We start from the raw sequence: 57,671 nt of genomic DNA, 5'->3' as shown, positions 1-57,671 counted from the left end.
AAAATGCCGGAGAAATAGTAATTAGTATAGATGAGAGAATTGTGTTGCAAGAAAAAACAGACATAATCGACCCGATTTGTCAGTTGTTTGACGCATGGGGTGAATGTTTTAAAGATGATGGTGCTGTGATTTTTTTAGATGGATATGAAAAAAAGGTAGAGTTTAAGAAGAAGGATGGGGACTTTCTCATTATTAATCAGAGAGGAAAAAAGTTAGCTAGTGTTGATAGCGAGCAATTTTTACGAGTAATCTTTTCGTTTCTTAAAAAGGAGATAGAGCAGATTTACATAAGTGGAGTTGATTCTTTCCGAATAAAAGATGCGTATCATAGAATTTTAGAAATTGAGCCATTTCTTTCTGAACTTGTAAATAGAAATAACGCAATTATGTACCGAACATATCATTCTACAAGTGGTAAGTATGAATTAAACTGGAATTATTTAAAGGGGGTAGAGGTTGAACCGATATTTACTCCGGTACTATCTCATAATGAGAAGAGTATCTTTTATGTGGAGGAAAACAACCACGAAATTCGTAAACTCGATAGTGAAACGAAAGAAGAGGTTTGGCAGTGTCATCTTCCACTAGTAGAAGATTGTAATTGCATAACTGTGAATGATGTCACAATTATTTGGCATGCGAATAGATTTGGAGAAAATATTGCGAAATTGTACGCTATTTCATCAAGTTCTGGGGAGTTTCTATGGAATTTAGAAATAGAAGGGCATATTATACAAGATGTAAAAACTACGAGGGAAGAATTACCACGTTTATTAGTTATTACACAGGAAGGCTACAATGTTTTATTAGAGCTTGAAAGTGGAGTGAAAGTATGGGAAAAGAATGTCCGAGTTGGAGGAGAGAAGTTGCAGTGCCATTTTGGCTCAGATTACTATGTGTTAGCAGGAAATCCTTTGGATGAAGATGCGGAAGTTGATGCATATAGTAACGTTGCAATTGCCATTCAATTATTAGATGCTTCTACACGATGGAAACAAATGATGGAAGATTGTAATCCAAATGAACCAGTTACTTTAACTAATGAACATTTTATATGTGTAGCAATAGATTTATTACAAAAGTGGGGATATGGAAAAGAAGGGTGTAACTTAATTTTTGAAAAAGCCTTTGATGAGGTACAGTACTCTTACATTGCATCACAGGAATCAAAAATATTATTAACAAGAACTGAGTATGATTATGAAGAGGTAAGTAAACAAATACAATGTTATGACCATAAGAGCGCTCAAAAGTTATATGAAGTAAATATGCCTTTTGAAATTGAATTGCCTCCGTTTCTTATCGGAGAGATGATGGTATTGTCCTTAGGAGAAGGAAGAATTTGTGGTATTAATATTCAAACAGGTAAAATGATTTGGAACAATACGACTCTACATGATATTACAGAGGTTCTGTTATATAAAGATCGAGAAATTTATATTGCAACTTCAAATTTAGAATTGATAATACTTGATGCTGCATGTGGCGAGGTAAAAGATATAATTAAACTGCCTAAAAATGTTGTAGCAATAGATTTTATTGTATCAATTGAGGAAGTTAATAATGCATTATTCATTAGTTGCGTAAGTGGAAATATGTTTGAAATAGTAGAAAGCTAATTTGTGAGTTCTCTTAAATCGAGATGTTTGTTTTAAAATAGTAGTATATATTCACTAAAAAAGATGTATAAAATGATTTTGATGCATCCTTTTTAGTGAATATATAAAATAATTAACTTAGTGTATTAAAGATATCATTCATAAGTATTCTAATATATTTAAAAGTAAAATGGAATAATAAACGGGTAATTGTCGGAATATATTCGATTTCTGTTCATTTTTATGAAATATATGTACTTTTTGTTAGAATCCTTCTTTTTATTTCTATAAAATACACGTATGTAGAAATAAGAAAAGGATGATGTACGTGAAGGACACGGTTTTACAAGAAACAATTTCTCTGCAACAGTTACATACAGTCGTTCAAAAGAATACGGCGTATTATGATTTTAAGTGGGGCAAAGTAGAAAATCCAGCGCAAGGAAATACGTGGAATTGGGTAGCCTTTTTCTTCCCTCCCTTTTGGTTAGCTTATCGTAAAATGTATAAGTTGTTTAGTATACTTATGTTATTATCGGTTCCTAGTATACTGATCCCTCCTTTTATAGACATTCCAGATGGGATTTTTTTATCAATTAGTTTAGTTCTTCAATTAGGAATAATGATATTTACTGGATGGCAAGGAAATCGTTTATATTATAAGCATGCTGTTCGTATTTTACATAAGGGAGAAAATATGCCTGATCATGAGAAGGCATATTACTTACAATCAAAGGGTGGCGCTAGTTTTGCTGGCATGGTTGGTTTACACATTATAGTTGGGTTAGTATTTGGCGGAGCTACGTTCGGACTCTCCTTTTTACCAACTGAACCAAATATAAAAAACGTTGTTCGTTCAAGTGATGAAGGATTTACTTTAGAGATTATGACGGATAATCCAACTTGGAAGTTTGTGAAGAAAGAAAAAGATTATGATGTAGTAGAATTTACTGGATATGATTATACAGAAAAGAAAAACGTGAAAATAAAATTTGCTGTTTATTTCGATGAAGATTATTTCGAGTGGCAAGAAGTATATGAAAATAATAAGAAGTTAAGTGAAGAAGAGTTAGAAGAGTATCAATTTTATATTGAAGAAAATAGTTGGGGGTTCTAGTGAGAACTCGTTCATTTTGAAAAGGGGAATCTTGTAAGGATTCTTCTTTTTTTATCCTTTTTGGCAAGAAGACTCCATCTGATTTGTGTTACGGGTGAAACCCAACAATTCAGGTGGAGATGAATTGCCGTCATAAGGTAGATCAAACACTTTTGTTTCTTTTTGTCTTATGATACAATCTGCCTTTAGGTAAGGAGGGAATAGATCGTAAGACACCGAAATTGGATAATCATAATCATTTTGTTATTTGAGCCAATAGGAATTGCGATGAAGACTATGTTCACATTTTGTTTCGTTCCCAATATTGATTTGCCAAAAGTAATTAACAGTTACAAAAGTGTTAGTTCTTGTTTCGTGAAACGAGATTTCCTAAGATAAAATACGATTTTAGAAAAAAATTAATGAACTCTCTAAGAAAGGTGGTGAAAACAATGGCTAGAAAGAAAGCCGTGAAAGTATTACGTAAACAAAAGAAAAGAGAAAACATGCAACGATTCACGCAAAAACAAAATCTCGGGCGAGCTTGCTTGACTGCAAAAGAATTTCGCTTACTTCAGCGCATGTCGCATAGTTCAAAAGCGTTGCGAAATGTTGGATTGTATACCGTTAAACAAAGTTACTTGAATCATAACAAGATAGCTACTGTAAAAGAAGTGGACACTGCTATGCAAGCCGATTCGAATTACTGGGGCATGCAATCCAACTCTGTTCAAACGATTCGTAGAGCCTTATATGCAGAAGTGAAGAGCTTTTTTAAAGCAATGGAACAATGGAAGAAAAATCCTGAGAAGTTCACAGGACGTCCTAAGTTTCCGAATTATTCTCGTTCAACGGACAAACGAATCATTGAAATCTATCAAGTTTCAAAAGTAGATGAGAATGGGTATTGGATGATTCCGATGAATGCTGCATTCAGAAAAAAATTCGGTTCCATTAAAATACGTATGCCTAAAAATGTAAGAAATAAAAAAATCTCTTACATCGAGATTGTACCGAAGCAAAAAGGTCGGTTCTTTGAGGTGCATTACACATATGAAATGTATGTTTCTCAAATGAAGAAACAACCCACGACTACGAATAACGCTTTGAGTTGCGATTTAGGTGTAGATAGATTAGTAAGTTGCGCAACAAATACAGGTGATACATTCTTAATTGATGGAAAAAAATTAAAATCTATTAATCAGTACTTCAATAAAATGATACGTAATCTAGGGCTGAAAAATATGGAAAACGGAATTTCAAAACGTATTGTAACGAATAAAATGGCCGCACTTTGGCATAAACGAGAACGACAAATAAACGGTTATATTTCACAAACTGTAGGCCTGTTATTTAAAAAAGTGAAAGCATGTAACATAGATACGGTTGTAGTAGGATATAATGTTGGTTGGAAACAAAAATCTGATATGGGGGAAAAGAATAATCAAAAGTTTGTTCAAATCCCGTTTCATAAACTGCTTTCAGCAATTGAGAATAAATGTATAAAAGAAGGGATACGATTTTTCAAACAAGAAGAAAGCTATACTTCAAAAGCTAGTTTTCTGGATAAAGATCCGGTTCCAGTTTGGTCTAAGGATGATAGGACGCATTATCGCTTTAGCGGCAAACGAATCACTCGTGGTCTGTACCAAAGTAAATTAGGAACATGTATCCATGCTGATATTAATGGTGCGCTGAATACATTGCAAAAATCAAGAGTTGTAGAATTGGATGAAAGTCTGAAAGTGAAAACACCAATTCTATTAGAAGTGCAAAAACGTAAGGCTGTTGCTTCGCGCATAGCTTAGTGGGTGCGTCAACCATCCATGTGTACTCGACTTGTCGGGGCTTGTAGCACACGCCAGATTCATTTGAGTGGTGGCTTCTTCCACAAGGGAGAACTGCTCTTTTTCGAAAGGGTGGTGCAAGTGGGAAAACAATCGTTCGTTGTCAGTACCAACCAAAAATATACTTGGGGTGTTACCATAAGGTGGCATGAATGCTAGAGCGTCAACTGTTTAGCGATAGACGAAAAGACCTAGCGTTCGAACTCAAGCTCCCACTGAAGCGTTTCATCTCAGTGGGGGTAGTTGACTTATCGAGATGTAAACATCAATTTTGATTTTTACGTATAAATAATGAACGGAGGAAATGAATTTATGGCTACTTTACCAAATTGTCCAAAATGTAATTCGGAATATACGTATGAGGATGGCGTTCTTTTCGTATGTCCAGAATGTGCTCATGAGTGGGGCCAAGAAGCAGAAGCTGAAAATAATGATGGTACAAAAGTTGTAAAAGATGCGAACGGAAACGTTCTTCAAGACGGCGATGCTGTTACTGTCATTAAAGATTTAAAAGTAAAAGGAACTTCTTCAGTTGTGAAGATCGGTACGAAAGTAAAGAGTATCCGTCTAGTTGATGGCGATCACGATATTGATTGCAAAATCGACGGTTTCGGAGCTATGAAGTTAAAATCACAATTCGTTAAGAAGGCGTAAGTGAATAAAAGGATAAGGCGTATTAAACTGGTACCTATGGTAAGGACACAATAAAAAAGAGATTAAGCAATTAGAAGATGATTCCTATATTGAATGAGGGCACTGAAAAACTCCACTTCATAAGAAAAAGGATCCCATCACCTACTATATACAGATGACGGGATCCTTTTTAATTTCAACATATTGATGAAATATGTGTTATTTTTTCAAAGCAACCACTTTTTCAGTGGCCTCATATTGAATAGGAATCATCTTTTTTTAGTTCCACTGATATCGATAATTATTATAGTAAACTATATAATGATCTATTTTTGTCTTTAGTTCTTTCAATGCTTTAACTGATTGATAATCCACTTCATCTTTCAAATAACTAAAGAATGACTCTTGGGGAGCATTGTCCAACAATTATAGCCATACCCTAAATAAACAATTTTTGTCCTAAATTTGCATCTGAAAAATTAAATATAATTGCCAAAAGAAATAAAAATCCAGTAACAATATTCATTAAAAAGCCTGAAATTGTTGCCAATAATATTGAACTTTTTCCCGAAAATGTATAATCCACCCTCCTTATCACTTTTTTTTGTATCTTTTATTAAGGTTTTTAAGATTATTTAAGATGCTAAGATTCATTTGAAATTTTTATGAATTTCGTAGCGAATAAAATCCGCGTTTTGCCGTCAGTGCCTCATTATGTTACTAAAGATATATGTATCCTCCATCAAAGGAATAGATATAACGTACAGATCCATAGCATAAGTAGTAATTAATATCCCTTTTCCTGCATCAACAAATTTTGCTTGCAGAAACTTTTCTACGATTTTTCTTTCTCTCCATCTTTTCGGTAACCACTCAAACCCTATGAACATAATAAGAATTGTTCTCCACTTAACTAATCTAATATTTTGGTCCCATCATCATAAATTGATTTGAGAAAGCTTCCATTGCTTTTCTATATCTCTCTAAATCATCTTGTATTTTTCTAAACTCATTAATTCTATAGACTAGTTCTTTATCCACTTCACTTAATCTTCTTTCAATTTCTTTTGCTGTATTCCCTTCCCAGCTATGTGTCAATACTACTTTAATTGAGTTCACGTTTTTTCTATGATTCTCCAAATCTAAAATACATGATTCTAAATCATTTTTTGCGCCTATCACATCGACAGCATGTGCAATAACGTCATAATTTTTCACAAGAATCCCTCGCTTAATTTTGTTCGTCCACATTTTTAAAGTTATCTGCGCGTTGTTCAATAAAATCGGCTTCTGAACGAATACGCTCCATATACCCCCTTTGGAATCCGTATACGCCATATGTAACTGTATTAATTAAATTCCCTTCTACGCTAGCTGGTGATTGCTGTAAAATATTAATAATTTTGTTACTCGCTTGTACTAACTTTTGATTAATGTCATCAATTTCTCTTTTTAACTCTTTAGCAATTTGTTTTACCTCTTCCACTGATAAACGAATTGTTATTTCACCAGCGCGAGGAGAAGATAGAACCCTTTGACCAGTTTCCCCATCATACATATTTGGCATATTGAATAAACCATATTTATCATAAGAAAAATTATCCATAGAATGATATTTTGGTCCCTTAAACGCCATAAAAAAACGTGAAACATTATAACTTGTTATTAAACTAGATAAAATTGGATTAAACGGGCTTATATCATGAATTAAATTATTATTTTTTGCATTCGGCTTATCTGTATAATACATATGACCTATACGACCTCTTTGTGTATTATCATTCCCTTTAAATCCTGTAAACACTGTATCATTCGGATTTCCATAAGTCGTAACTAGATCTTTGTATTCTCCTTTTAATGCTTTTTCTTTTTTATCTTCAGGTAATCCATCAATTACATTGGGTGCTTCAAAACTTACAACTGGCACATTGTTCATAACTCCTGCATATTCACCTAAACCACCGCCTAGAGAATGACCTGTTAACGTGAGACTATAACCCTTCAAGCCATTGTCAGGATTATTTATATAATTCTTGACCTCTTTAGTTAAATCATCTGCATTAGTAAATTGACTTTCTGCAACTATCTTTTGCTTTCTTTCTTTCGCCATAGCAAAATTAAATTGCTCAGTTAAAGGAAGGGATGAAGTATCCATTTTGTTTAAGTTATCTAAACTATCTTGATTCTTTCTGAAACGATTACCCATAACATCATATAAATCCGCGTCATAAAAGTCACGCGGTTCCCAAGAACCACGAAAGGCAATAACAATTTGTTTCGTTTCATCATTTTTATAAATAGTTGCATCAAAACTATTTACAGGATTATGTAATGGTACAGAATTAGGTATTTCAATACGTTCCCAAGTTTCTTGATGATCCCCAACTTTTATTTTAGCAAGTTCTGCATCTTTATAACTTTTACCTGATAAATTCGAAAGAGCTTCATCACTAACTGAACTCCTCATATTTCCATCTCCTTAAAAATAATTTATAGTATTAATTATAAGATAATTTAAGGAGGGAAAATATGGGTAAATTAAAGGAGAAAAACATTATAATTTTAATCATTTTAGCAATTATAGCTTTAATTATAGGATTTACAATAAAAAATACTCACGAAAAAAATATAGACAAAGAAAAATCAGCTAAAGCTGCTATAGAACATATGAAAAAAGAAGAAAATATAGATTTTGTGGTAACCGATGTTAAAATTGAAACACATTTCGAACTTAGCGGTTCTATTACAGTTAGAGGTTACGATAAAAATGATAAGCAAAACAAATTTTACGTTGATATAAATAAAATTCAAAATTATAAAGTAAAAACTTGGGGAAAAGATTAATAAGATGAATAGGCTAATTTTAATGTGTAATAAAATTTCAACAACAAAATACATAAAATAACATGATTATATCAAAGGGATGCTTATATATTGATCTATATTGCATTCCCTTGTTCTATGTATGCTATTATTTCTATTCTGTTTTTTCGATTTCTCCTTGCAAATGGTACCCCTCAGCGTTAGTTAACCATTCTATATTTCCTTAACAATCTCATAAACAACGGAATCATTTGAACTACAATATACCAATCCCTGCACGACTTATTACTGAGAATCCCCGTTCCTGGCTATCAACCATAATAAACAAGCAACCGCATAGCGCCAAAACGGATGCAATTGGATAGGACATGGCTTTAAGCGAGAAAATAACCGGTTCAAATGCATTTACAATACGATTGTATAATTGATCATCTATATAATTTTTTATTGTTCCATCGCTGGACTGCGCATCTTTAAACACCTCATTCACATCTGGATTATTCCTATCAACAAATGCATGCGAAATATCTATAATGTTGCTGAATATAATGGCAGTACCTATTACTAATGAAATGCGCACTGCGACAGGTGCGTATTTTTTTTATTTCTTTAGTTGAAAATATTATTTTACTCATGATGTCTCCTAATCTCCATATCTTGAAATTCAAGAATATAAAAAATATCTGTAGATAAAGCACTCCTTTTCAAGTGTCTTAACTGCAGGTTCCAGTTTATATAGGCCTCCTCTTTTTCATTGTCATTTTTTGTCGGTAAGTCGATATTCCTTGTCGAATCGTCGATATAATTTCACTCACCGAGAAAGGTGCATCATTTACCGAGCAAAAAGCCAGATTACCGTCCGCCATAGTCAATCTCCTTCAACTGACACCGCTTATTAAAGAAAGTTTTATATCCAAGCTGTAAGAAGATAATAACAGCAAAAGCGGTACTTCCTGAAATACCAAGTATAATTGCGATTTGATATTGAATGGCTGTAAATGGTGATACACCAGATAAGATTTGTCCTGTCATCATGCCTGGTAAGCTTATAATTCCCATTCCGACCATAGAATTGATCGTTGGTAAAATGGCAGAGTCAAAAGCGTCGCGTATGAGCGGAGCAGTTGCTTCTTTCGGCGTTGCGCCGAGCATAAGTGCTCCTTCAATTTGACCTCTTTGCGATTTCATATTGTTTAAGAACGTATTTGCACCGAGAGAAACACCAGTCATAGCATTTCCAACTAACATTCCTGTAATCGGAACGATATATTGCGGCGCATACCAAGGATCATGTCCGATAATAACAAAGATAAATAGTAGAAGTGGCCCAATGGATCCGGCTACCATAGAAAGAGCGGCTACTCGTTTTAATTCTTTGGACATTGGGATATTAACTCGTTTATAAATATTAAAAATTGCAAAGGTAGTAATAGAAGTAATGAGAGCAATTGTATAAAATGGATTACTATTTTCAAATACGTATGTAAGGACATATGCAACGAGTACGAGCTGAATCGTCATACGGAACGTTGCGAGCGCGATTTGTTTTTCGCGAGGTATCCCTTTTAATTTCACGAGCCCGATTAAAATAAGAATGAAAATATATGCAGCGGCAAGTTGCCAAATTTGGAGTTCAATCACGCCCTTCAACTGAGAGCACTTCCTTTCTAGTTGCACCGTTTGCTTTACTAATCTCAATAATATCGTCTGCAATTTCTTCTGGAAGCTGTTGTGAGTGTGTGATGAAGATGACTGTTTTTTTCTTTTCTTTTGCTAGCATAGTGAATTGCTTCATAACGCGTCGTTCTGTATCGCTATCTAACGCCGAAGTTGGTTCATCTAATAAATAGACAGGTGGATCCATAAGTACGATACGTGCAAAAGCAAGTCGTTGTTTTTCGCCACCTGATAATGAATCAGCGTTGTCTTCTAAATTTTTTTCCAAGCTAACAGTCGTTAATGCACTTCGCAAGGCAGCATCATTTGGAAATGGTTTTTCAGAAAGACGAAGTCCCATTAATAGATTGTTTTTAATGGTTCCATCGAAAATAGGTGGCGTTTGCCCAAGCATGACTACTTCACGTCGTAATTGAATAGGGGGATAGTCAAAAATCAATTTTCCGTTATATTCAATTGTTCCAGATGTTGGAGATTGTAGATCATTTAACATACGGAGCAATGTGCTTTTTCCGCTCCCACTCTCGCCGATAATACATGTGATTTTTTCTTTTTGAATCTGTAAATAAGGAATGTGCAGTATATCTTTATATGTAACGTCTTTTAATATAAACATAGATGGCTCCTTTCTGATTCTAGTTCTATCGTATCAAAAAAGAGAAGGTAACGGTTATAAAGAGCAACGTTTTTTCTTCGTCTTAATTTCTATTAATAAGTTAAGTAAACGATCTAATTCTTGGCTGAAAGAAATTACTTTATGATGAGTGAATCCGTACTTTTCAACGAGATAGATCAATTCTTTCTTCTTCGCTTCTATGCGATCATTTAGTTTCGTTACGTTCATAAGTGAAATGAAATGCCTCCTGTAAAAGTATTTACAACACAAAAAATAAGACCGAATGAATTCGGCCTTAAAGGAAATAAAACAACTTATCAATAGCATACACTGTTTATTGGTAGTTTTTAATATGAAAATGAAAAATAAATCATGATTCATATTGAGAAAGATGTGTCTGATAATTATATTTTAACGAATAAGAGAGGCTGCCTAATTAGGAGACAGCCTGTAAAGTATTAACCGTTATGATATTTGTACATCCAGAGGATACCGGATTTTAGTAACCTTGGTACACGTCCCATTAATGGTTGGTTTGCTAGCAAACCAAAGCCATGCTTCTTACCAAGAGAGCCGAGAACACCTTTTAATTTAATGACAGGTAGTTCGTCAGGAAGTGGTTCATTATTCCAACGTTTTAATAATATTTGGACAATTTGTTCCCCTTGACCTTCAGCAAGTTGTGCAGATGGTGCGTGTGGAAGTGCTGCACAATCTCCTACAACATATACGTGCTCGTTATTTGGAATATTGTGATATTTTGTTAAAACAACCCGTCCGCTACCATCTTGTTCAACTGGAAGGTTTCGAACAACTTCATTTGCTTGAATACCAGCTGTCCAGACGATTGCATCACATTCAAGTGGTTCATCGTGGTTGTACACAATATTTGGCTCTACTTTTGTAATGTTAGAGTTTCGTATAATAGTAACTTTATGTTTTACGAACCATTCTTCTACATATCTACTTAATTTCTCTGGATATGGGAATAGAATTCTATCTTTTCGATCAAATAAGTAGATTTTTAAATCAGAACGACTTTCGCGAAGTTCACTTGCGACCTCAACGCCACTTAATCCAGCACCAACGACTGCTACTGTTGCATTTGGTTCTAGACTATTTAATTGTTCATATGTCTTACGTGTTTGTTCAATCGATTGTAGGCTATGTGTATATTCCTTCGCCCCAGGAACGTTATGATATTTATCCTCACAGCCAAGTCCAATAATTAAATCATCATATTGAATTGCTTCACCGCCATCGAGATGAACAGCTTTTTCTTTGAGATCAATATTTGTTACTGTGCCGTATTGAATATTGAGGCGTGGGTGTTCAGGAAACGGTATACGAATATGCGTTTCTGAAATAGTACCCGCAACTAATGCATAATATTCAGTTTTGAAGCAATGATATGGTACTTTGTCGATTAATGTCACTTGTACATCATCCGGAAGTTGGTTGCTTGGAAGTAGCCGTTGCAGAATTCTCATTCCACCGTAGCCGCCACCTAATATTACGAGGTGTTTCATGATGGATTACCCCTTTTCTGTTGAAATATCCCCTAATCATAAAATTTTATATTAATAAAATATTTTGACTTTACTCAATCAAATTATATCGAATTTGTGAACAAATAACAATGCATGAATGAATACTCTGTTGTACAATAAGAAGAAAAGTAGAGTAAACGATCTGCATTATTTAGTTACCATTTCATCGTAAATAGCATGTTATATAGAAGGAATCATCTATTTTGAAGTGAAATAATGAAGTAACTAAATAGTTTAGAAGGTGTAATGAAAACAACAAGAAACAGCTTAGTTTTTTTCTTATAGATGAAGTCAGAAAGTAATTTGTTTTGTAGTACAGGGGGGAGAATTTTGATTAAACCATTAATTGAATTTTGTGTAGGTAACCTTGCAAGTGGTTCACAAGCAGCTTTAGAGAAATTAGAAAAAGATCCGAATTTAGATGTAATGGAGTATGGTTGTTTAGGATATTGTGGCATTTGTTTTGAAGGACCGTTTGCACTTGTAAATGGTGAAGTAGTACAAGGTGCTACAGTAGAAGAACTTGTTAATAATGTATATGAGTATTTGGATGAAAATCCAATGTTTTAAGGTGTTGCAATCGGCAGCACCTTTTTCTTTTTCTATTAGATAAAATTTTCTTTCGCAGGGGAGGGTAATATTGTATATAAATAAAAAAGGCCCTTTTTAGAAGGGCTTTTTTCTTACACAATTTGCGCAAGAATGGCTCATCGCCAAATGTTGTCAAATATGAGAAACGGGGGACATTCATATTGTGTTCTAAAAGCGTGCATTTTATACTTAACATAACAAATTATTTTTGGAGTGAATACAAATGAGCCAATTTTCTTTTACAAAAATGCATGGTCTTGGCAATAGTTATATATATGTAAATATGTTTGAAGAACAAATTCCTGAAGAAGATTTAGCTCTTGTGGCGGAAAAGGTTTCAAATATTAATACTGGTATTGGAGCAGATGGAATGATTTTAATTTGTCCATCTGACGTAGCGCCGGTAAAAATGCGCATGTTTAATAATGATGGATCAGAAGGAAAGAGCTGTGGTAACGGTTTACGCTGCGTAGCGAAATATGCGTATGAGCATAAACTAGTAGAAGATACAGTTTTCACAATTGAAACGTTAGCTGGCATTGTAACGGCGGAAGTAACAGTAGAAGAAGGGAAAGTTACATTAGCGAAAATCGATATGGGAGCACCTCGTTTAACCCGTGCAGAAATACCGATGCTTGGTGAAGGTGAAACACCATTTATTCGTGAAAACTTCTTATACAATAACCATCGTTATGCATTTACAGCTGTTTCAATGGGAAATCCGCATGCAGTTATTTTTGTTGATGATGTAGACCAAGCACCTCTTACAACGCTTGGTCCAGTCCTTGAGACACATGAAATGTTCCCGGAACGAGTAAATGTTGAATTCATCGAAATCTTAAATGAGGAAGAGATGAACTTCCGCGTTTGGGAACGTGGATCTGGTGTAACACAAGCTTGCGGAACGGGGGCGTGTGCAGCAGTTGTAGCCTCTATTTTAAATGGAAAGATGGAACGTGGTAAGGAAATTACAGTTCATTTAGCTGGCGGTGATTTAATGATTGCATGGACAGAAGAAGGCAATGTGTTAATGAAAGGACCAGCAGAAGTAATTTGCCGCGGAGTGTATGAGTACAAGATAGAAGCGTAAAGATGTATAATAGAATGAGAACAGAAAGGATGGTGTATTTCATGATTGAAGTAACAGAACAAGCAGCTTTTCAAATTAAAGATATGTTAAAAGATGCTGAGGATGGAGAGAAGTACGTGCGCCTTGCTGTACACGGCGGCGGATGTAGTGGTCTTTCTTACGGCTTAGGATTTGAAGTAGAACCAAACGAAGACGACACAGTTCTTGAGTTTTTCGGTGTCGAATTTGTTATCGATAAAGAAAGTGCTCCGATTGTTAAAGGAGTAAAAATTGATTATAAACAATCTATGCTTGGCGGCGGATTCACAATCGATAATCCAAACGCAATCGCATCATGCGGATGTGGATCATCTTTCCGTACAGCGACGAATGCTGGTAAGCCAGAAGAGTGCTAAGTTTTTAGTTGAAATAGAGAAAGACCTTTTTAGCGATGGAGTGCAATCGTTAAGGAGGTCTTTTCTTTTGGCGTAAAAGTCCAATTGGTGACGGGATGACGGTTTCTAAAGTGAAGAAATAATTATTATCTTACAAAAGTGTAATGTTCATGTCATGTTTTTGAATTTCTTCTTTAAGCTTTGGGCTTTAAGATAAGACTATAAGAAAAAACATATGAGGTGAAGGAAATGAAAAGATATATTGCACTTTTTAGTATTTTAGTCGTATTCGCAAGCCTGTTAGTAGGTTGTGATATTAACCGTATGGGTAAAGATGAGTATTACGTTCAAATTACAACTGATGGAATTGAGAAGAATGAAAAAGCTGATAACGGTGAGCCACATAAATCATTCGAGTATAAGTTACCTGCATTTGATAAAGAAGGTAAAGAAAAAGAGTTAGAATTTACAGCTGTGAAAAACCTTCGTAAAGAAGCATTCCTACGCGTATATCACTCAGATAAAAAAGGTGTAACAGCTTGGGAAGAAGTAAAGAAAGATGAGATTCCTGCGAAAGTGAAAGAAAAACTAGGCGTTAAATAAGAAAGAAAAAGGAATTGACGAACAGGGTCAATTCCTTTTTTCTTTCTCAAAATCCTCTTCTGACATAACTTTTAATCCATGTCTTTTGAATAAAGCAGTTGTTACCCCGTAACCAATTTGTTTATTCCCGTTAAATTCTCCCGTGTAAATTGTAGAACTACCACAAGATGGACTACGTTCTTTCAAAATAATATATTCTGGGTGCAAATTTTTGATTTGTTCTAGCGCTTTATAAGCACCGCTCACGAAAGATTCCGTGACATCTTCACCGTCTTTTGTCATCACTTTCGCTTTTCCGTCTAAAACATCATCGCCATTCCCGCCAATAATTTCAGCTGAGGGACGAGGCGTTGGCAATCCTCCTAATACTTCAGGGCAAATAAGGACTGTATCTTCTTTTTGCAGGAGCTCCTCTATTTTTGAAACGAGATTGTCATTTCCATCATAACGACAAGCGATACCACCTAAACAAGCGCTAATTACGATCATATTTTCATCTCCAATAAAAAATATTAATTACCACGCCAAATTCCCTTCCGATTCCTTATTTATAAGTGAGGTGATAAAAATGGGAAGCTTATATAATTTAATGAAACCATATAGTGAATTTCGAAGTAAAGAAGAGTTTAATACATATCAAAAACAAGTTTTGAAACATTATCGATTTCAATTAAATAAAACGGATGCTACTATTATTCATTTTTTAGGAAAGTATGCAGTGAATGAGAAACAGAAAACAGTGGGGGTTGCTTGTCCGTTAATGGAGACGATTGCTACAAATGTGGGAAAAAGCATTCGTACAGTACGCCGCTCCATTGCAAAGTTAGAGGAATTAGGAATTATAAAGCGTGTTGCAACGAAAGAAAGACATAAACGCGGCGGATATAGTGCGAACTTATATGTTTTTCTTACATCTGCAATTGACCGCATGGATGACCGTATGAAATTGTCCGCATGTGAAAGTGAGAATTATGCAGCTGGCTGTAGTGGAATGGGGCAAAAATATGAGGGGGAAACAATTCTTTCTAAAAACATTCCACAAATAAAAGAGAATAGAAAAGTAACGTACGAGCTTGATGAGACGTATTGCCGTCATGATATACCGAAGCCTTTTATATATGCACTTCTACCGATGACGAGTAATCCGAAGAAGATTAATATATTTTGGAGTAAGGTGGAACTTGCGTATAAAAAGAGTGGGTTACTAGAACAAGGTGTTTTACTGGAGCAAATATTAGCTGATGAAGAAGTGTATGGGAATTTCATTTGGCGCGTGAAAAGTGTTGTGAGAGCGTATAAATACGGGGAAATCCGTAAAAATGTGAAGGCACTTTTATATAGTACAGTGCGGGATTTATTTTTAGAGGTTGGATTAGAATGGGGAGCAGCACTGAGAAGAAGTAAGGGGATACCGTTATTTGATCCGTTTAAAAAGGAGCCATGCGTAAACGCATGACTCCAAGTAGTTAATCAAACTTTCTTACAACTGGAACACGAATCGCTACAAATAGTACGAAGACGATAACGGCGATTGCACCACTTTTCATAACGGTTACGATTGGAATTCCTATTGCAAGCGCGATTGATGTGAATGCATAAGAGAGCGGGATAAAGCCCATTGATGATAGCATAAGCAAACTCATTACGCGTCCCATCATTTCTTCTTTTACTGTCGATTGAATCATCGCCATAAGCGGAACGATAGCCATTGCAATTGTAATACCGTAAAACATGCCGGCTAATAACGCTTGCCATAGTACAGTGCTAAAGTTGATAGATAAGAAGAATACACCAGACAGTAGCATCATGATAATGCAAAATAGACCGCGCCTACGATTAATATTTTTTAAACCGACAATGACTGCGCCTATTGCCATTCCGCCTCCTACAGATGCTTCTAAGTAACTGAATTGAAGCGAGTCACCGTGTAGAACATTTTTAATGAAAAGCGGGAAACCGACTTGCATCGGACCGATTAAAAATAAGTTTAGAAAGGCGCTACAAATAAGGAAAGTTGAAAGGAATGGAGATTCCTTTACATATAAAATTCCTTCTTTAATAGAAGTGAACATGCTTTTGTCTGTATTTTGCTGCTCTGGCATCGTAAATTGTATTTTTTGAACGAGTATGGCTGCGACAATGAGTAATAAAATTGTAATCGAGAAAATCGTTTCATAGTTCGTAAATTTAATAAGAATGCCGCCAAGTACAGGCCCTAAAATAACCGATGCTTGGTTCGTCATTTGTGTAAGTGAGTTTGCTTGTGTTAAACGGCTTTTTTCGACAAGTTCAGGCAAGATAGATCCATCAGCTGACCAGAAAAAAGCATCAGCAAGTCCAAAGAATAAAGCGAATAAAGCAAATGTATATAGTGTTACATCACCTACGATGAACCATGTAAGGATAGTTGCGACAAGAATAGCACGAACAATATTAGAATAAAACATAATGTTTTTTTTCGGGAATTTATCAGCTACAGCGCCGCCGATAATCATAAAAATAAGCCTTGGAACACTAAGAGCTACGAAAACAACACCGAGTGATGCCTCAAGGTTTAATGTTTTTGCTATGTACCACGTTTGTGAAAAAGTAAAAAAGGCTAAAGCGAAACTTGAAAAAAGAGTAGCTGCCCAAAGAAAAAGGAAATTCGTATTTTTTAATAACGGTTTTCCGCTTCCTTCTAAAGCAGATTTATTTTGTTGTAGTTCCTCCATATTGCTTCCTTTCTATGTGACAAATTTAAACTAAAAAACTTGTTAACAATCAATTTATCCCGCGTTAACGGGCAGTAAAACTCCCACCTCAAAATTTGGCTCGAGCAAAGAAGTTAGGTGGGAGACTAACTGCCCGTAAACGTCCGATTGGTGAGGGCTAATACTCAGTGGTGGGGGATGAATCCCCCCCACCACTGAGTATAGTTTCACTTTATACAGTTTCTAATATTTCTATACTGCACTTTCTCATTGTAGACAATTATGTTGGATTTGCACAGTGGCTATTTAACGACAAAAAAGAAGATACCATTTGGTATCTTCTTTTTTGTCATTTAGGCTAATGCAATATAAATATCCAATTGTGCGTTGTTTGGATCTGTTGCTTTTTCATCGTATAGCTCGAAGTCTATTGTGAAAGCACGTTTATTTTCTTTTGACCATTTCCAAATATATTCCCAAGCCTCGCAAACGATTTCAGCAACTGGTCCCTTTCTCGTTGTAAATACCGCATACGTAGCGGCAGGTATTGTTAAAGTTGTCATATTTTCAGGAACGTCTTCTAATGAAGAAACAGGCATGCCAATCGTAAAGGTATATGTACCCGTTTCATCTGATTCGTAGTTCGAGTAGAAAGCGAATGTTTTTTTCGTTTGTTGATTTGGAATGTGGTGCATGATTTGTTCTTGGAAGTACCGGTTCCAAAGCCCGGGAATTTTCCCTTCAGTAGATGCCTCTTTTTCATTTGTTGTCGTAATCGAAATGCCGATTGCTTGGAAAGCTTCTTTTTTTACGAGGATAGGTTCGTTTATCATGGAAATTTCCTCCTTTAAAATAAGAACATTTGTTCTTAATAATATAACATATTTTTACATGTAACGGTTACTATTTTTCGAAAATTTTAATGATAAATAAGAAACTGAAATAAGTAAAAAATGGTAAATTTATCATTGTATGTATAAATAGATTATGGAGTATGTTAAGATTTTTATGTATCCTTTAACTGTTATATAAACCTATATCATAGGGGATTTTTACTATAAGTAAAAAGTGGTAGAGGTTTATATGAGTATCCGTTATATATACTATTTTTGATAAATTAAAATAGTAATATTCTATGAGATTTGTATTGTTGAAATAAAGATTTCAATGATAGATTTTCATAGGACGGATTGTTGCGAGTGGATATATATTGTTATGTTTTCGTCTATAAGTAGACGGATAGCAAATATATAGGAAGGAGAAAGGTAAATAATATGAAGAAATCGTTGAAGTGTTTTAATGTCGTAACAATAATCGCACTTCTCCTATCCATCACCTTGCCTTCACCTAGTGCTTTTGCAGAGATACATAAGAAGAGCTGGGATGAGTTACAAGGAAATGATGTAAGAATTAAGGCAGAGCAAGTAAATGCTGAAATATATAGGGGAGAAGTAGCTGAGAGGGAGCACGTATTTCAATATACGATTGAAAATACGGGAGATACACCAATTCAAGAATTGGTGCTTAAACAAAGTAATGAAAATGAAATTACGTTCCTCTCGCAATCTGTGAAAGTAAATGGAGAGAAGTTACCTGAAAATAAAGTGGCTGATTTCTATGTAGAAGAAAAAGATAAGGGAGGAAAGCTTCTTTCTTCTAATCTTAAAATTCAAGATTTAAAATCACATGAAAAAATGACGGTGTTAATAAAAGCTAGTCGCACGCAGCAGTTTAATAAAGAGTACAAACAAAAGATTAGTGTGCAAAAAGATCAAGTACAAATAGGGAGCATGTCCGTTGATGTGGAAGGGATCCCCTCTGAAGAAAAGGTAGAAGCTAATGCTGATGATGAGCCTGACAGTAGTAAGAAAGAAGTAGGTCCATCAGCTGATAGTATAACTAAAAAAGTTGATGAAAAGCTAAAAGTATCTGTAGAAGATAAAAATAAATCTACATCAAAAACAGAACTGGTAAAGCAACCAGTAACTGAAGCTGAGAAACAGCCAGAAAAAGGGGCAGCAAAGCAGAGTAATGCAGAAGTACAAGCTGCGTCAGAGAATGCTTCAAAGGTTCAAATTCAGGTAGGGGATAAGCAAGGGTTTGGAGATCCTCTGTATTCTACAATTGCTCCTGGAAATTTAGTACAGACTGGTAATGTAACACTTGGTTTGACAACTGATCATTATGGCAGACAAAGTATGGGGTATAAGACGAATAAAATGACTGTGGACGTTGATAACGATAATAGTACCTTTAATTCGTCAACAGGAGCTTTTCCTACTATTCCCGCTGGAAGTAAAGTGAAAAAGGCCTACCTATTTTGGACAGCAGCAATGGGGGTACCAGGAAATATTACTGATAGAAAAGTTACTGAGGATCAAGTAAGGCAACCAGTCAAAATGAAAATGGGAAATAAGCAATACGCTGAAGTAAGTGCTGATAGCATACGCAAAGCGGATTATTTACCTTATATTTCTAATTACTCAGGTAGTGGTGCTGGTTATGTCGCATATGCAGATGTAACAAATGTAATTGCACAGCAAGGTATTTCTCAAACGGTAACAGTTGCGAATGTACCACAAATTAAATTTGAAAAGGGTAGTGGCTACTACTGGGGCAACTGGAATCTTATATTAGTTTATGAAAACTATAAAGAAACCGTAAAAGATATGAAAATTTGGGAAGGGTTAGTTTCTCAAAAAAGTACAGCTTGGACGGATGTTAGTGTTAATAAAATAAACACACCAAAAGAAGGTGCTTTTAAGGCGAAATTTAGTTATTTTTCATCACAAGGTGATCCAGCTGAGAAAGATGGATATGCATATGATTATGGAGAATATGATTTTGGTGCTGGATATATAAAGATAAAAAATATTAACGGTAAAGACAATGACGCGAATGATTCATCTATGACAGAAGTTCAAGTAGACGGCACGAATGAATTTGTTACAAAAAAATATCCAGGATATAATCCGGATTGGACAAATTCATTTAGTACAGATATTCATACGTACCATTTCGAAGGACCTACTCAAGTGAAAAATGATTTAAAAGAAGCAAAAATGCGTTTTAGAGCAAATGGTGCTACTGGTGATATTTACGTACTAAACAACGCCACATTCGTTACAGAACATAATGCTCCAAACTTACAAGTAGATAAAAAGGCATTAGATAGTACCGGAAAAGAAATTAAGGAAGTTAAAGCTGGCGAAGAGATTACGTACAAAATTGAAGTGAAAAATGATACGAAGAACAATCAAGCGCCGGTATCTAATGTAAAAGGCTTTGATAAATTAGATGATCGATTAGAGTATGTCCCGGGATCAATTCAATATGTTACTGGTAGCAATAGAGGACAAAAAACAGATGATGCAAGCGATGATGAAGCAGAGTTTGTAAATAATCAAATTGATTTCCGTATTGGTGAAGGGGCAGATGCTAAAGATGGTGGTGTTTTAAAGCCTGGTGAAAGTGCCATTCTTACATTTAAGGTGAAAGTGAAAGAATCTATAAAATCAGATACAACAGTAAAAAACGTCGTTGCTGTAAAGGGACAAGATAGTGCCGAGATAAAGTATGAGAGTGAAGACGATGCAAATGTTACGGTTACGATTCCAAAAGAGGTTCCTGGAGAAATAGAAGCGAGAAAAATAGCTTCTAATAAATCACCGAAGTTAGGTGATGAGGTAGAGTATCGTATTACATTTAAAAATAAAGTCAAAGATGGACGTCTAGATGTATTGACGATTGAAGACGAGTTACCAGGTAGTCTTGAGTATGTGAAAGATAGTTTGAAAGCAGAAGGTGAAAAACCAGAGCCAGTAGAACTGAAATTTGAAAATGGAAAAATCATTGCAAAGTATCCAGAAATTGCGGATATGGAAGAAAGAAGTATTGTTTTTAAAACAAAAGTAAAAGAAACTGCAAAAATTGGTGAAGAAATTGTTAATAAAGCAATTGTTAGTGATAAAACAAATCCACCCAAGAATATAGAAGAAAAGATTACACCGCAGCATAAGGCCGGCAAGATTGATGCAAAGAAAAAAGCAACAAATAAGAAGCCGAAGCTAGGAGAAGAATTTGAGTATCAAATTAGCTTCAACAATACGGTGGAAAACGGAAAACTAGAGGCCGTTACAATAGAAGATGAAATTCCAGCTAACTTAGAATTTATTCAAGGTAGTGAGAGAACTGAAGGTGCTGGACCAAATCCAGTAGAGTTAAAAGTAGAAAATGGTAAGATCATCGCAAAATATCCAGAAATTACGGATACGAAAGAGCGAAGCATCATTTTTAAAGTGAAAGTAAAAGAAGAAGCAAAAGCAGGAGAAACAATTGTTAATAAAGCAGTTGTGAGCGATCCGAATGTTCAGTCTGAGCATCCAGAAGAAAAGATTACGCCAGGTTATAAAGACGGTAAAGTAACCATAGATAAAAGCGTAACAAATCAAACACCAAAACTAGGAGAAGAAGTGGAGTACCGCATTACATTTCATAATACGGTAGAAAACGGAAAGCTAGAAAAGGTAATGATAGAAGACACGTTGCCTGCAGGTGTTGAATACGTGAAAGATAGTTTGAAAGCAGAAGGTATAAAACCAGAGCCAGTAGAACTAAAAATGGAAAATGGCAAAGTAACTGCAACATATTCAGAAATTACGGATATGGAACAAAGAAGTATTGTTTTTAAAGTGAAAGTAAAGGATTCGGCAAAAGTAGGAGAAGCAATTGTAAATAAAGCAATTGCAAAAGATCCGAAACATGATCCTGTGGATGCAAAAGTTGTTATTACACCGCAAAGTAAAAAAGGTGAAATTGCTGCTACAAAGGTAGTTAATAATGAAAAGCCAAAGCTAGGAGAAGAAATCGAATATCGAATTAGTTTTCATAATACGGTAGAGAATGGAAAACTAGCAGAGGTGCGAGTAGAAGATATGATCCCAAAAGGTCTTGAATATGTAGAAAATAGTATTAAGGCTGAAGGGGAAGCTCCGGGACCAGTGGAATTAGCAGTTGAAGCTGGGGTAGTTAAAGCTAAGTATATCGATATTACGGATACGAAAGAACGCAGTATTGTCTTTAAAGTAAAAGTGAAGGAAGAAGCAGAAGTAGGCAAAGAAATTGTGAATAAAGCAATCGTTGATGATACGAAACATCAACCAATTGAGCCGGAAGAAAGAATTACTCCACAACATAAAGATGGGATAATTGATGCGACTAAGATAGTAGATAATCCAACACCGAAACTAGGGGAAGAAGTGGAATACCGAATTAGCTTTAAGAATACGGTAGAAAACGGAAAACTAGAAAAGGTAACGATAGAAGATACAATCCCTAATGGTTTAGAGTATGTAAAAGGTAGTGAAAAAGCGGAAGGCGATAAACCAGCTCCAGTAAAGTTACATGTGAAAGATGGAAAAGTTATCGCTGAATACGAAAATATTACGGATACGAAAGAAAGAAGTATCGTCTTTAAAGTAAAGGTGAAGGAAGAAGCGGAAGTAGGCAAGGAAATCATCAATAAGGCAATTGTTGATGATACGAAAGATTCAAAAGAGCCAGAAGCAAAAATTACGCCATTACACAAAGACGGAAAAATGAAAGCAAAGAAAAGCGTAAATAATGAAACGCCGAAGTTAGGAGAAGAAGTAGAATACCGAATTAGCTTTAAAAATACGGTAAAGAACGGAAAACTAGCAGAGGTGAAAATAGAAGATACGTTACCAGAAGGTGTAGAGTATGTAGAAAATAGTTTGAAAGCAGAAGGTGCCGGACCAAATCCAGTAGAGTTGAAAATGGAAAATGGGAAGGTACTGGCGAAGTATCCAGAGATTACGGATACAGAAGAAAGAAGTATTACTTTTAAAGTAAAAGTAAAAGAAGAAGTAAAAGTTGGTGAGAAAATCGTCAATAAAGCAATTGTTGATGATACGAAACATGATCCAATTAACCCAAAAGCAGAAATTACTCCTCAGTATAAAGACGGAAAACTTGAAGCGAAAAAGGTAGTAAATAACCCATCACCGAAGTTAGAAGAAGAAATCGAATACCGAATTAGCTTTAAAAATACGGTAGAACATGGAAAGCTAACAGAGGTAATAATAAATGATGATTTACCAAATGAATTAGAGTACGTAAAAGATAGTTTAAAAGCAGAAGGCTCTAAGCCGGATCCAGTGGAATTGAAAGTGGAAAACGGTAAGGTAGTGGCGAAGTATCCAGAGATTACGGATACAAAAGAGAGAAGTATCACCTTTAAAGTGAAAGTAAAAGGTAACGTGAACGATACAATTGTCAATGAAGCAATTGTGAGCGATACGAAACATCCGCCAGAGACACCGAAAGTAGAAATTATTCCGCAGCATAAAGACGGAAAACTTGAAGCGAAAAAAGTAGTAAATAATTTATTGCCGAAGTTAGGAGAAGAAGTAGAATACCGAATTAGCTTTAAAAATACGGTAGAAAACGGAAAACTAGCAGAGGTAAAAATAAAAGATACTTTACCAGAAGGTGTAGAGTATGTAGAAAATAGTGTGAAAGCAGAAGGTTCTAAGCCGGATCCAGTAGAATTGAAAGTGGAAAATGGTAAGGTAATGGCGAAGTATCCAGAGATTACAGATACAGAAGAAAGAAGTATCACTTTTAAAGTGAAAGTAAAAGATGAAGTGAAAGTCGGTAAAAAAATCGTCAATAAAGCAATTATTGATGATACGAAAAATGAGCCGGAAACACCGAGGGCAGAAATTACTCCGCAGCATAAAGATGGAAAAGTTAAAGCGGAAAAAGTAGTAAATAATCCAGCACCGAAGTTAGGAGAAGAAGTAGAATACCGAATTAGCTTTAAAAACACGGTAGAAAACGGAAAACTAACAGAGGTGAAAATAGAAGATAGTTTACCGAATGGCCTAGAGTATGTAAAAGATAGTGTGAAAGCAGAAGGAGCTAAGCCAGAGCCGGTAGAACTGCAAGTGAAAGATGGAAAAGTAATTGCTAAATATCCAGAGATTATGGATACAGAAGAAAGAAGTATCGTCTTTAAGGCGAAAGTAAAAGAAGATTTCAAAGTTGGTGACGGCATTGTCAATAAAGTAGTTGTTGATGATATGAAAGATCCAACGACTTCAGAAGTAACGGTTACACCAGAATATAAAGACGGTAAGCTGAAAGCTGAGAAATTTGTAAATAATAAGAAGCCGAAATTAGGAGAAGAAGTAGAATACCGAATTAACTTTAAAAATACGGTAGAAAACGGAAAACTAGTAGAGGTTAAAGTAGAAGATGAAATTCCAGCTGGATTAGAGTATGTGGAGAACAGTGTGAAAGCAGAAGGTTCTAAACCGGATCCAGTAGAACTGAAAGTGGAAAACGGCAAGGTAATGGCAAAGTATCTAGAAATTACGGATACGAAAGAAAGAAGCATTGTCTTTAAAGCGAAAGTAAAAGAAGAGGCAGAAATAGGTAAGGAAATTGTCAATAAGGCAATCGTAGTAGATACAAAAAATGAGCCAGAAGAACCTTATGTGGAAATTACTCCGCAATATAAAGACGGTAAAGTTGTTGCTCAGAAAGTGGCGAATAATCATAAGCCAAAACTAGGAGAAGAAGTAGAATACCGAATTCGTTTTAAAAACACGATAGAAAACGGGAAACTAGCAGAGGTAAACATAAAGGATACATTACCAAAAGGTTTAGAGTATGTAGAAGGCAGCATCACGGCAGAAGGTTCTAAACCGAAACCAGTAGAACTTAAAGTTGAGAATGGAAAAGTAACAGCAAAGTATCCAGCAATTACAGATACAGAGGAAAGAAGCATTGTCTTTAAAGCGAAGGTAAAAGAAAGCGTAAAAGTGGGAGAAGAAATCATAAATGAGGCGATTGTGGATGATACAAAGAATGTACCAGAAGAGCCTTATGTACCGATTACACCGCAATATAAAGATGGGAAAATTGAGGCAAGAAAAGAAGTAAGTAATCACGAACCGAAGCTAGGAGAGGAAATCGAATATCGAATTATTTTTAATAATACGGTGAAGGACGGAAAGCTAGCAGAGGTGAAGATAGAAGATGAAATTCCAGCTGGTTTAGAGTTTGTACAAGGCAGTGAAAAGGCGGAAGGTGACGAGCCGAAACCAGTAGAGTTGAAAGTAGAAAATGGCAAGGTAATCGCAACATATTCAGAGATTATTGATACGAAAGAAAGAAGTATTGCTTTTAAAGTAAAGGTGAAAGATTCAGTTGCAATAGGTAAGGGGATTACAAATAAAGCGATTATTCATGTGGATGATCCAAATCACCCTATAATTGAACCGACAGCTAAAATTACACCTCAATATAAAGATGGTAAAGTTAAAGCTGATAAAAAGGTAAGTAAAAAAGATCCAAAGCTGGGAGAAGAAATTGAATACCGCATTTCATTTAGTAATACGGTGAAAGATGGAAAGCTGGCAGAGGTGAAGATAGAAGATGAAATTCCGTTTGGCTTAGAATACGTGAAAGATAGTCTAAAAGCAGAAGGTGATGAGCCGGCGCCAGTAGAGTTGAAAGAAGAAGCTGGTAAGGTTACCACGAAGTATGAAAATATTACTGACACGAAAGAAAGAAGTATTATCTTTAAAGTGAAGGTGAAAGATTCAGTTGAAGTGGACAAAGCAATTGTAAATAAAGCAATTGTTGATGATACAAAAAATCCACCAGAGCGACCAGAAGTAGATATTACACCGCAGCATAAAGACGGTAAAGTTAAAGCCGATAAAAAGGTAAGTAAAAAGGATCCAAAGCTAGGAGAAGAAGTAGAGTATCAAATTCGTTTTAAAAATACGGTAGAAAACGGAAAGCTAGCAGAGGTGAAAATTGAGGATCAATTACCAACTGGTTTAGAGTATGTGAAGGATAGTTTAAAATCAGAAGGTAATGAACCTAATCCAGTAGAGTTAAAAGAAGAAGCTGGGAAAATTACAGCGAAGTATGAGAATATCACTGATACAGCGGAGCGTAGTATTAGCTTTAAGGTGAAAGTAACGGAAACAGCAAAAGTTGGTAAGGAAATCGTGAATACGGCAATTGTGGATGATGATAATCCGAAGAATCCTCCGCAAAAACCAGAAGCGATTATTACACCAGAGTATAAAGACGGAAAATTAAAAGCTGATAAAACAGTAAATAATCCAGCTCCAAAATTAGGAGAAGAAGTAGAATATCGAATTACATTCCGTAACGTAATTGAGCATGGAAAAGTAGCAAAGGTGAAGATTAAGGATGAATTACCAAATGGCTTAGAGTTTGTAGAAGGTAGTGAAAGAGCTGAGGGAGAGAATCCGAAACCGTTGCATGTGAAAGTGAAAAACGGAATCGTCCTTGCGGAATATCCAGCAATTACGGATACGAAAGAAAGAAGCATTGTCTTTAAAGTGAAGGTGAAAGAAAAAGCTAAAGTAGGCGAAGAGATTGTGAACAAGGCGATTGTGGAAGATACAATAAATCCACCAGAGCAACCGAATATCTCTATTGTGCCTCAATATAAAGATGGTGCATTACAAGCAGAAAAAACAGTAAGTAATCATGAACCGAAGCTAGGAGAAGAAGTAGAATATCGAATTAGCTTTGAAAATACGGTAGAGAACGGAAAACTAACTGAGGTAAAGGTAGAGGATGAAATTCCAGCCGGTTTAGAATACGTACAAGATAGTATAAAGTCGGATGGGCCGGAACCACATCCAGTAGAACTTAAAGTTGAGAATGGAAAAGTAACAGCGAAGTATCCAGAAATTACGGATATGAAAAAAAGAAGCATCATCTTTAAAGTGAGAGTACAAGAAACGGTACAAGTAGGAAAAGAAATTGTAAACAAGGCGATTGTTGATGATCATAATCCAACGACTCCGCCAGTTGAGTCACTTATACCAATTACGCCACAATATAAAGATGGGAAACTAGAGGCAAGGAAAGAAGTAAGTAATCATGAACCGAAGCTAGGGGAAGAAATCGAATATCGAATTACTTTTAACGGCACAGTAGATGGCGGGAAATTAGTTGATGTAAAAATTGAAGATGAAATTCCAGCCGGTTTAGAATATGTGAAAGATAGTTTGGAGGCTGTAGGTGATAAACCTGCACCAACAGAGCTTACAGTAGAGAATGGAAAAGTAACAGCGAAGTATCCAAAAATTACGGATACGAAAGAAAGAAGTATCATCTTTAAAGTGAAGGTAAAAGAAGCAGTAAAGGTTGGAGGGGAAATAACAAATAAAGCGATTATTCATGTGGACGATCCGAACCATCCAGTTATAGAACCGACAGCGACAATAAAGCCAGAATATAAAGCTGGTAAGTTAAAAGCAACAAAGGCAGTAAGTAATAAAGAACCGAAGCTAGGAGAAGAAGTAGAATACCGAATTAGCTTTAAAAATACGGTAGAAAACGGAAAAGTAGCTGAGGTAAAGGTGGAAGATGAAATTCCAGCTGGTTTAGAATACGTGCAAGATAGTCTTAGATTTGAAGGTGCTGAGCCAAATCCAGTAGAGTTAAAAGTGGAGTTTGGAAAAGTAATCGCGAAATATCTAGACATTGCGGATATGAAAGAACGGAGTATTATTTTTAAAGCGAAGGTAAAAGAAACGGTTAAAATTGGTGAGGATATCGTGAATACGGCGATTGTGGGAGATACAATAAACCAACCAGAAGAACCGATTGTTTCAATAACACCGCAGTATAAAGATGGTATGCTTGACGCAAAAAAAGAAGTAAGTAATAAAGAACCGAAGCTAGGAGAAGAGGTCGAATACCGAATTAGCTTTAAAAATACGGTAGAAAACGGAAAACTAGCAGAGGTGAAAATTGAGGATCAATTACCAACTGGATTAGAGTATGTGAAAAATAGCGTAAAAGCCAAAGACGCAATAGAAGTAAAAGTAGAGAATGGAAAGCTAACTGCAAAGTACGAAAATATTATAGATACAAAAGAAAGAAACATTACTTTTAAAGTGAAAGTAAAAGAAAAAGCCGGTGAAGAAATTGTGAATAGAGCGATTGTTGATGACGGAATAAATCAACCGCTTGAACCAACAGTCTCAATTAAGCCGAAAGAGCCAGAAGTGAAACCGGAAGATCCAAAAGAGCCAGAAGTGAAACCGGAAGATCCGAAAGAGCCAGAGGTGAAACCGGAAGATCCGAAAGAGCCGGAAGTGAAACCAGAGGATCCGAAAGAGCCAGAGGTGAAACCAGAAAATCAAGAAGTTAGATTGGAAAAATTAATTAAAGAGCCGCAAGTAAAAGTAGAAAGAGAATTACCGAAAACAGGGGCAACATCTCCATTGATGATGTCAGTTGGTGCGGGAATTTCATTCTTAGTTGGTGGAGTATTATTCATATTAGGTAGAAGAAGAAAACAATAATTCTTTTTTAGGTCAAAAGCACGATGAGTTCGATCTTGTATCGGATTCATTGTGCTTTTGTTTTTGATATATAAAGAAAAGCTCCTTCCATACATGGAAGGAGCTTTATTTTTGTATATTAAAACATACTAGAGCTATGCATCGGTTGAAGTTTTGCGTTTGGATCGAAGTAAGCTTTTGCATTGTTTACTGCTGTTGGTGCTTCACCGAAGCCGCAAGCAATGAGTTTTACTTTTCCTTCATATGTACAAATGTCACCAGCAGCGTAAATGCCAGGAATATTTGTTTCCATTTTCGAATTCACGAGAATGCTGTTTTTTTGTATATCTAAGCCCCAGTTTTTAATTGGGCCAAGGGAAGAAACGAAGCCGTAGTTTACGATTACATCATCAACATCGATGATAATTTTTTCTTCCGTTTTTACATGCTGAAGAACGACTTGTTCAATTTTGTCATCACCAATGAGTTCTACTGGAACGTACGGTGTACTTACTTCTGCACGAGAGTTCATTAAGCTTTCTACGCTATGTTCATGCGCACGGAATTTATCACGGCGATGAACGATTGTAACCTTGTCAGCGATTGGCTCTAACATCATTGTCCAATCAACAGCTGAATCGCCGCCGCCAAATACTACGACGCGCTTACCAGCAAATTTATTCATATCATCAACGAAATAATGTAAGTTTTTCTTTTCATACTTTGCTGTTCCTTCTAATTCTAAGCGGCGTGGTTGGAAAGCACCATTGCCAGCAGTAATAATTACTGATTTAGAATAGTGAGTTTGCTTATTTGTAACAAGTTTAAATATACCGTCAGCTTGTTTCTCAAGCGTATCAACAGCTTCTTCTAAACAAACGGTTGGATCAAATTTCTTCATTTGCTCTTTTAAGTTATCAACTAACTCTTGTGCACGCACTTTCGGGAATCCGGCTACATCATAAATGTATTTTTCAGGGTAGAGCGCGGATAATTGTCCTCCAAGCTGAGGTAAGCTTTCAATAATTTTTACACTTGCTTGTCTCATACCACCATAAAATGCTGTGAATAGTCCTGTTGGACCACCACCAATAATCGTTATGTCGTAAACTTTTTGATTTTCTGCCACTTTCATTCCCCCTATAGATGGAATTTTGATATTGATTTCATATATTGTTCATATGTACACGAAAATCCTGCAAATGATGACACTTTCAAATAAATGATAGCATATTTGAGTTCATAATACTTCTGAAAACGACTGAATTGTGTGTAAGTTTTCGCATAGATGTTTTTTACATTGTATAAAATATACAGAAAGGAAAATACATGAAAAAAAGGCTGAAAAACCCTTGAAAACGCTATGTTATTTTAAAATATTGATAATTCTCCAGACGCTTGAATTCTGGAATAAAACCGACTAATATAGGGAAGTATTATGTTAAATTTCTATGACAAAATTCGTACGATTTTTTGACTGCGTTTTGTTATGATATAGAATGTGATGAATTCCACATTCTTGACAAATAGAGTTTTTAGTACTTGGTATTATTTTTTATTACTATTATATAAAGAAAAGGGTTGTGATTTGGTGAAGACTCCAAAAATCGTAGTTTTAGGTGCAGGTTATGGCGGGATGATTACGACTGTTCGTCTGCAAAAAGCATTATCTGTAAATGAAGCTGAAATTACGTTAGTAAACAACAACAGCTATCACTACCAAGCGACTTGGTTACACGAGAGCGCAGCTGGTACATTACAAGATGAAAAAATCTGTCTAGATATTCAAGACGTTATTGATACAAATAAAGTGAACTTTGTACAAGACACAGTAGTAGAAATTAAAGCTGCTGAAAAACGTATTATCTTAAAAGATGGCGAGTTAGAATATGACTACTTAGTAATCGGTCTTGGTTTCGAATCAGAAACGTTCGGAATTACAGGATTAAAAGAGCATGCATTCTCAATCGCTAACATTAATGCAACTCGTCAAATTCGTGAGCATATGGAAGCTAGTTTCGCTAAATATGCAACTGAAAAGCGCGATGAGTTAGTAACAATCGTTGTTGGTGGTGCTGGATTTACTGGTATCGAGTACGTAGGTGAGCTTGCAAACCGTGTTCCTGAACTTTGCAAACAGTACAATGTACCACGTGAAAAAGCACGTATTATCTGTGTAGAAGCTGCTCCAACAGCACTTCCAGGTTTCGATCCGGCATTAGTAGAATACGCTGTGAAACAACTTGAGAAAAAAGGCGTAGAATTCCGCATCGGTACAGCAATTAAAGAAGCAACTGAAGAAGGTATTATCGTTGCAAACGGTGATGATACTGAATTAATTAAGTCTGAAACAGTAGTTTGGGCTGCAGGTGTTCGTGGTAACGGTATTGTGGAAGAGTCTGGCTTTGAAGCAATGCGCGGACGTGTAAAAGTTGATGAGTACATGCACGCTCCAGGATACGAAGATGTATTCATGGTTGGTGACGCAGCGTTAATCATTAACGAAGAAATTAACCGTCCATACCCACCAACAGCACAGATCGCAATTCAACAAGGTTACAACATTGCGCACAACTTAACTGTGTTAGTTCGTGGTAAAGGCGAAATGAAGAAATTCGTATTCGACAATAAAGGATCTGTATGTTCTTTAGGTCATGACGATGCAATGGGCGTTGTTATGGGCAAAAAGTTAACAGGTTGGAAAGCTTCCTTCATGAAGAAAGTGATCGATAACCGTTACCTATTCTTATTAGGTGGACCTTTATTAGTTCTTAAAAAAGGTAAATTAAAGTTCTTTTAATATATAGTAGAGAAAGCAGAAACGGCTAAGAGCTGTTTCTGCTTTTTTCATTTAAAAAATATAGTATAATATATAAAAAAGAAAGAATATTCTGTCCGTTCTAATAGAGGAGGGTATGGCATCATGGAGAAGCGAGGAAAAGTATGGTTAGCTGTCAGTGGTCTAGTAGCTACAAAAGATGGCAGGTGGTTATTCGTTAAGAAGAAATACAGTGGGTTAAAGGGGAAATGGTCTTTACCGGCTGGTTTTGTAAATGAAGGTGAGACCGTTGATGAAGCTGTGAAACGTGAAGTGTTAGAAGAGACAGGTATTGTCGCTCATGTGAAGGGGATCATTGGTGTTAGATCGGGCGTGATTCGCAATGAGATTAGTGATAATATGATTATTTTCCTTTTGGAGCCTGAAGGGGAAGAGATTATTGTACAGGAGAAGGAATTGTCTGAAGTAGCGTTTCTACATCCAGATACGATTGCGGACGATCCAAATACGTCTGTACTTATTACATATTTGTTAGAAAGACAATCAGAATTACATCTTGAAATGGACAAAACATTAAATCCAGGAGAGCAGTTTGGTTATACAGCCTATCACGTATTTACGGCACATACGAAGGAGAGGGAGAAAGAGTGAGTATACCGGTATTACTTATTTCAATGATGTTATTTTTCATTTTGTTTTTTGGAATTGGATTTTTACTTAATATGATATTGCGAGCGACATGGGTAATGGTTATTGTATATCCGATTGTTTGTATGCTTATTATTAATAAGGCGAGTATGTGGGATTATTTTTCAAAGCCAAAAGAAACATTCTCTTCATTTGGGACAAGTGTATCGCATTTAGGACAAGCAGATGTGTTTATTTTATCTACTGGATTGATTGGTGCTGCTTTAGCGGGAATCGTTATTAAGAAACTTCGGAAAAGCGGATATCAAATGTTTTAATCTCCAATGCAATTGGAGATTATTTTTTTGCATATTCTTTCATCGTATAGGGAATGATTAACGATGAAGGAGTGTGGAATATAAAAATGTTAAAACGATATTGTATTCGCATTATGATGACTTGTTTACTTGCAATTGCATTATGCGTAACATGGAATGCTTTCACAGGAGTTTCTTTATTAGAGATTGTAAAGAAATATGAGGGAACGAGTGCAAAAGAAGTACATGCAGCAGAAGTTAAGAGAAATGTTGCTCCGAGTAAAGAAGTGATAAATGCTTTAGAGCAGGCAAATGACTGGTCTAAATATCGTTCAATTGAAATGACTGCAACAGGTTATACATCGGGAATTGAGTCAACTGGTAAGAGGCCGGGACATCCGGAGTATGGTATTACATATTCAGGTGTTAAGGCGAAACGGGATTTATATTCCACAATCGCAGCGGACCTACGCGTGTTCCCAATTGGAACAATTTTATTCGTACCAGGTTATGGGTATGGTGTAGTAGCTGATAAGGGCGGTGCAATAAAAGGAAACCGTCTTGATTTGTATTATGATACAGTGAAAGATGTTTATAGCCAATGGGGTAAGAAAAAAGTAAATGTGTATATAGTTAAGCTAGGAAATGGTAAGTTGTCAGAAGAAGAGTTAACGATGTTAAATCAAGATGAAACGATGCAAGTGTTTCGTGGTCAATATTTAAAACAAAGATAGTCTAGTGGTAAGTACGCTAGACTTTTTTTATGTTATATAGGATGTAACAGAAGTTAGAATTGTCGCATTTTATCGAAAATAAAGTTATAATAAAGATAGAGTAGAGAAATTTAGGGGGTCTGAACATGTTTCACGTACAAAAAGAATTAGGAAGCCATGAAGCGCTGATTGTTGCCTTATTTGAAGAAGAGCAAACGAGTAGTTTTGTACAAGAACTGGACAAAGCGTTTGAAGGACAATTACAAGTTTTATTAGAAGAGAAAGAACTTTCTACGAAGAAGAAAGCTATTTCAAAAGTACATAGTTTAGGAAAAACAAATGTGAAACGCTATTATTTCGTTGGTTTAGGTAAGAAAGAATCTTATACGACAGAAACATTACGTGCAGCTCTTGGTAAGGCATTTAAAACATTGCAAGCAGCAAAAGTACAAGACGCAGCAATCTTGCTTGATTCTTTCGTAACAGAGAAATTAGACGCGATTGATGTCGCTCATATCGCAGCAGAAGTACAAGGCCTTGGTACATATGAGTTACAAACGTATAAATCAGATAAAAAGGATCGTGTGGAGCTAGAGAAGTTCACGGCTATTACAGCGGAAGATACACAAGAAATTGAAGCTGCATTAACAGTTGGCTACGTACATGGACGTGCAACAAATTCAGCTCGTACACTTGTAAATATGCCGCCAAACGTATTAACAGCAACAAAGCTTGCTGAGTATGCTGTTGAGTTAGCGGAAAAGTATGATATGGATTATAAAGTTCTTGAGAAAGAAGAGATGGAAGAGCTTGGTATGGGCGCATTACTTGCAGTAAACCAAGGTAGTGTAGAGCCACCAAAAATGATCGCTCTTATTTATAAAGGAAAAGAAGAGTGGACAGATGTTATTGGATTCGTTGGAAAAGGAATCACATACGATACAGGCGGTTATTCTTTAAAACCACGTGAAGGCATGGTCGGTATGAAAGGTGATATGGGCGGTGCGGCTGCTGTATTAGGTGCGATGGAAATTATCGGTGAACTTCGCCCAGAGCAAAATGTGATCGCTGTTATTCCATCAACAGATAACGTTGTAAGTGGTACCGCATTTAAGCCAGACGATGTAATCACATCTATGAGCGGAAAAACAATTGAAGTATTAAATACAGATGCAGAAGGTCGCTTAGCATTAGCTGACGGTATTACGTATGCGAAAAAATTAGGTGCAAACTATCTAATTGATGTTGCGACATTGACAGGTGGTGTAATTGTTGCACTTGGAAATCATACGACAGGTGCAATGACAAACAATGAAGAGTTATTCGAGCAAGTGCTAGAGGCATCTATGGAAACAGATGAATCAATTTGGCAATTACCGATTTTTGATCGTGACAAAGAACGCGTGAGAAACAGTAAGTTTGCTGATTTAAATAACTCACCAGGCCGCGAAGGACATGCGGTTATGGCAGGTACATTCCTAGGTGAATTCGCTGAAGATACACCTTGGGTACATTTAGACATCGCTGGAACATCTGAATCATCAGGAGCGCATGATTTAGGACCAGCTGGAGCGACAGGTGCAATGGTACGTACACTTGCAACGCTTGTTGAACGTTTCGGCGAAGAATAAGATCGTAAGAGAGGGCTGTTCCTACATTTTGGAACAGCCTTTTTTATTGATATATAGTGTTACGGCCGATGTAATTTTACTTTATAGAGAAATTGTATACAAAGTCCCGTTTAAAGCAAAGGAAGTGCGGCCCGTTTCTTCAGAGACAACTAAAATAAGGGCATCGCTTTTTTCTGATAAGCCAATTGCAGCTCTGTGACGTGTCCCTAGTTCAGGATCAACTTCTGTGCTTTTCGTTAATGGAAGAATATTAGCAGCAGAAACAATATGGTTATTTTTAACGAGAACGGCTCCGTCATGAAGAGGGTTCCCTGGATAAAAAATCGATTCGAGCAGTGGTGCGGTTAAATGAGCATGTAATGTTGTTCCAGTTTGAATACAAGATTCAAGTGGCTCGTTTCGTTCCACAACAATAAGAGCACCATGTTTTCTGGCACTTAAATGTTGAACAGCTGTTGTAATGAACTGTGAGCTTTCTGTATAAGGTGATAAATACGCTTGAATATAGTATGTAGCTGCCAGTGTTTGTACATTTGCTAACATATGATGAATATCTTCCATCTTGCACAAAATACATTCATCTTCTTTATCAATTGCCTGCCTCATAATTGATAATTCTTTTTCAGCAATTTCAATCATTTGCTTTGTTTGTATTTTGAGCTCTTCTGACAAGCCCCATTCTTGCATAATCCTCATTCCCTTTAGTGGAGTATTTAATCATAGTGTATACAAATATTCCTAGTAAAATCCTGTTAGATTGTAAAAAATATTGAGATACAGGTTGTTTTTTTCATATAATAAAGGTATGACAAGCGAGAGGAGATAGAAGTATGAACTGGAAACAAGAATTTAGTCGCTGGCTTTCATATGCAGAGTTAGATGCAGAACTAAAAGAACAGTTAGAAAACATGAAGCAAGATGAGAAAAAAATCGAGGACAGCTTTTATAAAAATCTAGAATTCGGCACAGGTGGTATGCGTGGTGAACTTGGTGCTGGTACGAACCGTCTGAACGTATATACAGTTCGTAAAGCGACACAAGGATTAGCGGAGTTTATTGAAAAGTTAGGTGAAGAAGCGAAGAAGCGTGGTGTTGTTGTAGCGTATGATTCTCGTCATAAATCACCTGAGTTCGCAATGGAAGTTGCTGCTACACTAGGTGCACACGGCATTACAACATATGTGTTTGAAAGCTTACGTCCAACGCCAGTGCTTTCTTTCGCAGTTCGTCATTTACATACAGTGAGTGGAATCGTTCTTACTGCAAGTCATAATCCGCCTGAATATAACGGTTATAAAGTATACGGTGAAGATGGTGGACAGTTGCCTCCGAAAGAAGCTGATGAATTAATTAGCTACGTAAACGCAGTGGAAGATGAATTAACAGTTGAGGTTGCTGATGTGGAGCAATTAAAAGCTGACGGTTTATTACATATTATTGGACAAGAAGTCGATGATGCATATGCTGCAGAATTGAACAATGTCATTATTAATAAAGAAATGGTGGAAAAGGCCGGCAAAGATTTAAAAATCGTCTTCACACCACTACACGGAACATCAAATATTTCTGTACGCCGTGGTTTAAAAGAAGTTGGATTTACAGATGTAACAGTTGTAAAAGAGCAAGAGTTACCAGATCCGAACTTCTCTACAGTAAAATCGCCGAACCCAGAAGAGCATGCAGCATTTGAATATGCAATTCGTGAAGGTGAGAAGGTAGGCGCAGATGTGTTAATCGCAACGGATCCTGACGCAGATCGCCTTGGTGTAGCAGTTCGTAATCACGATGGTGAGTTCCAAGTATTAACTGGTAACCAAACAGGTGCATTAATGCTTGATTACTTATTATCTCAAAAGAAAGAAAACGGAACGCTACCAGAGAACGGTGTTGTATTAAAAACAATCGTAACGTCTGAAATTGGTCGTACAATCGCGAAAGCATACGGTTTAGATACAGTTGATACGTTAACTGGATTTAAATTTATCGGTGAGAAAATTAAACAGTATGAAGAAAGCGGACAATACGAATTCCAATTCGGTTATGAGGAAAGCTATGGTTATTTAATCCGTCCATTCTGCCGTGATAAAGATGCAGTACAATCTGTTCTATTTGCATGTGAAGTAGCTGCGTACTACAAATCACAAGGTAAAACGTTATATGATGGTCTATTAGAAGTGTTTGAGAAATACGGTTTCTTCCGTGAAGATCTTGTATCGTTAACGCTAAAAGGAAAAGATGGAGCGGAACAAATCCAAGAAATGATGGCAACATTCCGTGAAAATCCTCCGAAAGAAGTAGCGGGCTTAACAGTTGTAGCAGTTGAAGACTATAAAGCAAGCATTATTACATCTTTACAAGATGGACATAAAGAAGAGATTCACTTACCGAAATCAAATGTGTTAAAATATCAATTAGAAGATGGTTCTTGGTTCTGCCTACGTCCATCTGGAACTGAACCGAAGATTAAGTTCTACTTCGGTGTTCAAGATAATTCTTTACAAAATAGTGAACAAAAGTTACTTACTATTAAAGAAGATATTATGAATCGTTTATAATATAAAGTAATTTTAAGTAGTAAGGAACAAAAGGGAGCGAAATCTCCCTTTTGTTTTATGTAGGAAATGATTGCTATTAATTCCGACAGGAGAGAGGGTATTTTGTGATGAAAAAAGTAAGAAAAGCGATAATCCCAGCAGCTGGATTAGGAACACGTTTTTTACCAGCAACGAAAGCGATGCCGAAAGAAATGTTACCGATTGTTGATAAACCAACTATCCAATACATTGTAGAAGAAGCAGTAAAATCAGGAATCGAAGATATTATTATCGTTACTGGTAAAACGAAGCGTGCTATTGAAGATCATTTTGATAATGCATTTGAGTTAGAGCAAAACTTATTAGAAAAGAAAAAGTATGAGTTACTTGAAAAAGTACAGGCTTCTTCAAAAATGGTAGACATTCACTACATTCGTCAAAAAGAACCAAAAGGATTAGGTCACGCTGTTTGGTGTGCGCGTAAATTCATTGGTGATGAGCCATTCGCTGTTTTATTAGGTGATGATATCGTTCAAGCTGAAAAACCATGTTTACGTCAATTAATTGAAGAATATGATAAAACGCTTTCTTCTGTTATTGGCGTACAAACGGTTCCAGAAGATGAAACACACCGTTACGGAATTATCGATCCGTTAGAGCAGGAAGGACGTCGTTACCAAGTTCGCAATTTCGTTGAGAAACCAGCAGCAGGTACAGCACCTTCAAACTTAGCAATTATGGGACGTTACGTTTTAACACCTGAAATCTTCATGTTCTTAGATCAGCAACATGTTGGTGCTGGTGGCGAAATTCAGTTAACAGATGCTATCCAAAGTTTAAACGAAATTCAACGTGTATTCGCTTACGACTTCGAAGGAAAGCGCTACGACGTAGGTGAAAAGTTAGGATTTGTTCAAACAACAATCGAAATGGCACTGCAACACCCAGAATTACGTGATGACATGGTTACGATGATGAAGAAAATTTTAGAAGAACAAGCGAATCAAGAGTCTTAATATAAAAAAGGAGTTGTTCCTACTGGAACAACTCCTTTTTCTTATGAAATCGTCGAATGAGAATGCTGATAAGCTGAACGACGTACAGCATAGTATATACGAGGTGCGATAATAGCACCGATAATGGTAAATGCAATATCTTTTACTGCGAACCACATCATAATCATCCAAGCAGCTTTATAGCTCATATTACCACCCATGAAGAGATTGACTGCCCCGTACATGTAAGTAGTACCGATAATATACGTTAAAATGATTCCTGTGAACGAAGCAATTGCAAATGTACTGAATGTCGGTCGTTCTTTTTGTTCTACTAGTTTTCCTGATACGTAAGCAACGATAATAAATGCGATAATAAAACCACCAGTAGGATCTAAAAGTGCTCCAAATCCAGCTTTGAAGTTAGCGAAGATTGGTGCACCTGCTACTCCAACGAGCATGTAAACAGTCATTGATAATGCACCAAGTCTACTTCCAAGAAGAAGCCCTGCTAAAATTGCGAAAAATGGTTGCATAGATAATGGGATGCCCGCTACTTGCAGGAATGGTGCCCAAGATACAATATTTGCACCAATGGCCATAAGAGCGACGAACATGGCAGCTAATGCTAAATCTAAAACATGAAATCTCCTCATAATGTTAACCTCCTGTTGTTTTTAGGTTAACATTATCGTAGCGAAAAGATTTACTTGTTGTCAATTAAAATATTTTGATAAGAAGTCTTCAAATAGTCTCTTAACAACGTATAAGGAATACGAAATTGCGGAATTCCACTTGAATAAGGGGCAATCTCATATAAAGGGAAATAAATGACGAGATTGTCCGGTTCTAAAAAGAAGTGGAACTTTTTCGTGCTCATGACTTTTTCAGATGCATCAGGAAAATAAATACTTTCATTTTGTTTAATTTGTCTTACAATCTCAGCACGAATTACTTCTTTGTATGCATCTTTTTGTTGAAATAAATCGTCTAAGTGTAGTAACTTTTTTTCGTTTAAATCGAATGTGTTTGCCTTCCACGTATAAAGACCATGTGCTCCGCCTGTATATTGATAGTAATTCAAATATAGGCTAAGAAAAGGTGGTTTATTTAAAGAGACTTTATAATCAACATTCGCCACGTATGGATGAAATGGTATACTTGACCCTTCTGTTTCTTTATAATATTTTTTTGCGTCTTTTTCTAATTTGGTTTTAAATTTGTCAGTAGATTTTTTGTAATAGAAATTGAGCTTATTTTGAAATTTAGAATCGGAAAAGTTATGAAAAGAAGGTCTGTTAATTTGATATTCTATATAAGGTTTCTTACCTTTTTGCGTGACAGTCTGAACATCGATTGTCAGGTTAGATGCTTTGGCTGCTAGTGCACAATTTGGTACAATAGTCAGCAAGGAGCACATAAGCAGTAATATACAAAATTTCTGTTTCATTTAGGTGAAACCTCCTTATATAAGTGTTATAAGTAGTTTGAAAATAAATAGGTAAAATTATACATTTTATTAAAGTAAGAGAAGGGGGAAACGATATGGCAAAAACTTTAATGGATTCACTTGGAATTGAGTTGTTAGAGATGACAGAAGATAAGGTGGTTGCTACAATGCCCGTAGATGAGCGTACGCATCAGCCATTTGGATTTTTACATGGTGGTGCTTCTGTTGCGTTGGCGGAAACAGTAGCAAGCGTTGGTTCATACAATTTAATTGATCAAGAAAAATGTATTTGTTTCGGTTTAGAAATTAATGCAAATCATATTCGCTCAAAGAAAGATGGAATTGTAACAGCGATCGGAACACCGATACATAGAGGAAACTCAACGATGGTTTGGGATGTACGTATCATTGATGAGAATGACGATTTATTATGTATTTCAAGATGTACAGTAGCAATTAAAGAAAAACGTGAAAAGTAAAAAAAGAGGCGCTCATTAGAGCAGCCTCTTTTTCTTATAATTAGAACTGGATTTTCTTCTCTAAGAAACCTTTTAGTTCGCTAATTGGCATACGAACTTGTTCCATTGTGTCACGGTCACGTACTGTAACAGCTTTGTCTTCAACTGAGTCGAAGTCATAAGTGATACAGAATGGTGTACCGATTTCGTCTTGACGACGGTAACGTTTACCGATAGAACCAGTTTCGTCAAAGTCTACCATGAAGTCTTTAGCTAGTTCTGCAAATACTTCAGTAGCACCTTCAGATAGCTTTTTAGATAATGGTAAGATCGCTGCTTTGTATGGTGCTAAAGCAGGGTGGAAACGAAGAACTGTACGAGAATCGTTTTCTAATTGCTCTTCTTCATATGCATCACATAAGAACGCTAATGTTACGCGGTCAGCACCTAAAGATGGCTCGATGCAGTACGGTACGTAACGCTCATTCGTTTGTGGATCAATATAGTTAAAGTCTTCGTTAGAGTGTTCCATGTGACGTTTTAAATCGAAGTCTGTACGAGATGCAACGCCCCATAGTTCGCCCCAACCGAATGGGAATTTGAATTCAATGTCAGTTGTTGCGTTACTGTAGTGAGATAATTCCTCTTCACCGTGGTCACGAAGACGCATGCTTTCTTCCGTCATACCAAGTGAAAGTAACCAGTTCTTACAAGTTTCACGCCAGAATGCGAACCACTCTAAATCTTCACCAGGCTTACAGAAGAATTCAAGTTCCATTTGTTCGAATTCACGTGTACGGAATGTGAAGTTACCAGGTGTGATTTCGTTACGGAAGCTCTTACCGATTTGGCCAATACCAAATGGAAGTTTTTTACGCATAGAGCGTTGTACGTTTTTGAAGTTTACGAAAATACCTTGTGCTGTTTCTGGACGAAGGAAGATTTCGTTTGTGCTAGACTCTGTAACACCTTGGAATGTTTTGAACATTAAGTTGAACTGACGGATTTCAGTGAATTCTTCACTACCGCAATCAGGACATTTTACTTCATGTTCTTTCATTAAGTCAGCCATTTGGTCGAAAGTAAGACCATCAACAACCATTTCGATGCCTTTTGCATCTAATGCATCTTCAATTAATTTGTCTGCACGGTGACGCGCTTTACATTTTTTACAGTCGATCATTGGATCGTTGAAGTTACCAACGTGACCAGAAGCGATCCAAGTTTTTGGGTTCATTAAAATAGCTGCGTCTAAACCAACGTTGTATGGAGATTCTTGAATGAATTTTTTCCACCAAGCTTTTTTAACGTTATTTTTTAATTCGATTCCAAGTGGACCGTAATCCCAAGTGTTTGCAAGACCACCGTAAATTTCAGAACCAGGGAAAACAAAACCGCGATGTTTCGCTAAGTTTACTACTTGTTCCATTGAATACATAAGAAAATCCTCCTTTTGAAAGTTAACGTATTGGCGATGACGTGCTCAGGTAACTTGTGAAACGAGCAGTATATGCTTTGAAAAACATAAAAAAACGCTCATCCCAAGGCTTAATTGCCTAGGGACGAGCGTTTGCCCGCGGTTCCACCCTAGTTGATACACAAAAGGTGCATCCACTTTATCACGTATTGCTCGAGACTGCCGTTTCCTTGCGGCTTCAGGCTTTCACTATCCCTGAATCGCTTTTTGTGCAAGTACTTATAAGTCCGTCATCGCTACTTATATTAATAATAATGAACATATTCTAACACGTTCTTTTTTAAATCTCAATAGAGGAACGCGTCTATCTATGATAGAGTCTCGCCTATTTTTTCGTTATTTATTCCGTAATTTTGTTTAATGTGCTTAATTGCTTCACGCCTGCTGAGCGGGGCAAGCTCGTTATTTTGCACGTATTCCCAAACGACATCGGGCTTTGTTTTTGCATATTCACGAAGGACCCATCCAATCGCTTTTTGAATGAAAAATTCTTTCGAAGAATGTAGTTGTCCAATAACCCAAAAAAGAAGTTCTTCATCCATCTTTTGTTTATATTTTAGCTGGAATAAAATAGCGGCGCGTTGTAACCATATGTTATCTGATGCAATCCATTTTGGAATATAGGCAGAAATCAATTCTGGATGTTGTAAAAAGATATTACCTAAAAATGTAGGGACGATGCTATCGACAGTGTCCCACCAAGATTTTGTTACAATAAGTTCTTCTAAGAAGGGGATATGCGTTTCGTTTATATGCTTTTTATATTTTTGCATCATATCGAGTGCGGCTGCCTGAAATTCTCGTTCTGGTAAATCCCACAGCTCACGTACGATAATTTGGAAGTCTTTTGGATCTGGGAGAGTATGTATTTGGATGACGTCTTTTAATAATTGTCTTCTTTCAGGTGTTTGAATACCAAGAAATGGGAAGTGATTTTTCATATAACGTGCCATCGGTTCTGCTTTTTCCGGATTTTTGTGAGCTATGAAATGCTCTTGTAATGCTTTTACAAATGGATGCATCGGTTGTTCTCCTCTCTTATTATCTTACTCCTATTATTATACAGAGAGTTTGATTGAATTTTAAAACATAACTTACAATGCAATGAAATATGTTGAGAGTAGAGAGGAGAGGATAAGATAAGATGGAAGATCAAGGCTTACTAGCAGGTTTCTTTGCTCTTAGTTTTGCGTTTATTCTTGTTATATTGATTTGGGCAGTTATTGCGTATTTGTTAACGGCTTTTGCACTGTATACGATGGCGAAAAATGACGGTGCAACGGATGGAGTTCTAGCATTTATTCCTTTTTTAAATAGTAAAATATGGGGTGATTTAGCGAAAGATAAATTACCAGATTTCTTGAAAGAAGAAGCAGGATGGAAAGTATTCGGCATATATGTCGCATGTTTTATTTTTAATTTCGTACCAATTTTATATTTAATAGCAACAGCTGTATCCATTGTGTTGTCTATTTATCTTATCTACGCTATTTTAGACAGATATGGAACGAACTCTATATTATTTACGATTATTCATGTCATCACATTTTCAGTGTTCTTGCCGATTCACTTGTTCATTATCAGAAATGAGCCGGTGAGGTATAACGAGTAAGTTTAATTTAAATATGTGTAATGAAAAAAGCGCCCTGGTTATCAGAGCGCTTTTTGTGCTACATAAGGTAGCGTACATAAATATAAATATGAGAAATGATTAATGAAACGATCATAATCGGGAAACCGACTTTAAGGAAGTCCATGTAGCTAAATTTATGTCCTTCGCGGCTTGCGATACCTGCGACAATTACGTTAGCAGAAGCGCCGATTAATGTTCCGTTTCCGCCTAGACAAGCACCTAATGCTAATGCCCACCATAATACGTCGATTTGTGCGTCAGCAGGTGATAAACCTAATCCGACAGCCATATCGTTAATAAGAGGAATCATTGTTGCAACGAATGGAATGTTATCAATTGTTGCAGAGGCGATACCAGATACCCATAAAATAAGGATAGATGCGTAAGAAATATCTCCGCCTGTTATGCCAATTACTTTTTGAGCTAACATTTTAATAAGACCGATATCGATAAGTCCTCCAACGAGTACGAATAGTCCTGCGAAGAAGAAGATTGTTACCCATTCTACACTTGCGAACACTTCTTCAATTTCATGTTCTTTCACACCGATTAACATAAGTACAGTAGCACCAGTTAAAGCGATGATAGCTGCATCAACGTGGAAAATGGAATGAGTCATGAAACCTACAATTGTAAGTCCAAGCACTGTTAAAGATTTTTTCATTAATATTGGATCTTTAATATATTGCTTTTCATCTAAACTCATTAATTTTTTAACTTGTACAGGATCAGCGATTAATTGTTTGCGGTACATGAAGTAAAGTATTGTCGCTGTCACACCAATGATAATAATTACGATTGGCGCTAAGTTTAGTAAGAAAGCATTGAAATCTAAATGCTTATTGGCAGAACCAATCATAATGTTAGGTGGATCACCAATTAATGTTGCTGTTCCCCCAATGTTTGAAAAAATAATTTCAGAAAGTAAATAAGGGACAGGATTTACTTGCAGTATGCGCGTAATAGATAAAGTAACTGGAACAACAAGAAGTACAGTTGTAACGTTATCTAAAAACGCGGAACCAAGTGCAGTAAGTAAGGAAAGTGAAATTAAAATTTTAATTGGATTTCCTTGCGCTCCTTTTGCTGCTTTAATGGCAACGTATTGGAAGACGCCCGATTTACTCGTAATGTTCACCAAAATCATCATACCGATGAGTAGTGTAATCGTCCCCCATTCAATATGTTTCGTAAAGGCATTGTGTAAATCAACAACCCCCATAATTACCATGAGTGCTGCACCAAGAAGTGCGATGACAGCGCGATTAATTTTTTCAGAAATAATAATGGCATATGTAATTAAAAAGACTGCGATAGCAAAATAATACTGCCAGTTTGCGAGCTCTTGCGTTGTTTCGTGCAAAACTCTCATCTCCTTTCATTCACTTTTCTTAGTGTGTCAAAAATTAACTAGATGAAACACACATAACGTCATTATAAAGTAGAAAAATGTCGGATGTAAATGAAAGGGCTTATTTTGTTATATTTTCTGCAAAGGTTACTTTTTCTTATTTTTAAAAATATTTGCGGGCATTTGACATATATATAAGATACATCCAATCTGAATATTTAAAATGGAATTAGCATTCGAGCTTGTTCGTGTAGGAGTGTCAAATAGAAAGGAATGACAAAGATGATAAGGAAGGGATCGTATGAATGAACAACAATTTTTATTTTTGGATTTTGAGTTTACGATGCCCCAGCACAGAAAAAAACCAAAAGGATTTTTCCCGGAGATTATTGAGGTAGGACTCGTTTCGGTTGTTGGCTGTAAGGTAGAAGATACGTATTCAGCTCATGTTAGGCCGAAAACTTTTCCATCTTTAACGGATCGATGTAAGAAGTTTTTAGGGATTAAACAAGAAGTCGTAGATAAAGGAATTTCGTTTCCAGAACTCGTTGAAAAACTTGCAGAATATGAAAAGAGATGTAAACCGACCATTGTTACGTGGGGAAATATGGATATGAAAGTGTTGAAGCATAATTGTGAAAAAGCGGGAGTAGATTTTCCTTTCCAAGGACAGTGTCGTGATTTATCACTTGAGTATAAGAAGTTTTTTGGTGAGAGAAATCAAACAGGATTGTGGAAAGCAATTGAGGCGTATGGAAAAGTAGGGACGGGTAAGCATCATTGTGCGCTAGATGATGCGATGACGACGTATAATATTTTTAAGTTAGTAGAAAAAGATAAAGAGTATTTAGTGAAACCAGCACCTCCAACATTAGGGGAACTCGTTGATTTTTCAAAAGTGTTAAAGAAAGTGAGTACACAGTAACGACCAAATTGCACAGTATGTAATTTGGTCGTTTTGTTTTTTTAAAGTTTATAGTCTTTTTTTAATTGTTCTAATGTTTCTAGACTACGAACTGCAAAAGGTGAATCATCTTCAGAAAATGAATTCATTTGAGTTTCTAATGCTAATTTGAGTGAATCTGTATAATCTGGAATTTCTCCTTCATATTTCTTCACCATTTGCTCTGGAATGTTCGTCTGTTCACGAAAAGCTAAAGCACGTCTTTCGTGGAAAAATGGTACGTCAGCTTGTTTTACGTTATGTAAGTCACCTTGCACCGGATGTTTTAAAACAGCTAATACTTTTACGACGTAACTGCCAGGGCGGCTATTTGTAACTTCGCCAATGTATTTTCCCGTTTTATAAATACCAGTAACGATTTCGCCAATTTCAAATGTTTCTCTCATATTTTTCACCTCAAGTTTATAGTAAGGAAAGTAGGATAAGGAGTCAAAGAAATCATTCGCTTTCGGAATGCCCCCTTGAGAATGTGGATAGGTTCCACTATAATTTAAGATAATATAACAGAAAATTCTGATGTTTTGTGAATCCTATAATAAGGAGTGATCTATATGATGCCATTATATTTTCCAGAAGATAAAACAGAATATATTATTCCAGGGATTGTTTGTGTTCTATTTATTATCGGTGCGGTTGCCACATGGCGTATGTTCATTCGTGTGTCAAAACGAGAAGCAGATCGATTACAGAAAGTTGAAGAAAAGCTGTTAGCTGAAAAGAAACAGTAACTCATTTTTGTATGTTTCCCTCTATGCTCGGACAATCTAAGGGCAGAATGTATTTTGGAGGGAATAAAATGAAAAAACGGCTTTTTTTCAGTTGTTGTTTACTATTTCTGATGGCAGGTTGTGACCAAGGAAAGCCGAAAGAAATTGACGTGAAATTACATAATGCTTCAGGTGATGAAGTGGGGACTGCGAAAGTAGTGCAGCAAACAAGCGGAGTAAAAATTAAGATTAAAGGGGAAGGGTTCACACCTGGCCCGCACGGCATACATGTACATGAAATTGGTGAGTGTAAAGCACCTCGTTTTGAATCAGCTGGAAATCATTTTAATCCAGATGATAAAAAGCATGGACTACTCAATCCGAAGGGGGCAGAAAACGGTGATTTACCGAACGTAATTGCAGACGGTTCTGGGAAAATTAAAGCAGAAATTGATGCGCCACATATAACGCTTGAAGAAGGGAAAACGACGATTCATAGAAAAGATGGAGCGTCTATTATTATTACAGAAAACCCTGATGATGGTATGACTCAACCGACAGGTAAATCAGGTGATCGAATTGCTTGTGGTGTTATTGTAAAAAAAGCGTCGGATATGAAGAAAAAGTAAAAGCTACCGTGCGCGGTAGCTTTTTTGTGTAGTGTAAGTGAAAATATATCAGCGATTATTGGAATATATCGACCGTAACTCAAAATATATCGACTTACCGACAAAAGTTCACAAAGGAGGCTGTCCCAAACAGTCTCCTTTCTTATTATGAAAACGTATGGCGCAGCCTATTTAAAATTTCTTCTAAAACAGACCTTGGACAGCCGATGTTAATTCGAATATGTTCTTCGCCGCCTAATCCGTATTTCTCACCAGGCTCAACAATAATTTTTCCTTTTTCTTCGAGCAATTTAGTGCGCTCATCTTGAGAAAGCTGTAGGCGAGAGCAATCAATCCATAATAAAAAGCTACCTTCTGGCTTCGTTACGGAAAGAGTAGGTATGTGATCTTTAATATATTTACAAGCAAATTGAGCATTATCTTCTATATATAATCGAATTTCATTTAGCCAATCATTACATTCTGTATAGGCACTTACCATCGCTGTATAGGCAAATGTATTTAATCCGTGGAAGCCTTGTCTATATTGGATAGATGTAAAGGCTTGACGGAGTTTTTCATTTGGAATGATAATAATCGATGCTTGTAATCCAGCGATATTAAATGTTTTACTTGGAGCCATACAAGTTATCGTGCGCGCTGCTAGTTCTTCAGATAAAGAAGCGAACGGTGTATGTGTATGATTTGCATAAATAATATCGGAATGAATTTCATCTGCGACAACGATTACATTATATTTGGTACATAAAGATCCAAGCTTTGTTAATTCTTCTTTCGTCCAAACACGACCTATCGGGTTGTGAGGACTGCAAAGAAGCATAAGTTTGACGCCTTGTTGAAATTGCTTTTCTAAATGCTCGAAGTCTATCGCATATGTATCATTTTGTTTCTGTAATGGACTTACGCATAATTGTCTATTGTTTGTTGTGACCATTTCGAAAAATGGGGGATAAATAGGTGGTTGTACGAGAACGGATTCGTTTTCCTTTGTGAAGGCCTGTATGCTCGTACTAAGAGCTGGAACGATTCCGGCGCTAAAGACAATCCATTCTTTTTGAATATCCCAGTTGTACTGTTTTTTTGTCCAGTTACAAATAATATCGCCAATATTTTCGGGAGGAAGTGTATAGCCGAAAATAGGATGCTCGATACGTTGCTTTAAAGCAGTTTGAATTGGTTGTGGTACTTCAAAATCCATATCAGCAATCCACGCGTGGATAAGTTCTTCGTTTTTATATGTATCCCATTTTGTACTATGAGTTCCACGGCGATTGACTGCTTTATGAAATAGTTGCATAAGTTTGCTCCCTTCTTCTGTAAAACCGTTAAGTTATGAAAGTTCTCTCTCTTCTTATAGAATAGCTGATGTGATAGGATAAAGAAAAGTATTAAAAAGTGAAAAGGCGGGAAGCGAATGGGTACATATGAAAAGATGATAGAGGTTGTGAAGAATTGGGATCCGTTTCAAATGGGACCGGAGTTTTATGAAACAGAAGCGAGCGATGTTGTGAATGTCGCAAGTGTGTTTGATGATTCAAAATACATCGCAAAGAAGATTCAACATATATACTTTATGTCTTTTGAGGAAGTACCTGCGCTTGAAAAATGTGAGAAGTTAGCTGTGGAATTACTTGTAATAAAAGAAGGCGGAAGTTGTTCATTGTAGGCTGTCGGAATTTCCGACAGCCTCTTTGATATTATTGCGCAGAAAAAGCGATAATTTCTTCATAAACATGTTCCGGTTTTTCTTCAGGTAGTAAATGCCCTGTATTTTCGTAAGAAATAAATTTCGAATTCGGTAAATCTTTGTGCAGACGATGACCTACATGTACAGGGACGACCCGATCTTTTTCACCCCAAATGAGTAGAGTAGGTGTTTCGATTTTTTGTAATTCAGTTGAAGATAAGTCACCTTCACGATCTCGTATCATACGAGTTAAAGCGGGGAATATACGGTTGTCATAAAAAGGAGCAGAGTAACCTGCCTTCATTTCATCGTCAATTAATGAATGATCATGAACGACATTCATTAAGTTATGAACAATGCCGCGCCGTATAATCCAATTCTTTACGTATAAATGAAAGAACGGTAAATAAGAAGAGTACAGTAAAGGTAAAGTTGCGCGTGCTAAATAGCTAGAGCTACATAGTAAAATTGTCTTTGAAATTAATTCAGGACGTATACGGTTTACGTAAAGTGAAATTTGGCCGCCCATAGAATGTCCAACTAACACAATGTTTGAGAGAGATAAGTGTTCAATTAAATCGATTATAATCGTTGCTAAATTATGATAAGAATACTTAAATAGATGAGACTTATCACTCTTCCCGAACGGTGGTAAATCAAGAGCAATGACTGTTCCTTCTTTCGATAATAAAGGAATTAGACGGCGGTAGCTGAATGAGGAAGATAAAAAGCCGTGAACGAGTACGAAAGTAGGACGTTCTGTTTTATTTTCATGTTCATACAATTCGTAATGAACAGTAGTGCCGCGAGTGGAAAAAGTGAAATAAGGACAAGTAGATTCGTGATTCATTTTTTGTCACTCCATTGATTTTTGTTCATATCATTTCCAAGGCAGAAAAAAATATGTTAACAAAAAAAGGCAAGATGACGATGTCATCTTGCCTTTCGTACATTCAGTATTACCCGCGAACAATATTAGGCGGTGTTTTTCCTTGTAACGCTGCAACTAAATTTTCAGCGGCGGTCATAGCCATTTGTTGCCTAGTTTTTAATGTTGCAGATCCGATATGTGGTAAGGTCACAACATTTTGTAAGGATAAGAGCGGATTGTCTTTTTGAATCGGCTCTTGTGTAAAAGTATCGATGCCCGCCGCAAAGATTTTCTTTTCTGTTAACGCATCGATTAACGCTTCTTCATCTACTGTTTTCCCGCGAGAAGCATTAATGAAGATAGCTGTTTCTTTCATGAATGAAAATTCCTTTTCTCCGATAAGATGGTACGTTTCATCTGTTAATGGAGTAAGAAGAACGATAAAGTCAGACTGCTTTAGAAGCGTCTGTAAATCACAATATGTAGCAGCGAATTTTTGTTCAGCTTCTTCTTTTCGGCGACGGTTATAATAAAGAACATCCATATCAAATCCGAATTTCGCTCGTTTTGCAACAGCTTCACCAATTCGGCCCATACCGATAATGCCGATTGTACTATGGTGTACATCTAGCCCAAAGTGCTCTTTTCCAATTTCCGCATTCCATTTACCATTTTTTACGTAGGAGTCGAGTTCACAAACACGACGACCAGCAGATAACATAAGAGCAAAAACGAGGTCAGCTACTGTATCATCTAGTACGTAAGGTGTATTTGTTCCGATGACATTGCGCTTTTCCATCGCTTGTAAATCAAAATTATCGTAACCGACAGAAATGTTGCTTACTACTTTTAAGTTAGGAGCCGCCTCCAATAATTCTTCATTAATAGCAGATCCGAAATTTAATAAACCATCTTTATCTTGTATTTTCTCTAGTAGAACATCACGAGGTACCTTCTCATTTTGCTCCCATTTTTCATAATCACAGTGTTCTGATAAATAGTTTTCTACAAATGTTGGAACTGGTTCAGCAATATAAACTTTTGGTTTCACGATTCCATCCCCTTTCGCTTTATCACGCATTTTTCTGCTGATTAAAGTTGCACTTTACCCCGCTTTAACGGACAGTAAGCCTCTCGCCTCAAAAAGAAGCTCAAGCGAAGAGGTTAGGCGGGAGAGCAACTGTCCGCAAAAGCCCGATTGGTGCGGGCTAATAATCCATGGGATGAACCTTTCCATGGATTAAAGTTTCACTTTATTTTGACATAATTCACTAAAAAAATCTTCTTTTCAAACTGGAAAGGCTATTTGTATAATTTAGACACAAACGAAAAGGAAGGATGATTTATATGGTGACAGAAAAAGAATTAGAATTATTAGCTTGTCTTGAAAAAAGTAGTCGATTATCTGTAGATACATTAGCGAAGCTGTTAAATATAGAAGTAGAAGAAGTAAAGAAAATGGTTGAAAAATTAGAAGCGGAAAAGATTATTGTGGATTATGTCACACATATCGATTGGACGAAGGTGAAAGAACATACAGGTTTAACGGCGATGATTGATGTGAAAGTTACGCCAAAGCACGGCGTTGGGTTCGATGCGGTTGCTGAGCAAATTTATCGTTATTCAGAAGTGAAATCTGTGTATTTAATGTCAGGGACATATGATCTTTCTATTACGTTAGAAGGAAAGACAATGGGAGAAGTAGCGATGTTTGTTTCTGAGAAATTAGCAACAATTGAATCTGTCGTTTCTACGACAACGCATTTCATTTTGAAGAAATATAAACATGAGGGAATTATCTATGAAAAAAATGATGATGATAAGCGAATTGTGGTGACACCATGAAGCAATTTGAACTATCTAGAGCGGCAGAATCATTACAACCATCTGGTATTCGAAAGTTTTTCGATTTAGCAGCTAATATGAAAGGTGTTATTTCTCTTGGAGTAGGAGAACCAGACTTCATTACGCCATGGAATGTAAGGCAAGCATGTATCCGTTCTTTAGAACAAGGATATACGTCATATACAGCAAATGCAGGATTATTGGAGCTCCGTCAAGAAATAGCAAAGTATCTAAAAAAACAATTTGCAGTATCATATGATCCAAACGATGAAATCATTGTTACAGTTGGAGCGAGTCAGGCGTTAGATGTAGCGATGCGCGCCATTATAAATCCTGATGATGAGGTACTCATTATTGAGCCAAGTTTCGTTTCTTATGCCCCGCTTGTGACATTAGCTGGAGGGGTTCCAGTTCCTGTGGCTACTACTTTAGAAAATGAATTTAAAGTACAACCAGAACAAATTGAGGCAGCTATTACAGCGAAGACAAAGGCAATTTTACTTTGTTCACCAAATAACCCAACAGGTGCAATGTTAAATAAGTCCGAGCTTGAAGAAATAGCAGTGATTGTTGAGAAGTACAATTTAATCGTATTATCTGATGAAATTTATGCAGAACTTGTATACGACGAAGCATATACAAGTTTCGCGAGTATTAAAAATATGCGCGAGCATACGATTTTAATTTCAGGATTTTCAAAAGGATTTGCGATGACAGGGTGGCGCCTTGGTATGATTGCAGCTCCTGTTCACTTTTCAGAATTAATGCTCAAAATTCACCAATATTCCATGATGTGTGCCCCGACGATGTCTCAGTTTGCAGCACTTGAAGCATTACGTGCGGGAAATGAGGAAGTAATTCGAATGAGAGATAGTTATAAGAAACGCCGTAATTTTATGACGACATCTTTCAATGAAATGGGATTAACATGTCATGTGCCGGGCGGAGCGTTTTATGTCTTTCCTTCCATATCTTCAACTGGACTATCTTCGGCGGAATTTGCAGAACAGTTATTACTAGAAGAAAAAGTGGCTGTTGTACCTGGAAGTGTATTTGGCGAAAGTGGTGAAGGATTTATTCGTTGTTCATATGCAACATCGCTTGAACAGCTTATGGAAGCAATGAAGAGAATGGAACGGTTCGTAGAGAATAAAAAAAGGACAAAACACAATACGTTTTGTCCATAAAAGGGGGGGAATACTAGAAAGCCATGTGTTAGTATTCTATCCTAATATTGGAGAATTATACTTACTTAAGGAAATTTTTTCATGAATTTTGAATGAGCTCTGTCATAGTGGTATAATTTACTAATATAAGGTATGCGTATCCTGAGTTGCTTTACTTAGGGTACGTATTAACTAATCGGATATTTAACAATAAATCATCTGCTTTGCTATCTACAATTGTAGAGAAAATGGTAAACGTATGGGAGTGTTTCATATGTCAGAACAATATACAACAGGAGTGGTTGTAACAGGGAAAGTGACTGGGATTCAAGATTACGGTGCATTTGTAGCGTTAGATGCAGAAACACAAGGACTTGTGCATATATCTGAAATTACAAATGGATATGTAAAGGATATTCATGACTTTTTAAAAGTCGGCGATACAGTAGAAGTAAAAGTACTTTCAATTGATGAAGAACACAGAAAAATGAGTTTATCGTTAAAAGCGGCGAAAAGAAAACAAGGACGGATTCTTATACCGAATCCATCTAAGGACGGATTTAATACGCTGCGAGAAAAGCTAACAGAATGGATTGAAGAGTCCGAGTTAACAAAGTAAAAGAGGAGCGCATATGAGCGTTCCTCTTTTACTTTTTCTTATGATATATATTTGCAAATATGATTGCATGCAATCATATTCGTATGTCGGAGGTGAAGTAGAGACATACTGATTAGCGAATTTCGTTCGTTTCTGGGTGAGTACCAAGATTTTCTGATGGTTTAAAGAGTAAACCAAGATTGATAAGCCCAGAAATACCAACGATGCCGTAAATAATACGTGCAAGAGCTGAGTTTTGTCCACCGAAAATGGCTGCCACTAAGTCAAACTGGAAGAACCCGATTAGTCCCCAGTTTACAGCGCCAATTACAGTAAAGACTAATGCGATACGTTGTAAAGTACTCATGAAAAAGCCCCCCTTAATTGTGAAGCATGAGCAAGCGATGAGTTAATTAACTCTTTTATAGAATAGGGTAGTTATGTTGTTTTTATACATAAAAAATGTTCGAAATAGGATGTATATACATCTATACCGAAAAATGCGAATTTTTATGCAAAAAATGAACTTTTTTTAAAAAATATATATTGGTTACGTTTACAAGGGGTGAATCGCTTGATTTACAACTTCAGTTTCGCTAAAGTGAATACAGAAATACATATCCATAATTGGAGGGAAAAAGATGAGTACACATGTAACGTTCGACTATTCTAAAGCGTTATCCTTCATCGGTGAACATGAAATCACTTATTTACGTGATGCAGTGAAAGTAACACATCACGCAATCCACGAAAAAACTGGAGCTGGGAACGATTTCCTTGGGTGGGTAGACCTTCCGCTTCAATATGACAAAGAAGAATTTGCTCGCATTCAAAAATGCGCAGAAAAAATTAAAAATGACTCTGACATTTTACTTGTTGTAGGTATCGGTGGTTCTTACCTAGGAGCACGTGCAGCAATTGAAATGTTAAACCATTCTTTCTACAACACACTTTCTAAAGAACAACGTAAAACTCCACAAGTGCTATTTGTTGGACAAAACATTAGCTCCACTTACATGAAAGATTTAATGGATGTATTAGAAGGTAAAGACTTCTCTATTAACGTTATTTCCAAATCAGGTACAACGACAGAGCCAGCACTAGCATTCCGTATTTTCCGTAAGTTATTAGAAGAAAAGTATGGAAAAGAAGAAGCTCGCAAACGTATTTATGCAACTACAGATAAAGCGCGTGGTGCATTAAAAACATTAGCTGATAATGAAGGTTACGAAACATTCGTTATTCCAGATGATGTTGGAGGACGTTTCTCTGTATTAACGCCAGTTGGTTTATTGCCAATCGCAGTAAGTGGCTTAAATATTGAAGAGATGATGAAAGGTGCAGCTGCTGGTCGTGAGGACTTCGGTACATCAGAACTAGAAGAAAACCCAGCTTACCAATACGCAGTAGTTCGTAACGCTCTATACAATAAAGGAAAAACAATTGAAATGCTTGTTAACTATGAGCCAGCACTTCAATACTTCGCTGAGTGGTGGAAACAGTTATTTGGTGAAAGTGAAGGAAAAGATCAAAAAGGTATTTTCCCATCTTCAGCAAACTTCTCAACTGACTTACATTCATTAGGTCAATACGTTCAAGAAGGTCGTCGTGACTTATTTGAAACAGTTCTAAAAGTAGGTAAACCTACACATGAACTAACAATCGAATCAGAAGAAAACGATTTAGATGGATTAAACTACCTTGCTGGTGAAACTGTAGACTTCGTAAACACGAAAGCATACGAAGGTACATTACTTGCACATAGCGATGGCGGAGTACCAAACTTAATCGTAAATATTCCTGAATTAAATGAGTACACATTCGGTTACCTTGTATACTTCTTCGAAAAAGCATGTGCGATGAGCGGCTACTTATTAGGCGTAAATCCATTTGACCAACCAGGAGTAGAAGCATACAAGAAAAACATGTTTGCTTTACTTGGTAAACCAGGATTTGAAGAATTAAAAGCAGAATTAGAAGAGCGTTTAAAATAATAAAAAGCGGCCGGATTCCGGCCGCTTTTTATTATTTCATCGAAAAGTCCATCAGTATATTCAAACTAGAGTGGGTATGCTAAAGAAAAAGTCTAGGAGGGATGGGCTTGATTCCAATTCAATCAAATTTAGAAGGACGTACATATGCGTTATATAAGTTAGAAGAAATAATGAAGCCACTTGGGTATAGCATTGGCGGCAATTGGGATTATGAGAAAGGATGCTTTGATTATAAAATTGATGAAGAAGATGGCTATCAATTTTTACGAGTGCCATTTACAGCGGTTGAAGGAGAATTAGATGTACCTGGTGTAGTAGTTCGTCTTGGAACGCCGTATATTCTTTCGCACGTATATCAAGACGAACTAGATGATCATGTAAATACGTTAACAGCTGGAACGAGTGGAATGGATCAATTTGCTGAGCCGAAAGATCCAGATGGAGATGTGAAAAGAAAATATATCAATATTGGGAAAGTGCTCATGCAAGAATTAGAGCGTCATTTTACTAATGGTGAATAACAATGAGTATGTCGCTTTCAATGAGAACAAAGGAATGAACTGGATTAATCATATATTGTTCGTCGCGCTTTATACCTAGTAAGAGAATATTTTGTTTTAAAAGAGTATAGCTACAATTCGCAAAAGTTTGTCCGGTACAGGACATGGGAAGCTCCATCAGTTGTAATTTATTATCAGAGATTTCGTCGTAAAGTGAAAATAGTACACCTGAAATGGAAGGGAATAAAAGAGAAGCGGTAAATACATAGCTCGTTAATTTATTTCCTTCTATAATTTCTGACACGCCAGCTCTCGTTGCATTTTGTATTTGTTCAGAAGTAAGAAGTTCAGCGATGCAGTGAATGTTTGGGTTGAGCCCTTTTGCAGTTAAAATATTTAAAATGGACTGTGTATCCGCTAAGCTTTCGTTTTTTTCTTTATCGGCTGTTATTAATATGGTGTGTGCCGTTGTAATATTAGCTTTTAATAACGTTTGGTCGTGATGGGGGCACCCCTTTATAAATTCTAAATGATGAAATGGTTTTGGCAGTAAAGAAAGTGTTTCATCAATTAAAACGATATCCAGGTTTGGTTGTAAGATGTGCATTTGTTTTACAACATGTTTTGCCCGTTCGTTCCAGCCGACAATAATCATATGACCGTTAGAAGTCGCAGCTTCTTCTCCTTTAACTTTCATATATTGTTTATTAATCATTTCAGTAGCAAACAGCACCATATAATAAGAACAAAATCCAGTTCCTAATAAAATAATACTCATACCGATAAGTTTCCCGATTAGTGTATGAGGGGCAAAGTCACCATAGCCAACAGTGAAAATTGTAACGATTGACCACCAAATTCCATCAAACCATGTGGTAAAGTGTGATGGTTCTAATCTATGTATAAGAAAGCCGGAAAAAGCAGTAAGTATAACAATAAAGCAAATTAAACGAAAAATAATGGAATCACGAAATGTATCTACTAAATTCGGACGGGATTTCAATTGCCTATTCCTCCTTACTTTGCAGGACTACATTCATTGTTGCCATTATAGAAAAAAGAAAAACTCTCTAATTTAAAAGAGAGTTTGTTTTACGTTACATACTTTCCACTTCAGTTTGTTGAACACTTTCGAGATGCTGGAGAGCATAGTAAACATCAGCAGTATGTCTTTTTTGATCGATACATAATTTAAGGTGTAAATAGTGAGAACCATTTTCTAACGTTTTAAGCTTCATATTCTTCACTTTTATATCCATTTCTTTTATTTCTTCAATTACAACCGGGATATTGTCCATATTTCGTACAACAAGTTTTACTGCAATATCACGTTGGCGAAATGATCTTGGTCCTATAAACTTCATTGTTAATGGTATAAGTTCAACACTAATCATAAGGAAACACATCCCGAAAATTGCTTCTATATAGAATCCGGCCCCAACAGCAATACCGATACCGGAAGCACCCCAAATCATAGCGGCAGTCGTTAATCCTGCAATACTATCGTTTCCTCTACGTAAAATAACACCGGCACCTAAAAAACCGATTCCTGATACAATTTGAGCGGCAAGTCGAAGTGGATCCATATTCATATGATCAGTATGTGGTAAATTGTAAGCTGCTTTAATAGAAACAATGGTCAGGAGGCAACTAATGATAGAAATAACTAAACACGTTTTTAAACCAAGTGGTTTCCGTTTTAATTCGCGCTCTAAACCGATGGCGAACCCTAAAATAGCCGAGAGACCTAGTTTGATTAATAAATCGGTATAGTCCATATATATTCCTCCTTGTATGGTATCGTATATAAATAAAACGTTTATTATAGAAAGAAACGTTTTTGGATAGAGTGACTTTATATAGAATATATGTAGGAATCTCTTAGAAATGAAAGAGATATTTCGTTTAAGTATATGATATTAAAAAAGAAATGTAGTTAATTTAAAAAAAGTTTATAAAAGGTGTTGCATTTCATTTTTCTGCATGATATATTAATAACCGTCGCTGATGCGGAAACGCAGAAAACGACAAAAAAGAAATTAAAAAACTTAGTTGACATCGAAAAACGAAGATGTTAACATAAGGGAGTCGCAAATGAGCGACCAAGTAGTTCTTTGAAAACTGAACGAAACAAACAACGTGAAACGTCAATTTTTATTTTAGATGCTAGACAAACTAACTTTAT

The 57,671-nt window shown here is 36.3% G+C and carries 53 protein-coding genes and 3 pseudogenes (1 of these 56 running past the window's edge); 30 read left to right on the top strand and 26 right to left on the bottom strand.

What is annotated here, in order from left to right:
* The 5 genes and pseudogenes from FH036_RS22130 to phnA form a co-directional block, all read left to right on the top strand.
* Positions 1-1,619: the 3' portion of an outer membrane protein assembly factor BamB family protein gene (locus FH036_RS22130; RefSeq protein ID WP_000714503.1), read on the top strand. The gene continues 40 nt to the left of window position 1, outside the view; the window shows 1,619 of its 1,659 coding nt (coding positions 41-1,659); its start codon lies beyond the left edge, outside the window; the stop codon is at positions 1,617-1,619.
* A gap of 298 nt (positions 1,620-1,917) precedes the next feature.
* The gene (locus tag FH036_RS22125) at positions 1,918-2,715 is read left to right on the top strand and encodes a DUF2628 domain-containing protein (RefSeq protein ID WP_138320829.1); all 798 of its coding nucleotides are present in this window, start codon (positions 1,918-1,920) and stop codon (positions 2,713-2,715) included.
* Positions 2,716-2,975: 260 nt separating this feature from the next.
* Positions 2,976-3,116 (top strand): annotated as a pseudogene (locus FH036_RS27755) (transposase); the annotation flags it as partial.
* 30 nt (positions 3,117-3,146) lie between these two features.
* Positions 3,147-4,502 (top strand): RNA-guided endonuclease TnpB family protein, encoded by a 1,356-nt coding sequence (locus tag FH036_RS22115; protein ID WP_138320831.1) that lies wholly within the window; start codon positions 3,147-3,149, stop codon positions 4,500-4,502.
* Positions 4,503-4,853: 351 nt separating this feature from the next.
* Positions 4,854-5,195: an alkylphosphonate utilization operon protein PhnA gene (phnA, locus tag FH036_RS22105; protein WP_098298480.1), complete on the top strand. Its 342-nt coding sequence runs from the start codon at positions 4,854-4,856 to the stop codon at positions 5,193-5,195.
* Positions 5,196-5,453: 258 nt separating this feature from the next.
* On the opposite strand, the pseudogene FH036_RS22100 reads toward phnA, so the two are convergent.
* The 4 genes and pseudogenes from FH036_RS22100 to FH036_RS22085 form a co-directional block, all read right to left on the bottom strand.
* Positions 5,454-5,594 (bottom strand): annotated as a pseudogene (locus FH036_RS22100) (IS3 family transposase); the annotation flags it as partial.
* Between the two features lie 281 nt (positions 5,595-5,875).
* Positions 5,876-6,064 (bottom strand): hypothetical protein, encoded by a 189-nt coding sequence (locus FH036_RS27490; protein ID WP_138320833.1) that lies wholly within the window; start codon positions 6,062-6,064, stop codon positions 5,876-5,878.
* A gap of 28 nt (positions 6,065-6,092) precedes the next feature.
* The gene (locus FH036_RS22090; RefSeq protein WP_138320835.1) at positions 6,093-6,392 is read right to left on the bottom strand and encodes a hypothetical protein; all 300 of its coding nucleotides are present in this window, start codon (positions 6,390-6,392) and stop codon (positions 6,093-6,095) included.
* A 13-nt stretch (positions 6,393-6,405) separates the two neighbouring features.
* A complete protein-coding gene (locus FH036_RS22085) occupies positions 6,406-7,641 on the bottom strand; it encodes a hypothetical protein (protein WP_138320837.1) in 1,236 nt (411 codons plus the stop codon).
* Between the two features lie 62 nt (positions 7,642-7,703).
* On the opposite strand from FH036_RS22085, the gene FH036_RS22080 reads away from it, so the two are divergent.
* Positions 7,704-8,018 carry a hypothetical protein gene (locus FH036_RS22080; protein WP_138320839.1) on the top strand — a complete coding sequence of 105 codons (315 nt, stop codon included), beginning with the start codon at positions 7,704-7,706 and terminating at the stop codon, positions 8,016-8,018.
* Between the two features lie 179 nt (positions 8,019-8,197).
* On the opposite strand, the pseudogene FH036_RS27580 reads toward FH036_RS22080, so the two are convergent.
* The 5 genes and pseudogenes from FH036_RS27580 to FH036_RS22055 all read right to left on the bottom strand — a co-directional run.
* Positions 8,198-8,598 (bottom strand): annotated as a pseudogene (locus FH036_RS27580) (hypothetical protein); the annotation flags it as partial.
* Positions 8,599-8,849: 251 nt separating this feature from the next.
* Entirely contained in the window at positions 8,850-9,647 is a 798-nt protein-coding gene (locus FH036_RS22070) for an ABC transporter permease (protein ID WP_000679263.1), read from the bottom strand.
* A complete protein-coding gene (locus tag FH036_RS22065; protein ID WP_139896229.1) occupies positions 9,631-10,290 on the bottom strand; it encodes an ABC transporter ATP-binding protein in 660 nt (219 codons plus the stop codon). The genes FH036_RS22070 and FH036_RS22065 overlap by 17 nt, the downstream gene beginning before the upstream one ends.
* A gap of 54 nt (positions 10,291-10,344) precedes the next feature.
* Positions 10,345-10,518: an aspartyl-phosphate phosphatase Spo0E family protein gene (locus tag FH036_RS22060; protein ID WP_001103328.1), complete on the bottom strand. Its 174-nt coding sequence runs from the start codon at positions 10,516-10,518 to the stop codon at positions 10,345-10,347.
* A gap of 230 nt (positions 10,519-10,748) precedes the next feature.
* The gene (locus FH036_RS22055; RefSeq protein WP_000682081.1) at positions 10,749-11,819 is read right to left on the bottom strand and encodes an NAD(P)/FAD-dependent oxidoreductase; all 1,071 of its coding nucleotides are present in this window, start codon (positions 11,817-11,819) and stop codon (positions 10,749-10,751) included.
* 351 nt (positions 11,820-12,170) lie between these two features.
* On the opposite strand from FH036_RS22055, the gene FH036_RS22050 reads away from it, so the two are divergent.
* From FH036_RS22050 to FH036_RS22035, 4 genes are all read left to right on the top strand, one after another.
* Positions 12,171-12,410 (top strand): YuzB family protein, encoded by a 240-nt coding sequence (locus FH036_RS22050; protein ID WP_000595026.1) that lies wholly within the window; start codon positions 12,171-12,173, stop codon positions 12,408-12,410.
* Positions 12,411-12,654: 244 nt separating this feature from the next.
* Positions 12,655-13,521: a diaminopimelate epimerase gene (dapF, locus tag FH036_RS22045; RefSeq protein WP_000077382.1), complete on the top strand. Its 867-nt coding sequence runs from the start codon at positions 12,655-12,657 to the stop codon at positions 13,519-13,521.
* Positions 13,522-13,562: 41 nt separating this feature from the next.
* Entirely contained in the window at positions 13,563-13,916 is a 354-nt protein-coding gene (locus FH036_RS22040) for a HesB/IscA family protein (protein WP_000573827.1), read from the top strand.
* A gap of 228 nt (positions 13,917-14,144) precedes the next feature.
* Positions 14,145-14,498 (top strand): YxeA family protein, encoded by a 354-nt coding sequence (locus FH036_RS22035; protein WP_044790986.1) that lies wholly within the window; start codon positions 14,145-14,147, stop codon positions 14,496-14,498.
* A gap of 27 nt (positions 14,499-14,525) precedes the next feature.
* Here FH036_RS22035 and FH036_RS22030 read toward each other — a convergent pair whose 3' ends face one another.
* Entirely contained in the window at positions 14,526-14,987 is a 462-nt protein-coding gene (locus FH036_RS22030; RefSeq protein WP_044790984.1) for a 2-thiouracil desulfurase family protein, read from the bottom strand.
* Between the two features lie 79 nt (positions 14,988-15,066).
* On the opposite strand from FH036_RS22030, the gene FH036_RS22025 reads away from it, so the two are divergent.
* A complete protein-coding gene (locus FH036_RS22025; protein WP_044790982.1) occupies positions 15,067-15,954 on the top strand; it encodes a helix-turn-helix domain-containing protein in 888 nt (295 codons plus the stop codon).
* A 10-nt stretch (positions 15,955-15,964) separates the two neighbouring features.
* On the opposite strand, the gene FH036_RS22020 is transcribed toward FH036_RS22025, so the two are convergent.
* Positions 15,965-17,212, bottom strand: a complete 1,248-nt coding sequence (locus FH036_RS22020; RefSeq protein ID WP_000391922.1) for an MFS transporter — start codon at positions 17,210-17,212, stop codon at positions 15,965-15,967.
* A gap of 332 nt (positions 17,213-17,544) precedes the next feature.
* A complete protein-coding gene (locus tag FH036_RS22015) occupies positions 17,545-18,024 on the bottom strand; it encodes a GyrI-like domain-containing protein (RefSeq protein WP_044790980.1) in 480 nt (159 codons plus the stop codon).
* A 441-nt stretch (positions 18,025-18,465) separates the two neighbouring features.
* Between FH036_RS22015 and FH036_RS22010 the strand changes: the two genes are divergently transcribed.
* The gene (locus FH036_RS22010) at positions 18,466-28,581 is read left to right on the top strand and encodes an isopeptide-forming domain-containing fimbrial protein (protein WP_139896228.1); all 10,116 of its coding nucleotides are present in this window, start codon (positions 18,466-18,468) and stop codon (positions 28,579-28,581) included.
* 118 nt (positions 28,582-28,699) lie between these two features.
* Here the strand turns inward: FH036_RS22010 and FH036_RS22005 are convergent, their stop codons facing one another.
* Positions 28,700-29,689, bottom strand: a complete 990-nt coding sequence (locus tag FH036_RS22005; RefSeq protein WP_000829779.1) for an NAD(P)/FAD-dependent oxidoreductase — start codon at positions 29,687-29,689, stop codon at positions 28,700-28,702.
* Positions 29,690-30,151: 462 nt separating this feature from the next.
* Between FH036_RS22005 and FH036_RS22000 the strand changes: the two genes are divergently transcribed.
* The 5 genes from FH036_RS22000 (at position 30,152) to pepA (ending at position 34,627) form a co-directional block, all read left to right on the top strand.
* Positions 30,152-31,360: an NAD(P)/FAD-dependent oxidoreductase gene (locus FH036_RS22000; RefSeq protein ID WP_014481776.1), complete on the top strand. Its 1,209-nt coding sequence runs from the start codon at positions 30,152-30,154 to the stop codon at positions 31,358-31,360.
* Between the two features lie 123 nt (positions 31,361-31,483).
* The gene (locus FH036_RS21995; protein ID WP_000415311.1) at positions 31,484-31,990 is read left to right on the top strand and encodes an NUDIX hydrolase; all 507 of its coding nucleotides are present in this window, start codon (positions 31,484-31,486) and stop codon (positions 31,988-31,990) included.
* The gene (locus FH036_RS21990) at positions 31,987-32,304 is read left to right on the top strand and encodes a YuiB family protein (protein ID WP_000027014.1); all 318 of its coding nucleotides are present in this window, start codon (positions 31,987-31,989) and stop codon (positions 32,302-32,304) included. Before FH036_RS21995 ends, FH036_RS21990 begins: the two co-directional genes overlap by 4 nt.
* A gap of 86 nt (positions 32,305-32,390) precedes the next feature.
* Positions 32,391-33,017 carry a 3D domain-containing protein gene (locus FH036_RS21985; RefSeq protein ID WP_014481775.1) on the top strand — a complete coding sequence of 209 codons (627 nt, stop codon included), beginning with the start codon at positions 32,391-32,393 and terminating at the stop codon, positions 33,015-33,017.
* Positions 33,018-33,142: 125 nt separating this feature from the next.
* Positions 33,143-34,627, top strand: coding sequence for a cytosol aminopeptidase (gene pepA / locus FH036_RS21980; protein ID WP_000469183.1), 1,485 nt, complete (start codon positions 33,143-33,145; stop codon positions 34,625-34,627).
* A gap of 81 nt (positions 34,628-34,708) precedes the next feature.
* Here pepA and cdaS read toward each other — a convergent pair whose 3' ends face one another.
* Positions 34,709-35,314 (bottom strand): sporulation-specific diadenylate cyclase CdaS, encoded by a 606-nt coding sequence (gene cdaS / locus FH036_RS21975; protein ID WP_001158738.1) that lies wholly within the window; start codon positions 35,312-35,314, stop codon positions 34,709-34,711.
* Positions 35,315-35,457: 143 nt separating this feature from the next.
* Between cdaS and FH036_RS21970 the strand changes: the two genes are divergently transcribed.
* Positions 35,458-37,182 (top strand): phospho-sugar mutase, encoded by a 1,725-nt coding sequence (locus FH036_RS21970; RefSeq protein WP_001104182.1) that lies wholly within the window; start codon positions 35,458-35,460, stop codon positions 37,180-37,182.
* 107 nt (positions 37,183-37,289) lie between these two features.
* Positions 37,290-38,177 (top strand): UTP--glucose-1-phosphate uridylyltransferase GalU, encoded by an 888-nt coding sequence (gene galU / locus FH036_RS21965; RefSeq protein WP_044791680.1) that lies wholly within the window; start codon positions 37,290-37,292, stop codon positions 38,175-38,177.
* Positions 38,178-38,218: 41 nt separating this feature from the next.
* Here the strand turns inward: galU and FH036_RS21960 are convergent, their stop codons facing one another.
* Both FH036_RS21960 and FH036_RS21955 read right to left on the bottom strand, forming a co-directional pair.
* Positions 38,219-38,812, bottom strand: coding sequence for a biotin transporter BioY (locus FH036_RS21960; RefSeq protein WP_001252165.1), 594 nt, complete (start codon positions 38,810-38,812; stop codon positions 38,219-38,221).
* Between the two features lie 50 nt (positions 38,813-38,862).
* Positions 38,863-39,606 (bottom strand): DUF3298 and DUF4163 domain-containing protein, encoded by a 744-nt coding sequence (locus FH036_RS21955; RefSeq protein ID WP_000810315.1) that lies wholly within the window; start codon positions 39,604-39,606, stop codon positions 38,863-38,865.
* A 95-nt stretch (positions 39,607-39,701) separates the two neighbouring features.
* On the opposite strand from FH036_RS21955, the gene FH036_RS21950 reads away from it, so the two are divergent.
* A complete protein-coding gene (locus tag FH036_RS21950; RefSeq protein WP_001140611.1) occupies positions 39,702-40,085 on the top strand; it encodes a hotdog fold thioesterase in 384 nt (127 codons plus the stop codon).
* 40 nt (positions 40,086-40,125) lie between these two features.
* Here FH036_RS21950 and FH036_RS21945 read toward each other — a convergent pair whose 3' ends face one another.
* Both FH036_RS21945 and FH036_RS21940 read right to left on the bottom strand, forming a co-directional pair.
* Positions 40,126-41,502 (bottom strand): glycine--tRNA ligase, encoded by a 1,377-nt coding sequence (locus FH036_RS21945; protein ID WP_000287154.1) that lies wholly within the window; start codon positions 41,500-41,502, stop codon positions 40,126-40,128.
* Positions 41,503-41,849: 347 nt separating this feature from the next.
* Positions 41,850-42,563: a DNA alkylation repair protein gene (locus tag FH036_RS21940; protein ID WP_000553293.1), complete on the bottom strand. Its 714-nt coding sequence runs from the start codon at positions 42,561-42,563 to the stop codon at positions 41,850-41,852.
* Between the two features lie 122 nt (positions 42,564-42,685).
* Here FH036_RS21940 and FH036_RS21935 point away from each other — a divergent pair, with 122 nt between their 5' ends.
* Entirely contained in the window at positions 42,686-43,153 is a 468-nt protein-coding gene (locus tag FH036_RS21935) for a hypothetical protein (protein WP_000390057.1), read from the top strand.
* Positions 43,154-43,211: 58 nt separating this feature from the next.
* Here the strand turns inward: FH036_RS21935 and FH036_RS21930 are convergent, their stop codons facing one another.
* Complete coding sequence (locus FH036_RS21930) at positions 43,212-44,537, bottom strand: ArsB/NhaD family transporter (protein WP_000545223.1); 1,326 nt, start codon at positions 44,535-44,537, stop codon at positions 43,212-43,214.
* A 289-nt stretch (positions 44,538-44,826) separates the two neighbouring features.
* Here FH036_RS21930 and kapD point away from each other — a divergent pair, with 289 nt between their 5' ends.
* Positions 44,827-45,450: a 3'-5' exonuclease KapD gene (gene kapD / locus FH036_RS21925; RefSeq protein WP_001005369.1), complete on the top strand. Its 624-nt coding sequence runs from the start codon at positions 44,827-44,829 to the stop codon at positions 45,448-45,450.
* Between the two features lie 41 nt (positions 45,451-45,491).
* Here the strand turns inward: kapD and kapB are convergent, their stop codons facing one another.
* Positions 45,492-45,875, bottom strand: coding sequence for a kinase-associated lipoprotein KapB (gene kapB / locus FH036_RS21920; RefSeq protein WP_001209341.1), 384 nt, complete (start codon positions 45,873-45,875; stop codon positions 45,492-45,494).
* Positions 45,876-46,040: 165 nt separating this feature from the next.
* Between kapB and FH036_RS27230 the strand changes: the two genes are divergently transcribed.
* Together FH036_RS27230 and sodC are read left to right on the top strand one after the other, a co-directional pair.
* The gene (locus FH036_RS27230) at positions 46,041-46,217 is read left to right on the top strand and encodes a hypothetical protein (protein ID WP_000982762.1); all 177 of its coding nucleotides are present in this window, start codon (positions 46,041-46,043) and stop codon (positions 46,215-46,217) included.
* Between the two features lie 68 nt (positions 46,218-46,285).
* Positions 46,286-46,825, top strand: coding sequence for a superoxide dismutase [Cu-Zn] (sodC, locus tag FH036_RS21915; RefSeq protein WP_000746510.1), 540 nt, complete (start codon positions 46,286-46,288; stop codon positions 46,823-46,825).
* A gap of 145 nt (positions 46,826-46,970) precedes the next feature.
* Here the strand turns inward: sodC and FH036_RS21910 are convergent, their stop codons facing one another.
* Positions 46,971-48,122, bottom strand: coding sequence for a MalY/PatB family protein (locus FH036_RS21910; RefSeq protein WP_001175836.1), 1,152 nt, complete (start codon positions 48,120-48,122; stop codon positions 46,971-46,973).
* Between the two features lie 117 nt (positions 48,123-48,239).
* On the opposite strand from FH036_RS21910, the gene FH036_RS21905 reads away from it, so the two are divergent.
* A complete protein-coding gene (locus tag FH036_RS21905; RefSeq protein WP_000537636.1) occupies positions 48,240-48,491 on the top strand; it encodes a YugE family protein in 252 nt (83 codons plus the stop codon).
* A 31-nt stretch (positions 48,492-48,522) separates the two neighbouring features.
* On the opposite strand, the gene FH036_RS21900 is transcribed toward FH036_RS21905, so the two are convergent.
* Positions 48,523-49,362, bottom strand: a complete 840-nt coding sequence (locus FH036_RS21900) for an alpha/beta fold hydrolase (RefSeq protein ID WP_001015187.1) — start codon at positions 49,360-49,362, stop codon at positions 48,523-48,525.
* Positions 49,363-49,471: 109 nt separating this feature from the next.
* Positions 49,472-50,464 carry a 2-hydroxyacid dehydrogenase gene (locus tag FH036_RS21895; RefSeq protein ID WP_001205005.1) on the bottom strand — a complete coding sequence of 331 codons (993 nt, stop codon included), beginning with the start codon at positions 50,462-50,464 and terminating at the stop codon, positions 49,472-49,474.
* A gap of 266 nt (positions 50,465-50,730) precedes the next feature.
* On the opposite strand from FH036_RS21895, the gene FH036_RS21890 reads away from it, so the two are divergent.
* The 3 genes from FH036_RS21890 to yugI all read left to right on the top strand — a co-directional run bounded on the left by FH036_RS21890 (position 50,731) and on the right by yugI (position 53,013).
* Entirely contained in the window at positions 50,731-51,228 is a 498-nt protein-coding gene (locus FH036_RS21890; RefSeq protein WP_000255699.1) for an Lrp/AsnC family transcriptional regulator, read from the top strand.
* A complete protein-coding gene (locus FH036_RS21885) occupies positions 51,225-52,415 on the top strand; it encodes an aminotransferase (RefSeq protein ID WP_000808504.1) in 1,191 nt (396 codons plus the stop codon). The genes FH036_RS21890 and FH036_RS21885 overlap by 4 nt, the downstream gene beginning before the upstream one ends.
* 253 nt (positions 52,416-52,668) lie before the next feature.
* Entirely contained in the window at positions 52,669-53,013 is a 345-nt protein-coding gene (gene yugI / locus FH036_RS21880) for a S1 domain-containing post-transcriptional regulator GSP13 (protein WP_000003767.1), read from the top strand.
* A gap of 112 nt (positions 53,014-53,125) precedes the next feature.
* On the opposite strand, the gene FH036_RS21875 is transcribed toward yugI, so the two are convergent.
* Complete coding sequence (locus FH036_RS21875; RefSeq protein ID WP_000105788.1) at positions 53,126-53,359, bottom strand: DUF378 domain-containing protein; 234 nt, start codon at positions 53,357-53,359, stop codon at positions 53,126-53,128.
* Positions 53,360-53,633: 274 nt separating this feature from the next.
* On the opposite strand from FH036_RS21875, the gene FH036_RS21865 reads away from it, so the two are divergent.
* Positions 53,634-54,986 (top strand): glucose-6-phosphate isomerase, encoded by a 1,353-nt coding sequence (locus FH036_RS21865; protein ID WP_000103660.1) that lies wholly within the window; start codon positions 53,634-53,636, stop codon positions 54,984-54,986.
* A 107-nt stretch (positions 54,987-55,093) separates the two neighbouring features.
* On the top strand, positions 55,094-55,507 hold the full coding sequence (locus tag FH036_RS21860; RefSeq protein WP_139896227.1) for a YugN-like family protein: 414 nt from the start codon (positions 55,094-55,096) through the stop codon (positions 55,505-55,507).
* Here FH036_RS21860 and FH036_RS21855 read toward each other — a convergent pair.
* On the bottom strand, positions 55,494-56,489 hold the full coding sequence (locus FH036_RS21855; protein ID WP_139896226.1) for a potassium channel family protein: 996 nt from the start codon (positions 56,487-56,489) through the stop codon (positions 55,494-55,496). The two genes, FH036_RS21860 and FH036_RS21855, sit on opposite strands and share 14 nt — an antisense overlap.
* 94 nt (positions 56,490-56,583) lie before the next feature.
* Positions 56,584-57,264 carry an MgtC/SapB family protein gene (locus FH036_RS21850; RefSeq protein ID WP_139896225.1) on the bottom strand — a complete coding sequence of 227 codons (681 nt, stop codon included), beginning with the start codon at positions 57,262-57,264 and terminating at the stop codon, positions 56,584-56,586.
* Positions 57,265-57,671 lie beyond the last annotated feature (407 nt).

The organism is Bacillus sp. CD3-5 (genome assembly GCF_006349665.1).
In the GTDB taxonomy this organism is placed as follows: Bacteria; Bacillota; Bacilli; order Bacillales; family Bacillaceae_G; genus Bacillus_A; species Bacillus_A paranthracis.
Note: the sequence above shows the minus strand (reverse complement) of the source record. Positions and strands in the feature narration are given on the sequence as shown.

What these genes read in the sequence shown, in the direction of transcription:
- FH036_RS22020 (WP_000391922.1), bottom strand. Translation starts at nt 17,212, where the DNA reads ATGGAGGAACTACAACAAAATAAATCTGCTTTAGAAGGAAGCGGAAAA.
- FH036_RS22055 (WP_000682081.1), bottom strand. Translation starts at nt 11,819, where the DNA reads ATGAAACACCTCGTAATATTAGGTGGCGGCTACGGTGGAATGAGAATT.
- FH036_RS22085 (WP_138320837.1), bottom strand. Translation starts at nt 7,641, where the DNA reads ATGAGGAGTTCAGTTAGTGATGAAGCTCTTTCGAATTTATCAGGTAAA.
- sodC (WP_000746510.1), top strand. Translation starts at nt 46,286, where the DNA reads ATGAAAAAACGGCTTTTTTTCAGTTGTTGTTTACTATTTCTGATGGCA.
- FH036_RS21985 (WP_014481775.1), top strand. Translation starts at nt 32,391, where the DNA reads ATGTTAAAACGATATTGTATTCGCATTATGATGACTTGTTTACTTGCA.
- FH036_RS21905 (WP_000537636.1), top strand. Translation starts at nt 48,240, where the DNA reads ATGGGTACATATGAAAAGATGATAGAGGTTGTGAAGAATTGGGATCCG.
- FH036_RS21955 (WP_000810315.1), bottom strand. Translation starts at nt 39,606, where the DNA reads ATGAAACAGAAATTTTGTATATTACTGCTTATGTGCTCCTTGCTGACT.
- FH036_RS22030 (WP_044790984.1), bottom strand. Translation starts at nt 14,987, where the DNA reads ATGATCGTAATTAGCGCTTGTTTAGGTGGTATCGCTTGTCGTTATGAT.
- FH036_RS21960 (WP_001252165.1), bottom strand. Translation starts at nt 38,812, where the DNA reads ATGAGGAGATTTCATGTTTTAGATTTAGCATTAGCTGCCATGTTCGTC.
- FH036_RS27230 (WP_000982762.1), top strand. Translation starts at nt 46,041, where the DNA reads ATGATGCCATTATATTTTCCAGAAGATAAAACAGAATATATTATTCCA.
- FH036_RS21910 (WP_001175836.1), bottom strand. Translation starts at nt 48,122, where the DNA reads ATGCAACTATTTCATAAAGCAGTCAATCGCCGTGGAACTCATAGTACA.
- FH036_RS22025 (WP_044790982.1), top strand. Translation starts at nt 15,067, where the DNA reads ATGGGAAGCTTATATAATTTAATGAAACCATATAGTGAATTTCGAAGT.
- FH036_RS22040 (WP_000573827.1), top strand. Translation starts at nt 13,563, where the DNA reads ATGATTGAAGTAACAGAACAAGCAGCTTTTCAAATTAAAGATATGTTA.
- galU (WP_044791680.1), top strand. Translation starts at nt 37,290, where the DNA reads ATGAAAAAAGTAAGAAAAGCGATAATCCCAGCAGCTGGATTAGGAACA.
- FH036_RS21935 (WP_000390057.1), top strand. Translation starts at nt 42,686, where the DNA reads ATGGAAGATCAAGGCTTACTAGCAGGTTTCTTTGCTCTTAGTTTTGCG.
- FH036_RS22060 (WP_001103328.1), bottom strand. Translation starts at nt 10,518, where the DNA reads ATGAACGTAACGAAACTAAATGATCGCATAGAAGCGAAGAAGAAAGAA.
- FH036_RS22065 (WP_139896229.1), bottom strand. Translation starts at nt 10,290, where the DNA reads ATGTTTATATTAAAAGACGTTACATATAAAGATATACTGCACATTCCT.
- FH036_RS21885 (WP_000808504.1), top strand. Translation starts at nt 51,225, where the DNA reads ATGAAGCAATTTGAACTATCTAGAGCGGCAGAATCATTACAACCATCT.
- FH036_RS22080 (WP_138320839.1), top strand. Translation starts at nt 7,704, where the DNA reads ATGGGTAAATTAAAGGAGAAAAACATTATAATTTTAATCATTTTAGCA.
- FH036_RS21995 (WP_000415311.1), top strand. Translation starts at nt 31,484, where the DNA reads ATGGAGAAGCGAGGAAAAGTATGGTTAGCTGTCAGTGGTCTAGTAGCT.
- dapF (WP_000077382.1), top strand. Translation starts at nt 12,655, where the DNA reads ATGAGCCAATTTTCTTTTACAAAAATGCATGGTCTTGGCAATAGTTAT.
- FH036_RS22115 (WP_138320831.1), top strand. Translation starts at nt 3,147, where the DNA reads ATGGCTAGAAAGAAAGCCGTGAAAGTATTACGTAAACAAAAGAAAAGA.
- FH036_RS21970 (WP_001104182.1), top strand. Translation starts at nt 35,458, where the DNA reads ATGAACTGGAAACAAGAATTTAGTCGCTGGCTTTCATATGCAGAGTTA.
- FH036_RS21950 (WP_001140611.1), top strand. Translation starts at nt 39,702, where the DNA reads ATGGCAAAAACTTTAATGGATTCACTTGGAATTGAGTTGTTAGAGATG.
- FH036_RS27490 (WP_138320833.1), bottom strand. Translation starts at nt 6,064, where the DNA reads ATGTTCATAGGGTTTGAGTGGTTACCGAAAAGATGGAGAGAAAGAAAA.
- FH036_RS22125 (WP_138320829.1), top strand. Translation starts at nt 1,918, where the DNA reads ATGATGTACGTGAAGGACACGGTTTTACAAGAAACAATTTCTCTGCAA.
- FH036_RS21890 (WP_000255699.1), top strand. Translation starts at nt 50,731, where the DNA reads ATGGTGACAGAAAAAGAATTAGAATTATTAGCTTGTCTTGAAAAAAGT.
- cdaS (WP_001158738.1), bottom strand. Translation starts at nt 35,314, where the DNA reads ATGCAAGAATGGGGCTTGTCAGAAGAGCTCAAAATACAAACAAAGCAA.
- FH036_RS21900 (WP_001015187.1), bottom strand. Translation starts at nt 49,362, where the DNA reads ATGAATCACGAATCTACTTGTCCTTATTTCACTTTTTCCACTCGCGGC.
- kapB (WP_001209341.1), bottom strand. Translation starts at nt 45,875, where the DNA reads ATGAGAGAAACATTTGAAATTGGCGAAATCGTTACTGGTATTTATAAA.
- FH036_RS21865 (WP_000103660.1), top strand. Translation starts at nt 53,634, where the DNA reads ATGAGTACACATGTAACGTTCGACTATTCTAAAGCGTTATCCTTCATC.
- FH036_RS21945 (WP_000287154.1), bottom strand. Translation starts at nt 41,502, where the DNA reads ATGTATTCAATGGAACAAGTAGTAAACTTAGCGAAACATCGCGGTTTT.
- FH036_RS21850 (WP_139896225.1), bottom strand. Translation starts at nt 57,264, where the DNA reads ATGGACTATACCGATTTATTAATCAAACTAGGTCTCTCGGCTATTTTA.
- FH036_RS21895 (WP_001205005.1), bottom strand. Translation starts at nt 50,464, where the DNA reads ATGCGTGATAAAGCGAAAGGGGATGGAATCGTGAAACCAAAAGTTTAT.
- phnA (WP_098298480.1), top strand. Translation starts at nt 4,854, where the DNA reads ATGGCTACTTTACCAAATTGTCCAAAATGTAATTCGGAATATACGTAT.
- FH036_RS22010 (WP_139896228.1), top strand. Translation starts at nt 18,466, where the DNA reads ATGAAGAAATCGTTGAAGTGTTTTAATGTCGTAACAATAATCGCACTT.
- kapD (WP_001005369.1), top strand. Translation starts at nt 44,827, where the DNA reads ATGAATGAACAACAATTTTTATTTTTGGATTTTGAGTTTACGATGCCC.
- FH036_RS22015 (WP_044790980.1), bottom strand. Translation starts at nt 18,024, where the DNA reads ATGATAAACGAACCTATCCTCGTAAAAAAAGAAGCTTTCCAAGCAATC.
- FH036_RS22035 (WP_044790986.1), top strand. Translation starts at nt 14,145, where the DNA reads ATGAAAAGATATATTGCACTTTTTAGTATTTTAGTCGTATTCGCAAGC.
- FH036_RS21940 (WP_000553293.1), bottom strand. Translation starts at nt 42,563, where the DNA reads ATGCATCCATTTGTAAAAGCATTACAAGAGCATTTCATAGCTCACAAA.
- pepA (WP_000469183.1), top strand. Translation starts at nt 33,143, where the DNA reads ATGTTTCACGTACAAAAAGAATTAGGAAGCCATGAAGCGCTGATTGTT.
- FH036_RS21875 (WP_000105788.1), bottom strand. Translation starts at nt 53,359, where the DNA reads ATGAGTACTTTACAACGTATCGCATTAGTCTTTACTGTAATTGGCGCT.
- yugI (WP_000003767.1), top strand. Translation starts at nt 52,669, where the DNA reads ATGTCAGAACAATATACAACAGGAGTGGTTGTAACAGGGAAAGTGACT.